The following is a 55120-nucleotide window of genomic DNA, read 5'->3' as shown; positions in this document are numbered from 1 at the left end:
GTGCCTGGCCGTCGCGCTGGCGACCGTCGTCGGAAGCGGAACCGCGGCCTCGGCGTCCGCCGGGCCTCCCGGCGGCACACCGTGCCTGACGGACTCCCCCGCCCACCCCACGTGCATCAGCGGCACCCTCGACGACGGCACACCGTACGAGTTCGTCGTCCCGGCCGGCTGGAACGGCACCGTGGTGGTCGCCCTCGACTTCGCCGGCACGGGCCGGAACGAGCCCCTGACCGCGCGTCTGCTGGCCGACGGCGTCGCCCGCGGCGGGACGAGCCGGGCGGTCACCGGCTGGGACATCCGGTCCGCCATCGACAACCAGGCCGAAGCGCTGGCCCGCTTCGAGGCCGCCTACGGCCGGGCACGCAAGGCGATCGCCTCCGGCACCTCGATGGGCGGTTTCGTCGCCGCCGGCGTCGCCCAGGTCCATCCTGACGCCTTCGACGCCGCCGTCCCGATGTGCGGCGGCCTCGGCGGGTCCGTCGGCCAGTGGAATCAGAAGCTCGACACGCTCTTCGTGCTCGAGCGCCTGGTCGCACCGGGGCTGCCGGTCGCCGACATCCCGGAGGACGTCGAGTCGGCCAGGAAGGCATGGATCGACGCCCTGGCCGCAGCGCAGCAGACCCCGGAGGGGCGGGCCCGGATCGCGCTGGCCGCCGCGATCGGCCAGCTTCCGGCCTGGGGCCGCAATCCCGACGGGTCCACGCCGCCGCCTCCGGACAGCGGGGACGCGAACGCGCTGGAGCAGGGCGCCTACCTCGCGCTCGCCGGCGGGCCCCTCCCCTACGTCGGGCAGGCCATGAGCAGCCGGCGCCAGATCATGGCGGTGGTCGGCGGAAACCCGTCCTGGAACACCGGCGTGGACTACGCGAAGCAACTGCGCCTGGCCGATCCCGCCCTCCGGCGTGCCGTCGGCGAACTGTACGAGGCCGCCGGCCTGAAACTCGGGGCCGACTTGAAGAACCTGGCCGACGCGCCCCGCATCGCGGCCGACCCCGACGCCGTCAAGCGGTTCTCTCGCGGCATCGTCCTGGACGGCGACCTGCGGATCCCCGTGCTGACCGTGTCGGGCACCGGTGACCAGATCTCCACCGTCGCCCAGCAACAGTCGTACGGGGAGAAGGTGCGCCGGGCGGGAGCGAACTCCCTGCTGCGCCAGACGTACACCGAAACCGTCGGGCACTGCGACTTCTCACCGGCGGAGCAGGAAGCGGCGCTGGCGACGATGCTCGACCGGCTGCGGAGCGGTCACTGGCCCGCGACGTCCGCCCCGGCGATGAACGCCCGTGCGGCGGCGCTGGCGGCCGACCCCGCCCCCCGGTATGTCTCGTTCACCCCGCCCCGGTTCAACCGCCCCTACCCCGGCTGACCCGCACGGGCCGGTGCCCGGGCCGCCCGGCCCGGGCACCGGCCTTTCTCCGGACAGACTGCCGGCCCGGGCCGACGTGCCGGGGCAGGGTCTCGCTCGGGGACGCTCTCGCTGGGGACGCTCTCGGTCCGGACGCGGCAGGGGACGCATGATCAGGACGTGTATCCGCAACGGTCACCGATCGTTCACCGAACGGTAACCTTAACTACGCCGTTTTGGGAGGTTGATGCGTCACTCTTCCATAGAAGCCGATTTGTCCAATTGAGGTGTGAAGTGTCTGAGTTCCTCGCCGCCGTACTCTCCCGGGCGGCCATCATGGTCCTGGAGGCGCTGCTCGTGCGTCTCGTTCAGGCTCTTGTGACGTCGACCTTCCGCGTCTCGCTGCCGCACGCGGCCTGACCGGCGGGCGTCTTCGTCGTCGCGGGCCGGTGGCGCCGGCCCGGCAGCACCGGCTCTCCCCAAGACGACCGTCTCGCCAGGCGATGACGCCAGGTGAACGGCCTGGCGAAGGGCCCGGTGAACGTGGAAGCCGGCTCCCCGGGGAGCCGGCCACTCTCCACACCGTCAAGGGAGACGGGAGCGCCGGGAAGTCGTGCCCGGCTCGGCGGCCCCTCGTCCCCTGGCGACGGCCACCGGCCCGTCCCTCTGGGCCCGTCGGCCTGCCGCCTCCCGCGGGATCGTCGTCCCCCGCGCGGATCAGTCCTTGAAGGCGTCCTTCACCTTGCCGGCGGCGTCCTTGACCTTCTCGCCGGCCTGCTTCATGTGGCTCTTGGACTGGTCGGCCCGGCCCTCGGCCTCCAGGCTCTCGTCGTCGGTGACCTTGCCGAGCCCTTCCTTGGCCTTGCCGGCGACCTCTTCCGACTTGTTGCGGAACTTGTCCTCCGTGCTCATCCGGACGCTCCTCTCGGTTCCAGAAGCTGACGAACTCCCTCTTTCCGCTGGTGAAGGGGCTAAACGCCGCTCGGCGTGTCGCCGCTCACACCCCGCAAACACAATCCCACCAAAACGGGAAGAAGTGACGAATCGGGCGTACGCTAGGAATAAGGACTACAGCACACACCTCTGAAGGGTGGTGTGACGTATGACACACGGTGCCGACATCGGGACGCATCCCGACATCATGCAGATGCGCGCTCGCTACGAGGCCGCCGCGGCGAATCCCGCCGCGCAGCTCGCCGATGGTCTCACGCTCCTGAGCGGCCTGTATCTAGCGCTCTCGCCGTGGATCGTCGGATTCAGCGGCACGCGGACTCCGCTCGCCGTGAACAACCTGATCACCGGCCTCGCCGTGGCGCTCCTGGCGATGGGGTACAGCTCGGCGTTCGGGCGCACCTACGGAATCTCCTGGGTCGCCCCGCTGCTCGGTATCTGGACCATCATCGCCCCCTGGGTGATCCGCGGGGGCATGGCGACCACCTCGACGATCGTCAGCAACGTGGTGGTCGGCGCGCTCATCCTGCTCTTCGGCCTGGCGACCATGCGGTTCGGCATGATGGAGCGCGGGCAGCCCGGCGGCTTCCGCTCCACGGGACCGACGCACATGGGACCGGCCCACTGACCGGACCCCGGCCTCCGGCGGGCGGCGCCCCGCCCCGCGCCGGACACCCGGCGCGCAGGCGCGGCACCGCCGTCCCGAGAACGTCGTTCCGGCGCGGCCGACGCCATGGGCGTCGTGTCACCGGCCCCCGTTACTCTCGTCTCGTCGGAGACGAGAGGACGGTGGCGGCGTGACGACAACGGCCCCCGTCGCGAGTCCGGTGGACTTCGCGGCGTACGGCGACTACACGATCAAGGCGGCCACCCGGCCGGACGGGTCGTTCGAGCGACCCCTGTACCGCTTCCGCGACCGCGTGACGGCCGACGGGAGCGGCGGATATCCCGCCGAGCCCGGCCGGTATCACCTGTACGTGTCGCTGGCCTGCCCGTGGGCCCACCGCTCGGTCATCGTCCGGGCGCTCCTCGGCCTGGAGGACGTCGTGTCGATGTCCGTCGTCGATCCCGTGCGCGACGGACGCGGGTGGGCGTTCCGCGAGGGTCCCGGCCACGGCCCCGACGAGCTCAACGGCTTCACGCTCCTGCGGGAGGCGTACGAGGCGACCGAGCCCGGCTACGACGGCCACGTGTCGGTGCCCGTGCTGTGGGACCGGCGCACCCGCCGGATCGTCAGCAACAACTTCCCCGACATCAGCCTCGATCTCGGCCAGGCGTTCGCGCGGTGGGCCAGGCCGGGGATCGACCTCTACCCGGAGGACCTGCGGGGCGACATCGACGCGCTCAACGAGCGCGTGTACGCCGACGTCAACAACGGCGTGTACAAGTGCGGCTTCGCCGAGAGCCAGGAGGCGTACGACACGGCCGTGACGACGTTGTTCGTGGCGCTCGACGAGCTCGAGGAACGCCTTGACGGCAGCCGCTACCTGTTCGGCGACCGGCTCACCGAGGCCGACGTCCGCCTGTGGGTCACGCTGGCCCGGTTCGACACGGTCTACGTGACCCACTTCAAGGCGAACCTCCGCCGCCTGGCCGACTACCCCAATCTCTGGCGCTACGCCCGCGACCTCTACGCGAACCCCGCCTTCGGCGGCACCACGAACGTCGACCACATCAAGCGGCACTACTACGGCACCCACCCGAAGATCAACCCGCTGCGCATCGTGCCCGCGGGGCCGGTCATCGACTGGAGTTCGTAGCTCACGCGGAGGGCAGCGCCTCACACAGCCGGTCCAGCTCGTCCTCGGTGTTGTAGTAGTGCACCGAGGACCGCACGAGCGAGGGCAGCGCGCGGGCCTCGAAGTCCCACCGGGCGGAGGACGCCGCGGACACCGAGACGTTGATCTTCGCGGCCGACAGCCGGGCGGCCACGTCCCGGCTGTCGCGCCCGTCCACGGTGAACGTCACGATGCCGCACCGCCGCGCGCCCCGGTCGTGCACGGTCACTCCGGGGATCGCGGCCAGCCGCCCGCGCAGCGCCTCGGCGAGCCCGGTCACCCGCTCCTCGATGGCGTCGAGCCCGAGGCTCAGCGCGTAGTCGGCCGCCACGCCGAGACCGATCTTTCCGGCCACGTAGCCCTCCCAGTTCTCGAACCGCCGGGCGTCGCCGCGCACCTCGTAGGAGTCGGCGGAGGTCCATTCGGCGGCGTGCAGGTCGAGGAACGGCGGCTCCAGGCGGTCGAGAATCCGCCGCGAGCAGTACAGGAACCCGGTGCCACGCGGCCCGCGCAGGAACTTGCGGCCGGTCGCCGACAACAGGTCGCAGCCGATCTCGCGGACGTCGACCCGCATCTGCCCGACCGACTGGCAGGCGTCCAGCAGGAACGTCACCCCGGCCTCCCGGGCCACGGCGCCGATCTCGGCCGCCGGGTTGACCAGACCGCCCTGGGTCGGCACATGGGTGACGGCGATCAGCTTGACCCGCTCGTCGATCATGTCGCGCAGCGCCTCGACGGACAGGGCGCCGGTCTCGTCGTCGGGCACCACCTCGACGCGCACGCCGTGCCGCCTCGCGATCTGCAGGAAGGCGATCGCGTTGCTGGCGTACTCGGCGCGCGCGGTGAGGATGCGGTCGCCCGGCTTCCACGGCAGGGAGTAGAAGGCCATGTCCCAGGCGCGGGTGGCGTTCTCGATGAGGGCGATCTCGTCGCGGTCCGCGCCGACGAGCTCGGCCAGCGCGTCGTAGGCCCGCTCCGACCGGTCGAGGGCGGCAGCGGCCGCCTCGTAGCCGCCGGTGCGCTCCTCCAGACGCAGGTGGTCCACCACGGCGTCGGTCACCTGACGCGGCGGCAGGGAGGACCCGGCGTTGTTGAGGTGGACGACGTTCTCGCATCCCGGCGTGTCCGCCCGCGCCCGTCCGACGTCGATGGTCACGTGAAGCCTCCCAAAAGATCCCGAAAGCCCCATTCTGCCCGGTCTGCAACCCACTTTCCTGTGCGCATGGGTCCTGGTGGCCGACCGGGGTTTCGCGAATCCGGCATCGCATAATGAGGTATGAGCACCTCCTCCCCCGCGGGCGGCTGGACGTTCCTCACCAACCACGCGCACGTCCTGCTCGCGCTGTCCCGCGATCCCGACGCGCGACTGCGGGACGTCGCCGAGTCGGTCGGGATCACCGAGCGGGCGGCCCAGGCGATCGTCTCCGACCTGGAGGCGGCGGGCTACCTGCGCCGTGAGCGTGTGGGGCGGCGCAACCACTACACGATCAACCCGCTGGCCCCGCTCCGCCACCCGAGCGAGCGGCACCGGCACATCGGCGAGTTCCTCGAACTGTTCGGGGCCGCGGTTGACGTACGAAGCTGATTTCCTGAATACTTGAACACAGTTCGAGGGGGAGTACCCGGCTTCCTCAGCGTCGTCATCACGGCCGCCGTCCTAGGGCGTCCCGGCGCGAGGGTCACCGCTGAAGGTGGCACGGGGAGACCGTCGGCCTGCCGAGCCCGCCCATGCGGCGGTGAGGAGGGTGACGATGTCTGTGCCCCTGTGGGTCTGGGCCGCGGTTCTGGCGGTAATCCTCGCCATGCTCGCCGTGGACCTGTTCGCCCACCGCCGGGCCCACGTGGTGGGCGTCCGCGAGGCGCTGGCCTGGTCGGGAGTGTGGATCGCGCTGGGCCTCGGCTTCGGGGCCGTGGTCTGGCTCGCGTGGGGGCCGGAGGCGGGCGGAGAGTACCTGGCCGGTTACCTCATCGAGAAGTCCCTGGCCGTCGACAACGTCTTCGTGATCGCGCTGCTGTTCTCGTTCTTCGCGGTCCCCCGCGAACTGCAGCACCGTGTGCTGTTCTTCGGCGTGCTCGGCGCGCTGGTCTTCCGCGCGGCGTTCATCGGCGCGGGCGCCGTCCTGCTCGACCGCTTCCACTGGATCCTGTACGTCTTCGGAGCGTTCCTGCTCTACACCGGCGTGAAGATGGCCAGGCACTCGGCGATCGAAGTGCACCCCGACCGCAACCCGGTGCTGCGCGCGATGCGCCGGCTCATCCCCGTCACCGACTCCTACCAGGGCCAGCGGTTCCTCGTGCGGCAGGACGTGGACGGGCAGGACGGGCGGCCGGGCCGCAGGTGGGTCGCGACGCCGCTGCTGGCCGTCCTGGTCGCGGTGGAGACCAGCGACATCGTCTTCGCCGTCGACTCGATTCCGGCGATCTTCGCCGTCACCTCCGAGCCGTTCCTCGTCTTCACCTCCAACGCGTTCGCGATCCTGGGGCTGCGGGCGATGTACTTCCTGCTGGCCGGGGCCATGCACCGGTTCGGCTACCTGCGGTACGGCCTGGCGGCGATCCTCGTGTTCGTCGGCGCGAAGATGCTCCTGGCGGACGTGTACAAGATCCCCGTGTGGCTGTCGCTCGCGGTCATCTGCGCCTGCCTCGTGATCGCCGTGGGCGCGAGCGCGTACAGGAACCGCCGCGAGGAGCGCGAGGGAAAGGACCTGGCCGCCCGGGATCGCCGGTAGCGAGGGTCCGCCCACGGGCGTGGGCCCCGGATGCCCCGGTGCGGGGCCGTACGGCCGCCCCGAATCGATCTTCCGCCGCGGCGCGGCGATCTTGTACTCTCCACACATGGCCGCGTCGGTGGAGGGGATGTTCGCGGCGCCGGGGACGGCCGCATGATCGACGAGATCCTGCCCTCGTGGGTGGCGTCGGCCGAGAGGTTCGGCGACGTGCCGGAGGAGACGCTGTTCCCGGAGGAGAGGCCGCTCATCGCGCGGGCCGTCGACCGGCGGCGGCGCGAGTTCGTCACCGGACGTCACTGCGCCCGGCTCGCGCTGGCCCGGATCGGCGTCACGCCGGTGCCGATCCCGCGCGGCGAGCGGGGCGCGCCCGTCTGGCCCACCGGCACGGTCGGCAGCATCACGCACTGCTCGGGTTATCGTGCGGCGGCCGTCGCCTCCGCGGACGTCGCACGCGCGGTCGGCATCGACGCGGAACCGCACGAACCCCTCCCGGAGGAGGTCCTTTCCACGATCGCCTCCCCCGGGGAGATCGCCGCCCTGCGGGCGATGGGCGACGCCGACGGCGAGGTCTGCTGGGACAGGATCCTGTTCAGCGCCAAGGAGTCGGTCTACAAGGTGTGGTTCCCGCTGACCGGACGCTGGCTCGACTTCACCGAGGCGGTCGTGGACATCGAGCCCTCGGGCACGTTCCGCGCGCGGCTCCTGGTCGCCGACCCGGCCGTCGGAACGGACACCCTGCCCGGCCGGTGGGTGGTGAGCGACGGGCACATCGCGACCTCCATCGCCCTCCCCCGCCCCGGCGATCCCGCACCGGCCCGGCCCTGACGATCCCGCACCGGCGCGACGGCCCGTCGCCGGTCACCCCGCGCGGAAGTAGTGGCCCTTGTCGAGATCGTCGAGCAGCCCCGGCTGCACCGGCTGCCATCCCATCAGTTCGCGGGTCAGCGCGCTCGACGCCGGGGCGTCGATCCCGATCATGCCACCCAGCCACGAGAAGTGCTCGCTCGCCTCCTCGCGGGGGATCGAGACCACCGGCAGCCCGAGGTGGCGGCCGATCACCTCGGCGGCTGCGCGGATCGGCACGCCCTCGTCGGTGACCGCGTGCAGCACCGAGCCCGCCGGGGCCTTCTCCAGCGCGAGGCGGAACAGGTGCGCGGCGTCGAGCCGGTGCACTCCGGGCCAGCGGTTGGACCCGTCGCCGACGTAACCGGAGACGCCCCTGCCGCGGGCGATGCCGACCAGGGCCGCCATGAAGCCGTGGTCTCCCTCGCCGTACACCGTCGGGGGCAGGCGCAGCACCGACGAGCGGACGCCGTGGGAGGCGAGGTCGAGCGTCCACAACGCGGTGGCCTGCCGGGCCGGCGGACCGTCGTCGTGCGCCGCGGCGGAGCCGGAGTCACGGCCGTCCCGTTCGGTCGTCACCCGCCCCGGCGTGAGGCCGAGGAGTCCGGAGGCGAGGACGAACGGACGGCCGGAGCCCGCCAGCGCCTCGCCGAGCGCCTCGACGGCGCGGCGATCCGCGTCGGCGGCGCCCTGGAAGTCGCCGGCGAAGGCGATGTCGTGCTTGAACGCGAGGTGGATCACACCGTCGGACGCCGCGGCCGCGCTCCGCAGAATGTCGAGATCGTCGAGGGTGCCGCGGCACACCTGCGCCCCGGCCCTGGCGAGAGCGGCGGCCGAGGCGTCGGACCGGGCCAGGCCGACGACCTCGTGCCCCGCGCCGATGAGCTCGGGAACGACGGCGGAGCCGATCCAGCCGGACGCGCCGGTGACGAACACGCGCATGACGTACTCCAAGTGGTCGATTGCCCTCCGCGCCGGGTCACTCGGGCGGACGGCGATGTCAGTGACTGCCATCAACATAGCACCGATGTCAGTCGCTGTCATCAGGGTAGGATCCGAGGCATGGGTCGATGGGAGCCGAACGCACGAGGCCGTCTCGGACAGGCGGCGCTCGAGCTCTACATCGAGCGCGGATACGAGCAGACCACGGTCGCGGAGATCGCCAAGCGGGCGGGGCTGACGGAGCGCACGTTCTTCCGGCATTTCGCCGACAAGCGCGAGGTGCTGTTCTACGGCTCGAGCACGCTGCAGGATCACCTCGTGGACGCCGTCGCAGGCGCGCCGGACTCCGCGGCGCCGATCGACGCGATCGCCGGAGCCGTCGAGAGCGTCGGCGTCGTGTTCCAGGGGCGCCGTGAGAGCGCCCGGCAGCGGCAGAGCGTCATCGCGGCCACCGCCGAACTCCGGGAACGCGAGCTGATCAAGCTCGCGTCGTTGTCCGCGGCGCTCGCCGACACGCTGCGGCGGCGCGGCGTCACGGAGCCGGCCGCGAGCCTGGCCGCCGAGGCGGGCATCGCGGTCTTCAAGATCGCGTTCGAGCGCTGGATCAGCGGACCCGGCGAGCCGGACCTGTCGCAGCTCGTCCGGGAGTCGTTCGACGAGCTGAAGGCCGTGATGGCGGGCAGGTGACCTCCCGCCTTCGCATCAGTGGTGGGTCGATGCGCGTGCGTGTCAGGAACACCTGACACGCACGCGGCCCTGTCACCCCAGCGTGGCAACCCGCTTGAGGAAGACGACGCCGTCGATCATGTCGAGCCGGGCCGGGTCCAGCGGGAAATAGGCGAAGTCCTGGGAGACGCGCGGGGCGGTCTCCGTGAGGGCCTCGGCCAGCCGGCGGGCGTCGACGAGGCAGCGGTCCCACGGGAGCGTGGACAGGATGCCCTCGACGGTGTCCGGGGGCGGGGTGTCGTCGCCGGCCGTGCCGAAGGCCGAGGCCAGGAAGGCGTACCGGTCGCCGAGGTGCGTCGCGGTGATCGCCCCGGCGCTCCACCACTCCAGCCGCTGGTCGCCGAACGGCATCAGGCTCTTGTTCCGCTGCAGGTGGAGGTTGCTGGAGAAGACCAGGGCCGGGCCGTGCTCGGCGACGGCACGCAGGTTGGTGGCCATCATCGCGTCCCGCAGGGCCGACAGCCGGGTCCACCGTGCCGGGGACGCGTCGGCCATCCAGTAGTGGTAGCGGAGCAGGCCGATGGCGGTGCGCGCGTACAGTTCCGCCCGCTCCCTGTCCTCCGTGCCCAGCTGCGGCGCCTGCGTCTCGAGCAGGGCCACCAGGTCGTCGGCGATCAGTCGCAGCCGCCGGGCGTCGGCGGACCGGCCGATCGACTGGGACGGATCCATGGCCGTGGCCTCGTTCGACCACCGGTCGTCGGGTCCCAGCAGGGTGTCGAGGGTCTCCCCGGTCACCACCGTGCCGGGAAGCGGGCCGTCCAGAAGGGCGTACAGGGCGGTGAGCGCCTCGCGCGGGCTCGCCGCCCAATACTCCAGAGGGCCGTCGAACCCGAAGAACCGGAGCTTCTCCTCATGCTCCTCGTTGTACGCCCGCATCCACCGCACGAGCTCGCGGTTGGCCGGTGACGCGCCGAAGCCGTGGCTGAAGCCGCGTTCCATGACGTCGTCGAGCGTGCCGGCACCCGTCCTGACGTAGTCGTCCACCACGAGGCCCCTGAGGCAGTCGCTCTCGACGGCGAACGACCGGTAGCCCTCGTGCTCGACCAGATGCCGGAAGATCTCGTTGCGCACCTCGCCCAGCTCCCCCACGAAGTGCCTGGCCTCGCCCAGGCCGAGCAGCAGGGGCCGCACGGGAAGCGAGCGGAGGAACGCCGAGACTCCCGCGCCGTCGAGCGGCCGGGCCGTGTCCTTGATATCCATGCCTTCGACGGTATCGTTGAACACTCGGTGTAAACTTTTCCAGAAAAACCCCCAGTTCATCGCGATGGACCTTCAATCGGTGATGCATTCATGAGGCCAGTGGACCTGGCACGCGAGCACGGCCTGTCCACCCAGGCGGTCAGGAACTACGAGGACGCCGGCATCCTGCCCGCCGCCGAACGCACCGTTTACGGCTACCGCACCTACACGCCGCTGCACGCGCGAGCCCTGCGCGCGTTCCTCGCCCTCGTGCCCGGGCACGGTCACCAGACGGCCACGGCGATCATGCAGGCGGTCAACCGGGGTGCCACCGAGGACGCACTGCGGCTCATCGACGACAGTCACGGCCAGCTCCTCGACGACCGCCGCACCCTCCAGGCCGTCGAGGCCGCGCTCCGCGACCTGGCGCCCCTGCCGCAGGAACGCGGCGACACGTTCATCGGCCCCCTGGCCAGACGGCTCGGACTCCGCCCCGCCACGCTGCGCAAGTGGGAGAACGCCGGGCTGGTCCGGCCGCGCCGCGATCCGCAGACGGGCTACCGGATCTACAGCGCCGCCGACGTACGCGACGTCCGGCTGGCCCACCAGCTCAGGCGGGGCGGCTACCTGCTGGAGCAGATCGCCCCACTGATCGCGCAGGTCCGCTCCGCCGGAGGCGTCGCCCCGCTGGAGTCGACGCTGCTCGACTGGCAGGCCCGCCTGTCCGCTCGGGGCCGCGCCATGCTCAAGGGCGCCGCCGCCCTGGACGCCTACCTCCACGCCCGCGAACTCTGAAGATGCGGCGCCGGCGCGCCGCTAGTGGGAATCCCGGGACACCCGGTTGCCGCTGGAGCCTCTGAGGAAGCCGAGGTCGGCGCCCGTGTCCGCCTGGCCGACCGTCTCCACGTACAGACGCTCCCAGCCGCGGCGCGGGGCGGCGAAGGCCCGCACCATGGCCGGTGACGGCCGGCGGGCGGCCAGTTCCCCGGCGGGGACCTCGACGTCGATCCTGCGTTTTCCGACGTCGAGGACGACGATGTCGCCGGTGCGGACGAGGCCGAGCGGCCCGCCGGCGGCCGCTTCCGGCGCGACGTGCAGCACGACCGTGCCGTAGGCGGTGCCGCTCATCCGCCCGTCGCTGATGCGAACCATGTCCCGTACGCCCTGGGCGAGCAGCTTCGCGGGCAGCGGCAGGTTGGCGACCTCCGGCATGCCGGGATAGCCCTTAGGGCCGCAGCCGCGCAGGATGAGCACCGAGCCGGGGGTGACGTCCAGGTCCGGGTCGTCGAGCCGGACGCGCAGGTCCTCGACGGAGTCGAACACGACGGCGGGCCCGCGGTGGCGCAGCAGGTGCGGCGAGGCCGCCGCCGGTTTGATCACGGCGCCGTCGGGGGCGAGGTTGCCGCGGAGCACCGCGATCCCGGCCTCCTCCAGCAGGGGCGTCTCGCGGGGGCGGATGACCGCGGGGTCGTGGATGCGGGCGTCGTCGAGGTAGTCCACCAGCGGACGGCCCGTCACGGTGATCGCCCGGGGGTCGAGCAGGTCGCGCACCTCGCGCAGCACGGCGTGCAGGCCGCCTGCCCGGTAGAGGTCGTCCATGAGGAACCGCCCGGCGGGCAGCAGGTCGACGAGCAGCGGCACGCCCGACCCCGTACGGTCGAAGTCGTCCTGGGTGAGCTCCACCCCCAGCCGTCCGGCGATGGCGAGCAGGTGGACGACGGCGTTCGTGGACCCGCCGAGCGCGGCGAGCGCGACGACGGCGTTGAGGAAGGAGCCCCGGCTGAGCACCGTGGCGGGCCGGCGGTCGGCGGCGACCATCTCGACGGCGAGCGACCCGGTGGCGTGCGCGGCCTCCAGCAGCCGGCTGTCGGCCGCCGGGGTGCCCGCGACGCCCGGCAGGGTCATGCCGAGGACCTCGGCGAGCAGGCCCATGGTGGAGGCGGTGCCCATGGTGTTGCAGTGCCCCTTGCTGCGGATCATCGACGACTCCGAACGCAGGAACTCCGCCCGGGTCAGCGTCCCGGCGCGGACCTCCTCGCTGAGCCTCCACACGTCGGTGCCGCAGCCGAGCGGCACGCCCCGGAAGTGCCCGGTGAGCATCGGCCCGCCCGGCACGACGACCGCGGGCAGGTCCACGGACGCGGCGGCCATCAGCAGCGCGGGGATCGTCTTGTCGCATCCTCCGAGCAGCACGACCCCGTCGATCGGGTTGGCCCGCAGCAGTTCCTCGGCGGCCATCGCGGCCATGTTGCGCCACAGCATGGCCGTGGGGCGCACCTGCGTCTCCCCCAGTGACACCACCGGCAGGTTCAGCGGGACGCCGCCCGCCTCCCAGACACCGCGCTTGACGTGCTCGGCGACCTCGTCCAGGTGCATGTTGCACGGGGTCAGGTCCGACGCGGTGTTCGCGATCGCGATGTGCGGACGCCCGTCGAAGGCGTGGGAGGGCAGCCCACGTCGCATCCACGCCCGGTGGATGTACGCGTTGCGGCCGGTCCCGGCGTACCACTCGGCACTGCGGCTCGTCCCCATTCGGCCCCCGATCTGCGGGGAGGCACGGGCTGTGTGAGGCCAGCCCACCGTTCACTCTGCCCAGAAGATTGCGGTAAGGACCTTTTCTCCCGCCCGAAATCGGCTCTAGTATCCGGAACATGATCGTGCTTCCGCTCGCTCCGCCGCGGGCGGTTCCCGGCCGGCTGCCATCCGCCGGTGCGATCGCCGCCGGACAGGAGGCTCCGTGACCAGGCAGTTCACCGCCGCTCAGGCCTCCGGCGAGGTGTACGCCCTCGGCGAGGGCCCTGTGTGGGACCCCCTCAGGCAGCGCCTGCTGTGGGTGGACATCAACGCGGGAGCCGTGCACGAGGGACGGCTCGACCCCGCGACCGGCGCCATCACCGCCACCACGGCACACGCCTTCGGCGGCGCGACGGGTGGCACCGTGGGCGGCACTGTGGGCGGCACTGTGGGCGGCACTGTGGGCGGCACTGTGGGCGGCACTGTGGGCGGCACTGTGGGCGCGGTCGCCGTCTCCGCCGCCGGAGAGCTCGTCGTCGCCGAGCGCGAGGTCCTCACCCGGGTCGACACCGCCGGCCACCGCACCGAGCTGGCCCGGGTGCTGCCTCCCGGGGCGCCGAGCAGGCTCAACGACGGCGCCGTGGACCCGGCCGGGCGCTTCCTGATCGGCAGCATGGCCCTGGACGACCGGGAGGGCCAGGAGGTGCTGGCCCGTCTCGACGGCACGACCTGCGTCCGCCTCGACGACGACCTGACCCTGTCGAACGGCCTGGCCTGGAGCCCCGCGGGCGACCGCCTGTACAGCATCGACAGCACGCCGCACGTGGTGTGGGAGCGCGACTACGACCCGGCCACCGGCCGGACCGGGCCGCGGCGCGAGCTGTTCAGGCTCGCCGGCGGCATGCCCGACGGGATGTGCGCCGACAGCGAGGGCAACCTGTGGATCGCGATCTTCGGCGGCGGCCGGGTGGAGTGCCGTGATCCCGGTGGGCGCCTGCTCGCCACCGTGGAGGTCGGCGCGCCCAACGTCACCTGTCCCGCCTTCGCCGGACCGGATCTCGACGTCCTCGTCATCACCACCTCCACCGAGGGCGTCGACCTGGCTCGACATCCCGGATCGGGCCACCTGTTCACCACCCGAGTGGGCGTACGCGGCCTGGCGACGCCCTACTGGGTGCCGGCTCGATGACGAGCCCCGATCCCCGTCAAGGAGACACGACCGTGCCCCTCACGCCCATCGGCGCCGTCGCGCCCGTCCCCTTCTCCCGGTAGTGCGGGCACTGGTCGTCACCGGCCCCGGCAGGGCCGAGGTCGTGGACCTCGAGCCGCCGGTCGCGGCGCCCGGGCAGGTGGTCGTCGACGTCGAGCGGGTCGGCGTCTGCGGCACCGACGTGGAGTTGTTCACCGGCGCGATGAGCTATCTGCACTCCGGCCACGCCTGGTATCCGCTGCGTCCCGGCCACGAGTGGTGCGGCGTCGTCACGGCGCTCGGGGAGGGCGTGGACCCCGGCTGGCTGGGCCGCCGCGTCACCGGCGACACCCAGCTCGGCTGCGGGCGCTGCCGCCTCTGCGGCGACGGGCTGCACCACGTCTGTCCCGACCGGGCCGAGATCGGCATTCGCAACGGCTTCCCCGGGGCGCTGGCCGAGCGGCTGGCCGTACCGGCGTCGGCGCTGCACCCGCTGCCCGAGACGATCGACGCGACGATGGGCGCGCTGGTCGAACCCGGCGGCAACGCCCTGCGCGCGGTGCGCGGCGCCGCCCTGCGGTCCGGCGACCGGCTGCTGGTGCTGGGCACGGGCACGATCGGCCTGCTCGTCGCGCTGCTCGCGCGGGCGGGGGGCGCCGAGGTGCATCTGATGGGCCGCGACGAGCCCACGCTCCGCCTGGCCCGCGACCTCGGCTTCGCGGGCGCGTGGACCCGGGCGTCACTGCCGTCCCTGCCGTGGGACGCCGTGGTCGACGCGTCCAACGCGGCGGAGCTGCCGGCGCTCGCGCTCGACCTGGTCAGGCCCGCGGGCCGGGTAGTCTATGTCGGTCTCGCGGGGTCCCCCAGCCGCATCGACACCCGCGACCTCGTGTTCAGGGACGTCACCGCCGTCGGCGTGCTCAGCGGATCGGCCGGTCTGGCCGGGACCATCGAGGCGTACGCGGACGGGTCGGTCGACGCCCGCCCGCTCGTGGCCGCGACCGTCGGCCTGGACGACGCCGCCGGCGTGCTGGCGGGGCGCCGCCCGGCCGGTGCGGGTCCGGGCCCCAAGATCCACATCGACCCTCGGCGATAGAGGAGGCGCGTGGGCGCCTCCGGACGGAAGCGTTGAGATCATGAGCCTTACCGATGCCGGAACCCGTGCAGAGCCGCGACGGCCGGCCCCGCCCGAGCCCGCCGTGCTGGCGGCGGTGGAGGCCGCCGTTCCGGGGATCACGCGGGCGCGGGTGAGCGACCGGTTGGGGATGGCGCACGACGCCTCGCATTACCTGCTGACTCCGCAGGCCGTTCTGGTGCCGGAAAACGCCGGGCAGGTGGCGGCGTTGATGCGGACCGGGCTGCCGTTGACCTTCCGGTCCGGCGGCACCAGCCTGTCCGGGCAGGGCGTCACCGATCATCTGCTGGTCGACACCCGCCGTCACTTCCGCCAGGTGGAGATCCTCGACGGCGGTGCGCGGGTCAGAGTGCAGCCCGGAGCCGTGCTGCGGCAGGTCAACGCCCGCCTTGCCGCCTACGGCCGCAAGCTGGGCCCCGACCCGGCCAGCGAGTCGGCGTGCACGATCGGCGGGGTGGTGGCCAACAACTCCAGCGGCATGACCTGCGGCACCCACGCCAGCACCTACCAGACGCTGGAGTCGATGGTCGTGGTGCTGCCCAGCGGCACCGTGATCGACACCGGCGCCCCCGACGCCGACGCCCGCCTCCGCGCCCTGGAACCCGCCCTGGCCGAGGGCCTGCGACGACTGCGTGACCGCATCCGCGGCAACCCCGATTCCGTGCGCCGGATCACCGCGCAGTTCGCCATCAAGAACACCATGGGCTACGGCCTCAACAGCTTCCTCGACCACGACACCCCGGCGCAGATCCTCGCCCACCTGATCGTCGGCAGCGAGGGCACCCTCGGCTTCGTCGCCGAGGCCGTGCTGCGCACCGTCCCGGCGCACCGCCTGGCCGCGACGGGCCTGGTCGTCTTCCCCACCCTGGGGCGGGCGATGGCGGCCGTGCCAGACATCGTCGCGGCGCAACCCGCCGCCGTCGAGCTGCTCGACGCCGAGTCGCTGCGGGTGGCCCAGCTCGACCCGCACGCCGACGACGTCCTGCGCACCCTACAGGTGCGCGACCACGCGGCGCTGCTGGTGGAGTGGCAGGAGCCCGACCCCGAGCTGCTCGCCGCGCGCGAGCGGGAGGCCGGGCGGGTCTTCGCCGGGATGGACCTGGCCGTCCCGGCCCGGCTCAGCGGCCACAGCGCCGGCCGGGCGGCGCTGTGGCGCATCCGCAAGAACCTGTACGCCGCGGTCGCCGGCGCCCGGCCGCCCGGCACCACCGCGCTGCTGGAGGACGTCGCCGTCCCGGTCCCCGCCCTGGCCGGCCTGTGCGATGAGCTGACCGGGCTGTTCGACCGCTACCGCTACGAGCGCAGCGTGATCTTCGGGCACGCCAAGGACGGCAACCTGCACTTCATGCTCAACGAGCGCTTCGGCACCGACCTCGACCGCTACGCCGACTTCACCGAGGACCTGGTGGAGGCCGTGCTGTCCCGCGGCGGGACCCTCAAGGCCGAGCACGGCACCGGCCGGGTCATGGCCCCCTTCGTCCGCCGCCAGTACGGCGACGAACTGTATGAGGTGATGCGCGAGGTCAAGCGTTTGTGCGACCCCGCCGGCACGCTGAATCCCGGTGTCGTGCTCACCGACGACCCCAAGGCGCACCTGCGCGACCTCAAGACCGTCGCCACCGTCGAGCCCGAGGTCGACCGGTGCGTGGAGTGCGGCTACTGCGAGCCGGTCTGCCCCAGCCGCGACCTGACCACCACCCCGCGCCAGCGCATCGTGCTGCGCCGCGAGATCGCCGCCGCCCGCGCGGCCGGCGACCACGCCCTCGCCCGGCAGCTGGAGGAGGACTACGGCTACGACGCCGTCGACACCTGCGCCGTGGACGGCATGTGCGCCACCGCCTGCCCCGTGCTGATCAACACCGGCGACCTCACCAAACGCCTGCGCGCCGACCGCCACAGCCGCCCCGCCCGGGCCGCCTGGAAGTCCGCCGCCAAGCACTGGGACGGAGTGACCCGGGCCATGGACCTCGCGATGGACGCGGCCGCCGCGGCTCCGGCCGGCCTCGCGGAGATCGCAAGCCGGGCCGCCCGCGCCGTCGCCGGCCCCGACACCGTCCCCCAGTGGAGCCGCGACCTGCCGCGCGGCGGCACGCCCCGCCGCCCCGTCCCGGCTCCCGGCGCCGACGCCGTCTACGTGCCGTCCTGTCTGAACACCATGTTCGCCCCCGCCGACGGCGGCCCCGGCGTCATGGCCGCGCTGCTGCGGCTCGCCGAGCGCGCCGGTCTGCGGCTGCACGTGCCGGAAGGCGTCGGGAGCCTGTGCTGCGGCACCCCATGGTCGTCCAAGGGATTCACCGGAGGCTACGAGGTGATGCGCCGCCGGGTGCGGGAGACGCTCCTGACCGCGACCGACGGCGGCCGGATCCCGGTGGTCAGCGACGCCGCCTCCTGCACGGAAGGGTTCGAACGGCTGGTCGCCGCGGGGTCCGAACCGTCCGCGGACGCGGCCTCGCCCGTCGTCCGGGTGCTCGACGCCGTGACCTTCGTCGCCGAGCACGTCCTGCCGCGGCTGCCTCAGCCGCCGGAGGAGCGCAGGCCGGCCTCGCTCGCCCTGCACCCGACCTGCTCGTCGGTCCGGCTCGGCCTCGACGCCGCCATCGCCAAGGTGGCCGAGGCCGTCGCGAAGGAGGTCGTCGTCCCGGACGGCTGGCAGTGCTGCGCCTTCGCCGGCGACCGCGGCCTGCTGCACCCGGAACTGACCGCCTCCGCCACACGTGCCGAGGCCGCCTCCGTCACCGAGGGCGGCTTCGCCGCGCACGCGTCGGTGAACCGCACCTGCGAGATCGGCATGACCCGCGCCACCGGGAAGACCTACCACCACCTGCTCGAACTGCTCGACGAGGTGACCGCCTGAGGTACGCCGCACGATGACGATTCCCCGCGATCACTACGGGTGTGAAGCGGGTGATCACGGTCGTCTTCACGCGGTCGGTGACGTCGGCTCGGTCAGCACCCACCTCGCCGGCCAGGTCTCCGCCCCCCTCGTGGTGGTGCGGCCCGAGGCAACGGCGCCCCACGGTCTGATCGTGGTCGGCGCCGACGGCTCCGACGAGGCCGAGGCCGCGCTGACCTACGCGTTCGAGGAGGCACGGCTGCGCCGCTGCCGCCTGCTCGGCCTGTACGCCTGGCAGCTTCCGGTGCACGCGTACGCGCCGGAGGTCACCTACGACATCGACGAGGTGCGGCGGGCCCAGGAGCAGCACGTGGCCGCTGTGCTCGCGACCTACCGGGAGCGCTACCCCGACGTGGATGCCGAGATCCGCGCTGTGTGCGGGCACCCCGTTCCCGTACTCGTCGAGGCCGCCGAGAAGGCCGACCTCCTCGTGGTCGGGTCCCGCGGACACGGCGCCATCGGCTCGGTGGTGCTCGGCTCGGTGAGCCGGGCCGTCCTGCACCACGCCCGCTGCCCCGTCGCCGTCGTGCGCCCTTCCACGACCGAACAGTAGAGACGCCCGATCGTCTTCAGCTTCCACGGCTGCCCATGGCCATAGGCCACCGGCGTGTGTTCCTCCGCCGGCCCGGCGATCGTCGTGGGCCGGATACAACAGGGCCGCCTGCGGGAGGGTGGTTCAACGCCGCCACAGCGCGCGCCACAGGGCTCGCCACAGGCGCCGTCCCGATGTGAGGGGCTCGTCGTCCTCCTCCGGCGCGGCGTCGTCGTCCGGCAGGTCGTACCAGTGCGTGTCACCGGGGAACGGGTCCGGCTCCGCGCCGCCGGGCTCGTCCCCGGCTGCGGCGTCGGCGTCCGGGGCCGCGAACGGCGGGAACTGCTCGGAAACGGCCACTGCGGTCCTCAGGGTGAATCGGGCGCGTCCCACCCCCGGGGACGCCTGCGAGAACTGTACGCGTAGCTTCTGGGCGACTGCCCCGATTCGTCACCGGTCATGGAAGATCGGCCGGGCGACTGCGGAGGATCCGGGCCAGCAGGGCGGTCATCTGCTCGCGCTCGGCGGGGCCGAGGCAGGCGAACCACTCCCGCTCCCTGCGGGTCTGCTCGGCGAACGCCTCCCGCACGGCCGCCTCGCCCGCCGCGGTCAGCGTGACGACCACCGCGCGGCCGTCCTCCGGCACCGGCCGGCGTTCGACCAGGCCGCCGCGCTCGAGGGTGTTGACGGCGTTGGTCACCGCGGAGCGCGACATGGCGGAGATCTCGGCGAGCCGTACGGGCTGAGTGGGGCCGAGCAGCCAGAGCTTGAACATCAGCCGGAACCCGGGCAGTGTCAGGCCGCGCGGCCGGTGGATGCGGGTCTCCAGGTCGGTGACCAGCAGGTAGGCGAGCTGGAGCAGGTGGTAGGCCAGCGCGAACGCCTCGGCGTCGGCCGGAGGCGACATGGCCGCCAGGCGCTCGCGCGCGTACGCGGCGTACCGCAGGTCCGGCGGCACGTCCGCGCCGGGATCCGGCTGGGCGTCGGGCTCGCTGTTCACCGGTCAAGTCTTGCGTAGCCGCAGGGGCGTCGTGAATATTGTTACGGCCATAACAACTTCTCGTTTCCCCGGAGGCGCTCGTGCGCATCGTCATCGCCGGAGCGGGCATCGGCGGGCTGACCGCCGCGCTCAGCCTGCACGCGGCCGGGTTCGAGGACGTGACCGTGCACGAGGCCGCCCCCGAGATCCGGCCGCTGGGCGTCGGGATCAACCTCCTCCCCCACGCCGTCCGGGAGCTGACCGAGCTGGGACTGGCCGACCGGCTGGCGGAGATCGGCGTGGCCACGGCCGAACTGGCCTACTTCAACCGCTACGGCACACCGATCTGGTCCGAACCCCGGGGGCTGGCCGCGGGCTACGCCTGGCCGCAGTACTCCGTCCATCGCGGGAGGCTGCAGATGCTCCTGCTGGAGGCGGTGGTCGAGCGGCTGGGCCCGGACGCCGTACGGACCGGCAGCCGGATCACCGGCCCCGGCACCGAGGACCTGCTGATCGGCGCGGACGGGATCCACTCGGCCGTGCGCGCCCATCTGTACCCCGGCGAGGGCCCGCCGCCGTGGAACGGCCTGGTCCTGTGGCGCGGCGTCACCTACGGCGAGCCGTTCCTGACCGGCCGATCCATGATCATGGCGGGCGACGGTACGCAGAAGTTCGTCGCCTATCCCATCGAGACCGGCGAGCGCACGCTGATCAACTGGATCGCGGAGCGGCCCCTCGACGGCGAGGCCCCCGACCGGGGGAACTGGAACCGCCCGGCCGACCTCGCCGAGATCGGCCGGCACTTCGCCGACTGGCGCTTCGACTGGCTCGACGTACCGGGGATCATCGCCGGGGCCGAGACCGCGTACGAGTACCCGATGGTGGACCGCGATCCGCTCCCCCGCTGGACCTTCGGCGACGTCACGCTCCTCGGCGACGCCGCGCACGCGATGTATCCGATCGGCTCCAACGGCGCCTCCCAGGCGATCATCGACGCCCGGGTGCTGGCGTACGCCCTCGCCCGGGGCGACCTGGCGGCGTACGAGGAGATGCGCCGCCCGGCCGCGACGGCGCTTCAGCTGTCCAACCGAGAGATGGGCCCGGAGATCGTCATGAAGCTCGCCCACGAACGCGCGCCCGGCGGGTTCGACGACATCGAGCAGGTCATTCCCCACGCGGAGCGGGCGGAGATCTCCGCCTCCTACAAGCGCACGGCCGGGTTCGACCCCGCCTCGCTCAGCGAGCGCCCCTCGTGGAGCGTCGATCGGAGTGCCGCCTCGTGAATCCGGAACCCGTGACCCCGGAACCCATGGCCCTGGGACCCGTGACTCTGGAACCGCTCGCCACGTTCCGCGTGGATCTCGACCCGGTGCTCGATCTCGGGGACTCGCAGTGGGGCCACCGCCGTGTGGTCAACATCGTGGGCGGCGCGTTCGACGGTCCCCGCCTGTCGGGCACCGTGCTGCCCGGCGGGGCCGACTGGCAGGTGGTCCACGCCGACGGCATGATCAGCATCGACACGCGCTACACGCTGCGCACCCACGACGGCGCGTACGTCTACATCACCACCAGCGGAGTCCGGCACGGCTCCCCCGAGGTGCTCGGCCGCCTCGCACGGGGCGAGGACGTGGACCCGTCGGAGTACTACTTCCGGCTGTTCTGCCGCTTCGAGACGGGCGACGATCGATATCTGTGGCTCAACCGCACCCTCGCCGTGGCCTCGGCCGCCCGCGTGGCCACCGCCGTACGGTATGACGCCTACGCCCTGACCTGAGGAGTCCTCATGCCGAAGCTCGACCGCGCCCCGCTTCCGGTCTCCGTCGAGCACGACGTCCCGATGCCGGTGCGGGACGGCACCGTCCTGCGCGGGTCCGTCCATCGGCCGGCCGGCGGCGGTCCGTTCCCGGCGCTGCTCATGCGCACGCCGTACGGCGAGGACTCGTTCCGGACGGCGCCGGTGACGCCCGCGCTGCGGGCCGGGTTCGCGGTCGTGCTGCAGCACTGCCGGGGGCGCGGGAGCAGCGACGGCGAGTTCCGGCCGTGGGTGGACGAGGGCGCCGACGGCCACGACACGATCGCCTGGATCACCTCCCAGCCCTGGTCGAACGGCGAGGTCGTGATGAGCGGCATGTCCTACCTCGCCGGGTGCGCGTTGCAGGCGGCGGCGACCCGCCCGCCGGGGCTGAAGGCCGTGGTCGCCTCGATGACGCCGCACGACTTCCACGACGGCCTCAAGTATCACGGCGGGGCCTTCGCGCTGGGCTCGGCCCTGAACTGGGGCGCGTTTCAGGCGATGCTCGGCCTGCTGCACGCCGCCGAGGCGGGCGAGGACGTCGGTGCGGGGTTCGTCGCCGTTCTTCCCGTTCTGCATGATCAGGACGCCGCGGCGCGCACCCTGCCGGTCGGTGACATCCCCGGCATCCCCTGGTGGCGTGACTGGACCTCGCACGTGGAACGCGACGTTTACTGGGAGGATCTGGCCGAGACCCTGCGTCACGACCGCGTCGAGGTGCCCGTCATGCACGTGGCGGGCTGGTTCGACCTGTTCCTCGGCGGGACGCTGGAGAACCACCGCCGCCTCGGCGGCCCTCTGGTCGTCGGCCCCTGGTCCCACCTCGCGCCGGGCGCCGCGGGCACCGGACGGCTGTTCTTCGGCCCGGCCGCCTCGGCGCAGGCGATCGGCCTGGAGCAGCGGGAGCTCGCGTTCCTGAAGGGCGAGGACACCGGCCCCGCCGTGAAGATCTTCGTGATGGGCGACGACGTCTGGCGGGACGAGGAGGCCTGGCCGCTGGAACGCGCCGTCGAGACCCGCTACCACCTGCACACCGGCGGCCTGCTGTCCCCCGAGCCTCCCTCGGCGCAGGAGCCGGCGACCTTCACCTTCGACCCGCGCGACCCGGTCCCGACCGTCGGCGGCCCGACCCTGCTGCCCGACCCCACCAACGTCGGTCCGCAGGACCAGCGCGACGTGGAGCGGCGGCCCGACGTGCTCTGCTACTCGACCGAGGTGCTCGCCTCGGACGTCGAGGTGACCGGCCCGGTGTCGGTTACCCTGCACGCGGAGACCTCCGCCGCCTCGACCGACTGGACGGCCAAGCTCGTCGACGTGCACCCGGACGGCCGGGCGATGAGCGTGATCGACGGCATCGTCCGCGCTTGCGAGTCCTCCGGGACGTTCGTCATCGACCTGGTCGCCACCAGCCAGGTCTTCAAGGCCGGCCACCGCATCCGGGTGGAGATCTCCAGCTCCAACTTCCCCCGTTTCGACCGCAACCCCGGCGCCGGCAGGGTCGGGGCGAGCGAGGCGGACCTGGTCGTCCAGCACCAGAAGGTGTACCCCGACTCGTACATCACGCTGCCGATCGTCCCCCGCTGACGCTGTCGTCAGTCGTCCCCGGACGCGACCTCCCGGCCGCCCGCCCAGTGGTGGCGGACGATCCCGCCCTCCCTCCGACAGGAGATCCACGCCTCTGCCACGTCCGGCCGTTGGGAGGTCCGTACGGCCCAGTCGCAGTGGTCAAGGAAGGAACTGCCCTGGGGACGTGTCAGGGTCACCGTCGTGCCGTCGGTGCGCCGATAACCGAGGACGTAACCCACGGGAGGCCGCTTGTCCTTCGATCGGCGCCACCATAGGACCAGTACGAAGAGCACGACCGCGCCGATGAACCGTACGGCATAGGGGGCCACCGACGGTGCGACAGGAGAGTGCCGAACCGATTGCTTGTCAGGATGGCAGAAAGCTGGGCGTGCCGTACCAAGAGGCGGTCAGTTCCTCTTCGGCATGTGCACTGTCTCGGTGCTCGCTACGGCTCGCGCCATTCGCCCGATCGGCCCGGCACTCCCAGAGTATGATGCAGGTATGAGCGAGAAGAAGACGCGGATCACGATCACGGTCGACCCCCACCTGGCCGCCTATGCCGAAAGGCTCGTCGCGACGGGTAAGGCCCCATCCGTTTCCGCCGTTCTCAACGACGCGCTCAAAGAGCGGATTCAGCGCGACCGGCGCGCCCGCCGCTGGTGGAACGCCAAGGCGGCCGAGGCCGCCGCCGACCCCACGTGCAACGCCCGGATCACCAGAATGCGCGCCCACATCGACGAGCAGATCCGCCGGTTCGAGCAGGAGCACGGCGGCGCGTGAGCGACCACACCCCCACCCCCCTCATCCTCGACACCACCGTCCTGCACGAACTCGCCCGTGGCGAGGCCGGCACCATCGGCCTCATACAGAGTTACGACGCCGATGGTCAGCCCATGGTCGTGTCCGCTCTCGCTATCACCTCGACGCTCATCGAGGCATGCAGCGAGGAAGCCGCCGACGCCATGCATGGCCTGGCCACCATGGAACACGTCATGGTCGCGCCGCTGAAGGACGCGGAACAGGTCGAGAACCTCGCCCTGGTGGCCGTCGCCACCGGCCTTGACGTCTGCGAGGCGCACACCGCGGCGATCGCCGACGTCTCGGTCTGCCCGATCCTGACGTTCGACGCGACTCGGTGGAACGAAGCGTCACGATCCCTGGACAACCACCTGTTCACGATCGAGATCGCCGATCCCGACGTGTGACAAGGCCCGGCCCCAACGTTCATGTACGGCAAGCTCATCGAGCGCCCCGAAGAAGTCGCAGCGTGAGCGGCTGGAGCGACACCGGCAAGCCGGCGGACGAAGACGAGCATCAACGCTTCGACCGCTACCTTCGGCAGCTGACAGACGTCTGCCAAGAAGACGAAGCCGAGCTCACCCGGCATACCGGGCGGCGCGTCACCGCTGGGCGGCGTCAGGGGGTGTCGTCGAGCAGCGCGTCAGAGGAGTCAACCGTGGCGGCGGCCCGGATCCAGGCATCCAGCCGGTCGAGGTCATGGCACTTGCGAATCTTGTCCCTGAACTCGTCGGGCACCTGGATGTCACGAGCGGCAAGCACCGTCAGGATGGCTTCGGCCTTGGCCTCGGCCTGTCCCTTGGCGATGTTCTCACGGGCCCAGTCGCTGAGGTATTCGTAGGTTTCGGTCTTCAACTGCTCCTCCAAGTGATCCCAGACCTCTCGAGGCAGCGCCGCACGAACCATGTCAGCGTACATACCCCCCAGGTCTCGGTCGAGATTGTGCAGCGCGATGAACAGGGCGTTGAGGATTTCGGGACCCTCCGGCGTGGCGGCATGGTGGATCGCCGAAAGCACTGCGAGTTCGATGTCCTCGGCCGCCTGGCCGGGATCGGTGATGACGGGCACTTCGTTCGGACCGGCGACCAGCGGTTTCAGTACCAGACCAGGATGGCCCAGTTCGATCGGGCGGGCGCACCATCGGGCGACCGATGCTTCAGGGCACACCACCAGCAGGATGACTGGGCACTCAAGGCGGGTGCGGAGGCTGACAAGGTACATGGGCCAGGACCACATCTTCCCGGGATCCTGGCGCCGCTGAACTTCCACAATCACGGCCAGTACGGGCTGGGGGTCGGCTTCGGCCCGCTTGCGACGGAACACGATGACCGAGTCGGCGCGACGTTCGGCAGGTGTGACCTCGGTGAGATCGGCCGATTCGAGGCCCGCGTAGTCGTAGTCGGGCAGCTCGACTCTGAGGGACCGGGTGAGCAGGTCGGCGGCGAGGTCGGGTCGTTCACAGAACAGACGGACGAGGGCTTCGTGTTCGGCTAGTGCCACGGCGTGACCGTATCCACCCGAGATGGACGGCGAGCCCCGGCATAACTTTCTGTGATTATCTCGTTACTCTACGTCTCTATCGCCCTCGCGGTCTGCTTGGGCCGGTCCGCCCTGGGTCGTGAGGCAGGTGCGGGCCGGTTGGTGGGCCAGACGGGTGAGGAGGGCTCGGACGCCAGATGTACCAGCAGGCCTTTCAGGCCCTTCCGCAAACGGGGTGACCACTCCGGCGAGCGCCGTCCTCACCACTGGATGAAATCCGGCGGCACGCGGTCCACCAGCCAGACGCCGTTGGCGCTCACCCGGAAGTGATGTCCGGCGGCGTGCATCGCCGCCGCCTCCACCACGAGCACGACCGGCTTCCCTCTGCGCGCGCCGACGCGGGTCGCGGTCTCCCTGTCCGGCGACAGGTGGACGTGATGACGTGCCATCGGCCGCAGCCCATCCGCCCGGATCGCCTCGACATTCCGGGCGACCGTGCCGTGGTAGAGGATCGGGGGCGGCTCGACCACCGGCAGGTCGAGGTCGACGGGCACCGAGTGCCCCTGGCTGGCCCGGATCCGATCGCCGTCGATCACGTATCGCCGCTTGTCGTTGTCGGCGACCACCCGCTCCAGTTCGGCACGCGAGATCGGAAACCCGTGCGAGGCCGCCGCCGTCAGCAGCGTGTCGACGTCCACCCAGCCGTGCGCGTCGAGCGCGATGCCGATGCGCTCGGGCTGGTGCCGCAGATGCTTTGCCAGGTACTTCGAGACCCGCACCAACCGCCGCTCGTCCATTTTCCTCCTGTGCCCGCTGCCTCGCACCCTATGGTGTCGGTCGTACGGCCGGCCCTGGCCCGCCAGGGATAGCCGATAGGCTTCGGACCCTATGGACAGCTCGATCCTGGAGAAGGTCCGCGAGCTCCGCGGACAGGGCCGCTCTCCCAAGCAGATCGCCCGTGCCCTGGGCATGGCGCCGGCGGCGGTCGCACCGTATGTCAGGGCGGTGGCCGAGCAGACGGGCGGGCAGGCCGCCGAGCCCGAGCTCGTGGGGTGCTGGATCAACGCCGGCTGGAGCGAGGGACTGGGCGTGCCGGACACGACCGGCTGGGCGGACGACGTCCCGGACGGCCAGGAGACCGCGGGCACGGTGAGCGTCGTGGTGGCGCGCAAGCACGGCTGGGACAAGCTGTCGGTCTGCGCCTACCTCGTCGACGTCTACTGCCTCGGCGTCAAGCACGCCCTCGGCCCCGACGTGATGAGCGAGGTGGAGCTGCACCGCTTCCTCCCGAAGTACTTCAGGATCTATCCGCACGGCTGGGGTGAGGCGCCGCTCGACCTGGCGCGGCACCTCGTCTTCGGCGCGGTCAACTACGCCCGCGATCTCGGCTTCGAGCCGGCCGCGGACTTCGCCGGGGCGGCCGGCCACCTCGGCGCGTGGGAGGAGAAATCGGCCGTCTCCTTCGGCAAGGACGGCAAGCCCTTCTACCTCGCGGGCCCGAACGACGACGCCAGGCACGTGGTGAAGACGCTGGAGCGTAGGGTCGGCCCGCCGCCCAACTTCGACTTCTTCGCCCCCGTGCCCGAGTCGCCGATCTCGCTGGGCGGTCACCGGCTCACCCCCTGACTCCGGGGTGCAGTGCCGGCAGTGCTGCGCCTGGCCCAGCGGCCGACGGCGTGGGGCTGGAGCACGCCGAGCCGCGGCTGCTCGGGCCTGCCGTGTGGACCACGGCGCGCTCGATCTCCCGGGGGCTCGGCGGGCCCTGACGTGCGTCACCGTATCGCCGGGCACCGCGCCCCTCGTGATCTCGTCTGCGCCCTGTTCACTCATCCCGGTGCGGCTCGCTCACCTGTCCGCGAACAGACGGTCCGCCGGGGGTCTGGACGTGCCAGACTGCCAGGCATGGCAGTCTCGGGCCGATCAGTGGTCGTCGACATCCGGACGCGCCGGGCCGGCAAGGAGCGCGACCCGGCGATTCCCGACGGGCCGGACCCGTTGCTGCGCACGGTGTACGGGGAGATCCTCCGCGACGAGCGGCTGGACCAGGACCGCACGCTCGACGACGTGGCGCGTGCGGTGGGCATGTCGAAGCAGTATCTGTCGGAGGTCGAGCGCGGCCGCAAGGAGCCGTCGTCGGAGATGCTGCATTCGGTGTGCGACGCGCTCGGGTTGCCGATCGAGCAGCTGCTCACCCGTGCCGTCCGGCGGATCACGGCGTCGCGCCGGATCGCGACGCGCGGATCGTCCGCCGGTACGCCACGGGTGCTGCTGCTGGCGGCGTGAGCGCTACTCGCGGGTCATGATCAGCTCGTCGGCAAGGCCGTACTCGACGGCCTCGCGAGCGCTGAAGATGCGGTCCCGGTCGGTGTCCTCGCGCAGCCGGGCGACGTCCACCCCGGTGTGGAGGCTGAGGATCTCCTCGGTCTGCGCGCGCACGCGCATCACCTCGGCGGCCTGCAGGGTCAGGTCGGAGATCGTGCCCTGCCCCTGCGTGGACGGCTGGTGCAGCAGCACGCGGGAGTGGCCGAGCATGAACCGCCGTCCGGGGGCGCCGGCGGCGAACAGCACCGCGGCGGCGGAGGCCGCCTGGCCCATGCAGTACGTCGCGACCTTCGCGCGGATGAACTGCATGGTGTCGTAGATCGCGAGCATCGCGGTCGACGAGCCGCCCGGGGAGTTGATGTACAGGCTGATCTCCTGGTCCGGGCTCTCCGCCTCCAGGTGCAGCAACTGCGCCATCACGACGTTGGCGACGCCGTCGTCGATCTCGGTGCCGAGGAAGATGATGCGCTCGTTGAGCAGCCGGCTGAAGATGTCGAACGACCGCTCCCCCACCGGGGTCTTCTCGACCACGTACGGAATCGTGTACTGGCTCATGACGAGAACCCCATCCTGTTGGGAACGGCGTACGGCGCGACGCTGGGGAAGGAGTCGACGATCGTGTCGATGATCCCGTAGTCGCGGGCCTGCTCCGGGGTGAACCAGCGGTCCCGGTCGCTGTCGGCGGCGATCTCCTCGATCGAGCGTCCGGTCTCCGCGGCGAGGATCTCCTCGGACTGCCGCTTCATGTACTGGAGGTTCTCGGCCTGGATCGAGATGTCAATCGCCGTGCCGCCGATGCCGGCCGACGGCTGGTGCATCATGATCCGGCTGTGCGCGAGGCTGGTGCGCTTGCCGTGGGTACCGGACGCCAGCAGCACCTGACCCATGCTCGCCGCCATCCCCAGCGCGACGGTGACCACGTCGTTCGGCACCAGCTTCATCGTGTCGTAGATCGCCAGCCCGGCCAGCACCGACCCTCCCGGCGAATTGATGTACAGGATGATGTCGCGTTCGGGATCCGCCGAGGCCAGCAACACCATCTCGGCGCAGACCCGCTCGGCCATCTCGTCGTCGACCTCTCCGGTCAGCAACAGGGTCCGTTGCTGGAACAGCTTCTCGTTCAGCCGATCCCGGTAACTCGTGCTCGGTGAAACACTCATGGCGCAGTTGTATCCGCCATGCCCCCGCCACCTGTCGATATGTCTGCTGAGGGCAGACCGGTGGCAGGCCTGATGAGAAGGACTGCCGCTCACACGCGTTCGTCCGGGAGACCCGGCCGACCGAGCACGGTGCGCGCTCGGCGACGGCGTCCTCGCGGCCTGACGAGCCTCGCCGCCGCACCGGCATCGCGGCTAGCCCACGTTTGTGGGGTTGTCTCACCCACTTCCTACCAGCACATACTCGACATACACCGCATTCCCGTCAGACAGAGAGGTGAAGGCATGGCCTTCGATCCGAGGGAAGCTCTGCGTGAAGCCGGCATCCTGAACAGCCCGCTGGCCGCCGAAGTCGAGGAGGCGTTCGCCACCTTGACGCGGGAGGAAGTCGACCTGCTCATCTCGCTCAAGGACAAACTCCCCACCGCGCTGCCCGGCGTGCTGGCGCACGCCGGCGCCGGAGGCGAGTGGTCCCGGCCCGAGGTGGAGGCCCACACCGTTCCGGTCGAGGGCAAGTGCCTGTGCGGGGCCTGGTCCGGCTCCGGGTCGGGCGCGGACTAGTCAGGACGGTTCGCCGGTGCGGCTCCGGCCGCGTATTCGCCCACAGAGTCTGGGGCCGCACCTGCGGCTGGAGCGCAAAGGGGAATGATGCCTGGGAAACTCGCCCGGAACCGCTCGTTGATCGACGTACCGGCAGACCTGACCTACTTCGTGCACGACGGGAAGTACCTGGTCCTCAACCCGCAGGTGGGCGGCCGGATCGTCCTCGACGCGCGCGAGTTCGCCGTCCTAGCGGCCCTGGCCCGTCCCCGGGCGGGCGGGGAGCCGGCCCCCCTCGGCGAGACCGACGAGGCCGACGAGACCGGCGAGACCGATCGGATCCTCGCCAAGCTCATCCTGAACTGCATCGTCTACTACAACGGGAACCGTCCGAGGCTCAGCATCAAGGAGCCGCCGCTCCGCCAGGTGTATTACGCGATCACCGACGGCTGCAACCTCCGCTGCCCGTACTGCTACGCCTCCTCCGAGAAGTGCCTGCCCGGGGAGCTCACCACCGCCGAGTCGCTCGACCTGGTCTCCCAGGTCGCCGCCATCGGGGCCAAGACCATGATCTTCACCGGTGGCGAGCCCATGCTCCGCAAGGACCTGTTCCGGATCGTGGAGCACGCCAACGACAGCGGACTGACGTCGAACATCGTCACCAACGCCACGATGATCAGGAAGCCCGCGCAGGCCGAGCGGTTCGCCGAGCTGTTCGGCATGGTCACGGTGAGCGTCGACGGCGGCACGGCCGAGACCCACGACCGCACCCGCGGCGCCGGCTCCTTCGCCCGGACCTACCGCGCCCTGCGGCTGCTCAACGACGCCGGTGTGGTGCCGCGGATCAACCACATCGTCACCTCGGACAACGTGGACGAGCTGGAGGATTTCGCGAGGTTCGCCGAGGGGCTCGAGGTCCACAGCATCCGGCTGATGTACCACAACGACCTGGGCCGGGGCGAGAGCGACGAGTACGACTTCGGCTGGGAAGACCACATGCGGATCCAGCAGATCACCTGGACGTCCCCGGCCGCCGGCAAGCTGCTGCCGGACGGCCCGCGGCCGATCACGCCGTGCTCGGTGAAGGCGAACTGCGGGATGGGCGGCAACGAGATCTACGTCAACTCGCTGGGCGACGTGTATCCGTGCAAGCTCGTCACCGGACGGTCGCACCACGCGGGCAACGTACGGCGGCAGCCGCTGTCGGAGATCTTCGCCGGGCCGCTCCTGCGCGGGATGCGCACCAGCACCGTGCTCGGCGGCGACTACCACGCCGACTGCGCGAAGTGCTACATCAAGGCGTCCTGTGGCGGGGGATGCCGGGCCGCGCACATGGCCGAGTCCGGGGACCTGCGGCGCAACAGCCGCCACCAGTGCCGCATCCTGCGGCACGGCGTCGCCACACAGCTATGGATGGAGGCCGGTGTCAGCCGCTTGGAGCTCGCCGCCGACGAGCGCGAGATGACGACACCCCGCCTGGTCGCCAACGACGACGTCCATCCCGTCTTCGACGACTGGAAGACCTATGTTCCCCCCTCGCGCGACGCCGTCAGGGTCGGCGAGTTGCTTCCCATCACGCCGGTATAGAGGAGGTCGATGTGTCGCTGCGGATCAGCGAGGCCGTGATCTGGCAGGAGACCGGAGAGGGCGTCTCGCTCTACAACACCGAGACGGGCGACTTCCACAGCTTGAACGACACCGGCTCCCGGATATGGAGGCTGGTGGCGAGCGACGGCGAACGGGAACCGGTCATGTTCAAGCTGTCCCGCGAGTTCGCCGGCAGCAACTCCGCGATGAGCAGGCGCATCGTCGCGGACGTCGACGAGTTCATCGGCGCCATGATCGAGCAGGGCCTCATCGAGGAGGTCCCGGCCGAGGCGTCGGCGGTCAGGGAAGAGTCGCTGTCGTGACGCGTCCGCCGGCCCCGCCTCCACCGGTCCCGCGTCCGCCGGGCCGCGCCGGATGAGCAGGGCGGTCGTCCTCGGCGGCGGCCTCGCGGGCGTGCTCGCCGCCGCCGTGCTCGCCGGGCACGCGGACGAGGTGGTCCTGGTGGAAGGCGACCGCTACCCTTCCGGCCCGCGCCCCCGGCGCGGGCTGCCCCAGTCGCACCACAGTCACGTGCTCGTGGCGGGCGGCGCGCGGGCGCTGGACGCGTTGCTGCCAGGAACGGCCGACGCCCTCCTCGCGAACGGCGCGCACCTGCGGGGCCTGCCCGGCGACGCCCTCATCTACTCCGCCGACGGCTGGTTCCGCCGTCTCCACACCGACGCCCACCTGATCTCCTGCACCCGAGGGCTGCTGGACCAGGTGGTGCGGCGGCGGGCGCTCGGCGGCGGCGACGTCGAGGTCTGGGAGGACACGCGGGTGCTCGGGCTCACCGGGGACGAGGCCGTGATCACCGGCGTCTCGGTCAGCCGGCGGGGCGGCCATGCCGAGAACGTACGCGCGGACCTCGTTGTCGACGCGACGGGACGCCGGTCGCAGTCGCCCCGGTGGCTCGCCGCGATCGGCGCCGGGGACGTCGAGGAGGTGTCGGTCGCCACCGGGCTGGCCTACGCGACGCGTCTCTACCAGGCGCCCGGCGACCTGGCCGCCACGATCCCCGCGATCATGCTGCACCCGGGGACGGCGAAGGGGCAGCCGGCCCGGGGGGCGACGTTGTTCCCCGTCGAGGACGGCCGGTGGATCGTCACGCTGACCGGCACCCGGGGCGGCGAGCCGCCGACGGACGAGCAGGGCTTCGCGGACTTCGCGCGCTCGCTGCGCCACCCGATCGTGGCCGACCTCATGGCGGAGACCACCCCCCTCGGCGTCGTCCGGCCGTACCGCGACACCGTCAACAGGAGGCGGTTCTTCGAGAGGGCGCGCCTGCCCGCCGGTTTCGCCGTCGTCGGCGACGCGGCCGTCGCGGTGAACCCGATCCACTCGCACGGCATGTCGGTCGCCGCGCTCGGCGCGCTCAGGCTGCGCGAGGAGCTGGCCCGGCACGGAATCGGGCCGTCCCTGTTCGCCGGGCTCCAGGCCGCGCTCGCGGCGGAGGCGGAGCGGTCCTGGCGGATGGCCGTCGAGCAGGACGGGGAACGGGCCACAGAGCGGGTCACAGAGCGGGCCGGGGAGCTGGCTGGGGAGCGGGCCGGCCGTGACAGCCCGCCGCGACGGGAGCCCAACGCGTTCGAACGCGAGATCCGCGCCCGCCTGGCCCAGGCGAAGCTGAGCAGCCCGCGGCTCGCCGCCGAGTTCTTCGGCGTCCAGACCTTGATCTGCGGCGACACCGCGACGGACAAGTCGGAGATCGCCCGGGTGCTGACCGGACAGCCGGAGCCCCTCCTCACCGGTGAGGAGGCGATCGGGCAGTACCCGGCCCTGGCCGCCTGGCGGCGCTCGCGGTTCACCGCTGCGAGCGGCTGACCGCGCCCCCGGAAAGCCCGCACTCGCTGAACCCCCGCTTGCGCTGAAATCCGGGTCCGCTGAAATCTGGCGCCCGATGAAACCCGGCCCCGCCTCACAGGCTCGCAGCGCGGTCCGGGGAGGCGGGAGCTCAGGCCGGTTTCGCGACGAGGGCCCGGATCTCCGAGCCCCCCAGCGGCGGCGTGACCTCGGCCAGGTCGAACCCGGCCGCGGCGAACAGGTCCCGGAACTCGGTCATGCAGCGCTCCCGGCCGCCGGTGTAGACGAGCATGGCGATGTCGCTCATGACGGCCCCCGCCGCCTCCGGCGTGCCGAGGCCGGACGGCATCACCGGCTCCAGCACGAGCAGGCGGCCGTCCGCCGCGATCGACCTGCGGCAACTGCGCAGAAGAGCGATGCAGCGCCGGTCGTCCCAGTCGTGCAGGACGCCCTTCACCAGCATGACGTCGCCCTCCGGCACGGCCTCGAAGAAGTCGCCGGCCTCGATGGAGCACCGGTCGGACAGCCCCGCCCGCCGGAGCTCCTCCGCGGCGCCCGCGACCCCCTCGGCGGTGTCGAACAGGACGCCCTTGAGGCCCGGGGTCGCTGCCAGCACCGCGGCCAGCAGCGAGCCGTTCCCGCCGCCGACGTCGACCACGGTGTGGGCGCCGGTGAAGTCGTACGCTCTCGGCAGCGCGGGCGCGATCCGCTCGGTGCCCTCGCGCATCGCCCTGTTGAACACCGCCGACAGCTCCGGGTGGCGGGCGAGGTGGTCGAACAGCGGCCTGCCGTGCACGTGGTCCCACGCCGCCTCACCGGTCCGCACGCTGTGGGTCAGCGCCCCCCACGCTCGCCAGGTGTCGGGGTCGCCGAGCAGCAGGAGGCTGGAGCGCATCGACCACGGGTGGCCGGCGCGCAGCGGCTGCCCCTGCTCCGTCAGCCCGAACCACCCGGGCTCCCCCTCTTCCGCGACGCCCAGCACCACCAGTGCGCGCAGCAGCCGGCCCAGCGCGTGCGGGTCCGATTCGGTCGCCTCGGCGAGCCGCGTCACCGGTGCGGCCCCCTCTGCCAGCAGATCCGGCACGCCGAGCCGGACGGCGGCATAGAGGATCTGCGAGGACGCGTACCCGAAGGCCATCCGGGACAGGTTCGCGTACCCCGCGAGGCCGCGCGGTCGGTCACTCATGGGCCGGCTCCTTTCGGCGTCCGACAGGTGTCCGGCGAGCGCGTAGCCGCAGGGGCAGGCGGCGTACGCCGTGCAGGAACAGGTCGGGTGTCCACTCGATGTCGGCGGGATCGACCGCCAGGGCGATCCCGGGGAAGCGGCGCACCAGCGCGCCGACGGCGGCCACGGCCTGCAGCCGCGCCAGCGCCGCGCCGAGGCAGAAGTGGACCCCGTGGCCGAAGCCCAGGTGGCGGTTCGGGCTGCGGCCGATGTCGAAGACGTCCGGCCGGGGAAAGACCGCAGGGTCGCGGTTGGCCGCCAGCAGCACCGGCACCACGATGTCCCCGCGGGGGATCACGGTGCCGCCGATCTCGACGTCGGCGAGGGCGTACAGCGGCCGGGAGTGCCCGACCGGGCCGTTGTACCGCAGCGTCTCCTCGACCATCGAACCGACGAGCTCAGGGCAGGCGCGCAGCCGTTCCAGCTGGCGCGGGTGCCGCAGCAGCTCCAGCACGCCGTTCCCGATCAGGTTGACCGTCGTCTCGTCCCCGGCGAGCAGCAGCTGGAACACGCTGGAGATCAGTTCGACGCGGCTGATCCCGCCCGCGCGCTCCGCCTCGGCGAGCCGGGACAGCAGGTCCTCCCCCGGGTGTGCCCGCCGCTCCTCGATCCTCTCGTTGGCGTACGCCATGAACTCCATGCCGGCGCGGCGCACCCGGAACGGGTCCCCGCTGCCCACGATCTCGTCGCTCCACCCGCGCAGCCGGGCGCGGTCCTCGAAGGGCAGGCCGAGCAGCTCGGCGACGACCAGGATCGGCAGCGGCAGCGCCAGGTCCCGGATCAGGTCGGCCTCGCCTCCGGCGGCCGCCATGCCGTCCACCAGTTCGCCGGCGACCCGCTGGACGTGCCGCTCCAGCACGGCCACCGTACGGACGCCGAAGGCCGGCGCCATCAGTCTGCGTATGCGCGTGTGGTCGGGCGGGTCGAGGTGGAACACGTTGCGCCGCAGCATGGCCAGCGGGTCGCGGCTCTCGGCCCGGCGGTGCGGCGCGGCGAGGCCGGGGGGCAGCCGGTCGAGCTGACGCCCGACGTCCGGGTCGAGCAGCGCGCGCTGCACGTCGGCGTACCGCGTCAGATACCACAGCACCCGGCCGCTTCCCGGGCTCACGTAGCGGTAGACCGGCGCGTGCTCGCGCATGCGGTGGAACAGCGGGTGAGGGTTCGGGCGATGCCGCGCGGCCGCCGGATCGAACGGCTGCTCCAGCGTGGTCGCGGTCATGACCCTCTCCTCACGGGGCGCACCGGCGGTCGTCGACCCGGCCGTCCGCCGGGGCGCACCCGGCCGGCGTCAGCGGCTCGCGTGCTCATGGCCGCGCTCCCCTCCTCATTCGCCACGCGGGCGGCCTCGTCCCTCGGCCCGCGGCTCCGTGCACTCGTCGGCTCACCGCTTGGCGGCACGCGCGTCCTGGACGTCGAGGGCGAAGAACCTCCTGACGGTGTGTCCCAGCTCCTGCACGCCGGTGAAGCCCCGCCGGGCCAGCTCCACCTCCGCCGAGGTCCCCGTGCGGTGCCAGCGACGCAGGAAGATCTTCGCGCAGATCTCCGGCGGCGGGACGGCGAGCCGGCCGCGGGTCCGCTCCGCGGCCTCGTCGGCGCGCTCCACGATCTCGGACCACTCGTGCCAGTGGCCCGACTCCCTGACCCGTTCCAGGACGACCGGCCGCCAGTCTTCCGACTGCCAGCTCGGCCAGACCCGCACCATGACCAGCCGGAGCTGCTCGGCGACGGGGAGGGCGGCGAGCTCCGTCTCCGTGAGCCACGAGGCGAGGACGGGCGGCAGGGCGGCATCCTCGGCGACCCCGAGCCTTGCCCGCGCGTACGCCTCCAGGCCGAGGCCCCCAGATGCGGCGAAGCCCGTCAGCAGGCCGGTCAGCGCCTCCTCGTGCAGGCGGGGGTAGTCGTCGCCGAACAGCCGCCCGGCGTTCACGACGTCGAGGTCGGTCATCCACCTGCCCGGCGCGTACTCGCGCCTCGACCGCCATTTGAGCGCCTCGTAGTGGGTGATCCCCGTCAGCGCCGTGCCGGCCGCCCAGTCCGCCGACCTGTCGCCGCGGCGCCCGCCGACCGCCCGCAGCGCCGCCATCGCGTCCAGCCGCTTGACGTCCCACTCGCCCGTGCCGATCAGCCGCTCCAGCGTCGCGAGATGGTCGCGGTCGCCGGAGTCCACCGCCGTGTCCAGCTCGCGCCAGGTCCGCCGCATGAAGGGCAGCGCTTTCGCGGCCCGCACGATCCGCTCCCCGGCCGCCGCCGGGATCAGGCCCGCCCGAGCGCCCTCGCGACAGCCGTACCTGATGTTGACCAGCGCCACCGTCCCGGCGGGGTATCCCCGGTCGGCCGGCCCGTGCACCACGGCGACCTCGTCGTCCCCGTCGACCTCGCCGGTCGCGTACATGTCGAACACGGCCCCGGCGCCGCTCATGCCGTACGGGGTCAGCTCCGCCGCGCGCAACGCGCCCATGCTGGCCGCCCCGATGACGTGCACGCCCTCGTCGAGCAGCCAGAGGATCTCCTTATGGCCCACCGACAGCCGTTCGCGGTAATAGCCGTCGATGATGACGGCGGTGTCGTCGTGGCTCCAGGTCTCGGAGAGGAGGTCGCCCCGGGCCACTGGGGGCCGCACCCGCGCGTGCGGCACGACGCGCAGGACCTCGTCGCGGGAGATCGTCGGGCCGGCGTAGACGACCACGTTCGGCGAGCTCATCACAACACCCTCGCTCATCGCAAAACCTTGCTCATCGGATAACCCCGGCTCATCGGAAGACCCTGCTCGTCAGAAAACCCTGCTCGTCAGAAAACCCCGGCTCATCAGAAAATCTCTGCGCAGACGCGGCTCCCCGGCGCCAGCACCCTGACGACCGGCACTTCGATGTCCTCCCTCGTCAGGTCCACGACGAGAGGCGCGTGGGAGAAGGCGACCGCGGCCCGTTTCACCACGTCCTCCAGGTCGTCGATCAGGCTCTCGTGCGCGTGCATCGGCGTTATCGGCGCTCCGGCCTCCCCCGGCGGCTCCGGCCGGCGCTTGGCGCCCAGGTCGTCCTGGATGTCGGGCCGCAGGTCGTCGCGCGCGCCCGAGACGTAGCCCAGCCTGGCCTGCGCGGCCTCGGTCAGGGCGCGGCTGAGCGCGATCTCCGAGCTCAGGTGGCAGCCGAAACCCAGGAACGGTGGCGGATAGTCGTCGCAGGTGATCCGGGCGACGAAGCACGGCAGCCCGGTCGGCGAGGACAGGGACCTCGCTTCCAGGCGGACCCCGGCCCGCTCCATCGTCACGCACAGGTCGTCGACGACCGGTGACCCGAGCGAGCGCGGATCGATCCGGACGCCCCGGTCGCCGCCGGTGACGAAGGCCGTGACCGCGTCCCGCTCGATCACCTCGTACAACGCATGCAGTACGGCCTCCGCCTGGGTGTTCCCGCTGGCCAGGCCGTTGGTCGAGGAGAAGAACGCCGGTGGGTTCCAGCCCGTCCTGCGGACGAGGGTGAACTCGACCACGTCCCTCGGGACGAGGGTCCGCGACCCGTCGACCAGCGACTTGGCGACGACCCAGTCCACCGGCAGGCCGTCGTGCAGCAGGGTCGGCGTGCACAGCGGGAGAGCGTGGACGTCGTAGCCCAGCTCCCCGGCCACCTCACGGGGAGAGGCGGTCGTGACCGGCCGCATCGGCTGCTCCGCGTGCCAGAGCTCGATGGCCTCCATCATCGCGGACAGCTTCGCGAGGTCGGACGTGACGCCCTTGCCCTGGGAGACGGCGAGGGTCCGGGCCGTGGGCCTTATCGCCTGGAACGTCGGGATGCCGAGCGTGTCGAGCATCGTGATGTCCGCGACCCGGGTGACCCCGGCCCTGCGCGCCGCGCGGCCCGCCATCTCCAGCGAGGCGGCCGGGTCGCGGGCCCGGTCCGTCCCCGGCAACCGGACCTTCGACTGGTCGGAAAGGGAGAGGATCCATGAGTGGGAGGAGGTGTCTGTCCGCATCGTCCCCTTGCCCTGGTCGAGGTGAGGTGCCGAGGTGAGTGCCGGGATCGGGCCTGCCGGGCCGGCCGGACCGGATGGTGCCGGCTCAGATGTTGCTGGCGCGGTTGAGCAGGGCCCTGCCGCCCACGGCGTAGCCGACGACCGCCATGACGGCCAGCACGAGCAGGTCCACCCACGCCTCGCCGAAGCCGAAGACCGCGGCGTCCCGCATGCCGTTGATCGCGTACGTCAGCGGGTTGACCACGGAGATCCACTGCAGCACGGTGGGCATGCTCTCGGTGGTGTACATCGAGGGGGCGCTGAAGACGAGAACGGGCATCGACACGTTCGACAGCACCATGAAGGCCTGGTAGTCCGTGATCGTGATCGCTGCCGCCAGGTACAGCCCGTTGAGCGCCAGGGCCGACAGCGTGAGCGCCGTCAGCAGCCCGAACCAGTTCTCCGGGCCGAACGGGAGGTCGAACATGATCGCCGCGACGGCGAGGCCCAGCAGGGTCTGCCCCAGCACGAGCGACACCCCGGCGATCATCTTGCCGAGCAGGAAGCGCGACCTGCGCATGGGGTACGACCACAACTGCGTCGCCACCCCGCTCATCTCCTCCTGGAACACGGCCATGGCGGACGTGCCCGCCGCGCTGACGACCGACATCGCCAGCGTCATGGGGAGCAGGAAGACCGCGAACCCCACGCTGACACCCTTGTAGTCGACGACCCTGACGAGGTTGCTCAGCGAGGTGTTCACCAGCAGCAGGTACACCAGCATCGGCGTCAGGCCGAGGATGAGGTAGACCCGGTTGCGGGCGAGCAGCGCGTACTCCCGGTAGAGCACCGCGGACAGGTCCGCCGCCCTCGCGGTCCGGGTGGGGGGCGCGGTGTGGAAGTGCAGCCCGGCGGCCATCGTCACCCCTCGTTCCCGGTCATCCGGAGGAAGACCTCCTCGAGCGAGTCCACGGCGGTCGAGACCCCGGTGATCGCGATCGCGTGGTCCTGGCAGTAGCGGGACAGCTCCGGCAGCACGTCGCGGGCGTTCGCGTCGTCGATGCGCACCTCGTCGTCCTCGGCCTTGGCCCGCAGCCCGGCGGACTCCGCCCAGGCGGCCACGAGGCCGCCCGAGGCGGGGTCCTCGACAGTCACCAGCAGGTGGGTGCTGCCGAACTCCTCCACGAGCTCGCGCGGTTTGGCGAAGCGCAGCACCTTCCCCCTGTCGACGACCAGGACGCGCTGGCTGTTGCGCTCCAGCTCGTCGATGTGGTGGCTGGTCCACAGCACGGTCACACCGTGCTCCTCGCGCAGCCAGGTCACGAAGCGCTCGACCTGACGCCGCCCCGCGACGTCCAGGCCGGCGGAGGGCTCGTCGAGGATGAGCAGTTGCGGAATGGTGAGCAGCGCACGCACCAGCTGCAACCGCTGCCGCTGACCGCCCGACATCTGGAAGACCAGGCGCTGCATCGCACCGGTGAGGCCGAGGAAGTCCGCCACCTCCAACGCCCACGGCCGCACGTCGCGCCACCGCAGCCCGCGGAACCGGGCGGCGATCCGCAGGTTGTCGAGCGCCGGCAGCATCATGTCGAACGGGCCGGTCTGGTGCATCGCCCCGATGCCGCTCTTCGCGAGGACGGGCTGGCGCACCGGATCGGCGCCGAAGACCCGGATCTCACCGGAGGTGGGGGTGGTGACTCCGCAGATCATCTTGATCAGTGTCGTCTTGCCGGCGCCGTTGGGGCCCAGGAGTCCGACGGTCTCCCCCTCGGCGATCTCGAAGGAGACGTCGTCCACGGCCGGTCTCTCGCTGCCCCGATAGCGCTTGATGAGCCCCACGGCCGTCACGACATCCAACGCAGCCTGCCCTTCACTTCGCCCTCCCGCTGTCGGTGTGCTCCTGAGCGATGTGAGCGGCTCTCCGCTCGTCCCCGGCCTGACCGGAACGCGTCGCAGGTCGAGTATGAGCCGGGGACGAGCAGGTAACACAACCCCACAAACGTGGGCTACCGGTGCGGCCGGGAGGGCCATAACCGGGGCCATGGTCGGGCCATACCGATCGTTAAGCGCCCCTTTCTAGGGTCGCCGCAAAGGGACCCCCACCAGGCTCCCTTCAGTCGAACGGCGATCCGACCCGGGACTGCACATGGACCTTGTTTCCGACGGCCTGATAAATGATCGCGACACATGGCTGATCGTCATGCTGGCCAGGGGCTACACGACGACGAGGATCGCCCGCGAGATGCACCTCAGCCGGTACACCGTGGCGGAGCGCATCAGCAAGCTGCTCGTCCAGTTCGCCTGCAGCAACCGCAGTCAGCTCGTGGCCTACTTCTACGCGCACCGGCTCCTGAACGTCGGCATCTGGCCGCCCAGCGTCTCCGGCGTCGTCGGGTAGGCCGGGGTCGCGCGGGTCACCGTGCCAGGCCCGGCCCGCCTCCGGGCCTCGTCATCGGTTGGATGCCGTCGCCTAGGGTGACGTTCCTGTGGACTGCGACACGGGCGACACGGGCGCCGACGGCACGGCGGATTTCGCCGCCGAGTTCGCCGCCACCCCTGTGGCCGCCCCCGCGTCCGCTTTCGTGGCCGCTTTCGTGGCCGTTGTCGTGGCAGAGGAGGACGGATGCGGCGAGGCGTTCGCGACGGGCGTCGCCGTGTCCGGCGCTCCGCCGGAGACGAAGACCAGCACCCCGGTCGCGACGGCCACCACCGTCACGACTGCGGCGGTGGCATACGTGACCCTGCGCGCCAGCCGCCTGCGCTCCTCGCGCCGCCTTGCTTCCTCGCGCCGCATGGCGGCGCGCATGCGCTTCACCTTTCGCTGTGACATGGGCACTCCCGAGACCGCTCCCCGAGACGTCGTCGGGCGTCACCATAGCCGCGAGCGCGTAACGCGAATCTAAAACCCCGCTCGCCCGCTCGGGCGTGTCGGGGCGCCGGCCATCCGGCGGGTCGTCTGCGGCGCGAGGACTCCGCCGCGTGGTCGGGGTCAGCCGCCGAGGGCCTCGGACTCCTCTTCTTCGATCCGGCGGTTCCACTCCCGCTTGGAGGACTGCCAGCCGTCCTCGTCACGGCCCCGCCGCCAGTAGCCGGAGATCGACAACCACTCCAGCGGCAGGCCGCGCTCCACCCGCAGGTATCGCCGCAGTTCCTTCACGAAGTTCGCCTCGCCGTGGACGAAGGCGTGCACGACGCCCTCGGGGAACTCCAGCTCCCGCACCGCCCGTGCCAGCGCCTCGCCCACCTGGGCACCGCGGCGGTGCAGCCACAAGATCTCCGCGTCGCCCTCCGTCTGCAGCTTCTGCTCCTCCTCCGGGCCCTCCACCTCCAGGAAGACCCGGGCGGGCGCGCCGGCGGGGAGCCGCTCCAGTGCGGCGCCGATCGCCGGGAGCGCGCTCTCGTCCCCGGCCAGCAGGTGCCAGTCCGCCTCCGCGCTCGGCGCGTACGCCCCGCCCGGGCCCAGGAAGTGGATCACGTCGCCCGGCCGGGCCCGCAGGGCCCAGGGCCCGGCCAGTCCCTCGTCCCCGTGGTAGACGAAGTCGATGGTCAGCTCCCGCGCCTGCGGGTCCCAGGCCCGGACGGTGTACGTCCGGGTCTTCGGCCACTGGTCGCGCGGCAGCTCGGCACGGATGACCGCCATGTCGAACGGCTCCGGATAGGCCACTCCCGGCAGCGGGAACAGCAGCTTCACGTAGTGGTCGGTGAACTCGCCCGCCTCGAAACCGGCGAGTCCCTCACCGCCGAGCACCACCCGGATCATGTGCGGGGTCAGCCGCTCGGTGCGCTCCACCACGCCGGTGGTCGCCCGGGGTGCACGCCGCGCCGGTTCGGTCGTCGCCATAGGAGGTTCCCTTCATCGGATTGCTTAGGTAAGCCTAACCTCCTAAACGGAATCGATCGAGTCTTCCTCCCGCCGACGTCGCGCGGACGGTCCTCGCCCACGACCCGGAGTCGCGAGCGAGGACCTCACCACTTCGCAGACGGGGCGGAGACTCAGGCGAGAGCGGGCTCGGGACCCGACCCGGGACGAACGGCGGGGGCTTCGTCCAGAGGCTGCGGCGGAGCGTCGAACACCGCCTCGTCGAGACGGCCCTCGGAACGGGCGACCAGGACGGGCACCACCATCTGCCCCGTGACGTTGGTCGCGGTGCGGATCATGTCGAGGATCGGGTCGATCGCCAGGAGCAGCCCGACGCCCTCCAGGGGCAGGCCCAGCGTGCTCAGGGTCAGGGTGAGCATCACGATCGCGCCGGTCAGACCGGCGGTCGCGGCCGAGCCGACCACGGAGACGAACGCGATCAGCAGATAGTGGCCCACACCGAGATGGACGCCGAACACCTGGGCCACGAAGATCGCCGCGAGCGCGGGATAGATCGCGGCGCAGCCGTCCATCTTGGTGGTCGCGCCGAAAGGCACCGCGAAGGCGGCGTAGTCGCGGTCCACGCCCAGGCGCTCGGTGGTGACCCGCTGGGTGAGCGGCATGGTCCCGACCGAGGAGCGGGAGACGAAGGCCAGCTCGATCGCGGGCCAGGCGTTGCGATAGAAGGCGAGCGGGCTGACCTTGCCGACGAAGGCGAGCAGCAGCGGGTAGCTCACCAGGAGCACCAGCAGGCAGCCGATGTACACGCCCGCGCTGAGCTTCGCGAGCGGGGCGAGCAGGTCCCAGCCATAGCTGGCGACCGACTTGCCGATCAGACCGGCGGTGCCGATCGGGGCCAGCCTGATGACCCACCACAGGGCCTTCTGCACCAGATCGAGGACGGACCGGCTGAAGCCGAGGAACGGCTCGGCCTTCTCGCCGACCGCCAGGGCGGCGGCGCCGAGGACGACCCCCAGGAAGACGATCTGGAGGACGTTGAGCTCGGTGAAGGCCGTGACGATGTTGGTCGGGATGATGCCGGTCAGGAAGTCCAGCCAGGTGCCGGCGCCCTCCAGGTCGACGGCCTTGGCCCCCGCGGTGGAGATGGTGACACCCTGACCGGGATTGAGGATCAGGCCGAGGCCGATGCCGAAGACCACCGCGATCAGCGAGGTGATCAGGAACCACAGCAGCGTCTTTCCCGCGAGCCTGGCGGCGCCGCTGACGTTGCGCAGGTTGGCCACGCTGACGACGACCGCGGTGAAGACCAGCGGCGCGACCGCGAGTTTGAGGAGCTGGACGAAGATCTTGCCGACTTCGGTGAGGGTGGCGGTGAGCCAGGTGACGTCACCGGCGCGGGCGACGAACCCGAGAGCGGCTCCGATCACCAGACCGAGCAGCAACTGCAGGGAGAAGGAGAGTTTCTTCACGAACGAGACTCCGGCAAAAAGGCATGCTGACGCCGAGGCGGCATGCGAGGTGAGGGGAAGGGAGCGGTGACTGCGTTCAGCGACAGAGACGACTGCTCACGCGGCACAGGTCGACGTGCAGCCGCTCGACGAGCCACACGATCACCGGGAAGAACCTCATAACGAGACAAAGCCTCCTCAACCGGCTGCAAATTCCGGGCTTCCTCTGTGATCCGTATCACGCTTCCTTGCCCGGGAGAAGCCTCACCGAACCAGAAATCCGACCAACCGGGCTCGACCGCCAAGGCGGTCCCCCCGCGAGGCGACGCCGAGCTCGCAGAGTCCTGGGGCCGGCCAGCGCGGCGAAGTGATCTGCCGGCCCGGTGCCGCACCGATGACCTCGGCTCAGGGCGGGCACCGCCCCGGCCAGCCGCGGCGAACCCTCATAGATACAAGTTGTATCTATGACTGCTACGCTCCTGGCATGGCCGATTCCGCGAAGCGCCCGTCCGCCGCCCACACCGCGTACGCCGTGACCAAGGAGCTGATCCTCACCGGCGAGCTGCCGGGAGGCAGCCTCATCAGCGAGGGGGAGATCGCCGAACGGGTACGCGTGAGCAGGACGCCGGTCCGGGAGGCGTTCCTGCGGCTGGAGTCGGAGGACCTGCTGGCGCTCCACCCCAAGCGGGGTGCGGTGGTGGTGCCGGTGCCGCCGGGAGAGGCAGCCGACGTCCTGGAGCTGCGGCTGGCCCTCGAGCGGGCCGCGGCGGAGCGCATCGAGCGAACCGGCCTGCCCGGCGAACACCACGAGAAGATGCGGGAACTGCTGCGGCGCCAGCGGACCCTCGCCGAGGCCGCGGACGTCGGCCGGTTCGCCGAGGTTGACGAGGCGTTTCACCGGTGCATCGTCGAAGCGTCGGGAAACCGGCTGGCCGGCCGGTTCTACGCCACACTCGGCGACCGGCAGCGGCGGATGAGCATCTCCGCGCTGCGCCTGCGGCCGGAGCGGCTGTCGCTGCTGGCCGACGAGCACGAGGCCCTCCTCGGCCACCTCCTCACCGGCGACAGCGCGGCCTTCGCCGCGGCCCTGCTCGGTCATCTCACCGCGACGCACGGCTCGCCGCACGCAGCGGGCCGCGACGACCGCTGACCCGCGTCCTCCTCACGCACACTCCTCGCGAAGGTCCGACTCACCCATGCCAGAAACCGAGCGGATGCCGGAACCCCGGCAGGCCGCCCCCTCGCCTGCCACCGCACCCGCCCTCGCCTCGAGGCCGGGCTCCTGGCGGATCGTCGCCGGGGCGATGTTCGCCTGTGGCTGGGGCGGCAACCAGTTCACCCCGTTGCTACTGATGTATCGCCGGCTGGGCGGCTACTCCACGCTCAGCGTCGACGCCTTCCTCGGCGCGTACGTCGTCGGGCTCGTGCCGGGGCTCCTGCTCGCCGGGCCCGTCTCCGACCGGCGCGGGCGACGTCCCGTGCTGGTGGCCGGCACCGTCGCCTCGGCCGCCGCGAGCCTGGTGCTCTGCTTCGGCGGGCAGAGCGCCTGGCCCGTCTACGCGGGGCGGCTGATCACCGGCTTCGCCGTCGGCATCGCCATGGCGGTGGGCAGCAGCTGGGTGAAGGAGCTGTCGAGCGGCGCGGACGGCGGGCTCGCCGCACGCCGCGCCGCACTGTGCCAGACGGCGGGATTCGGCCTCGGCGCCGGTGTCGCGGGCGTGCTGGCCCAGTGGGGGCCGTGGCCCATGGTGACCCCCTACGCCGTCCACCTCCTCCTCACCGTGGCGATACCCGTGCTGCTCCTGCGGGTGCCGGAGACACGGCCGCCGCTCGCGCACGCGACAGGGTCGGTCCGGCAGCTCCTCACGGCACTGGTGGACGACCTGCGTGTCCCCGCGCCGGCGCGCAGGCGGTTCCGGCTCGTGGTCCTGCCGATGGCGCCGTGGGTGTTCGGCGCGGCCGGACTGGCGTACGCGGTCATGCCCCAGCTGGTCGGCTTCCGCGTCGGGGACTGGGGTCTGGCGTACGCGACCGGCCTGACCGTGCTGACCCTGGGCACGGGCGCGGCCGTGCAGCCCGTGGCCAGGTGGCTGCACGGTGACGTGGGAAATGGTGAACCGGGAAACGGCGAGGCGGGAACCCGAACGGGACGGGCCCCGGTGGCGGCGATGGCGGTGATGCTCCTCGGCGCGACGCTGTGCGCGGCGAACGCGGTGCTGCTGTCGCCGTGGCTCGCGGCCGTCACCGCGGCCGCCCTGGGCGCCGGTTACGGCATCGCGGTGGTCTCCGGACTGCTGGAGATCCAGCGCATGGCCGGCCCTGACGACCTGGCCGGCCTGACCGGCGTCTACTACACGCTCGCCTACGCGGGCTTCCTGCTCCCCACCGTGCTGGCCGGCTTGTCGTCGTGGCTCTCCTACCCCGTCATGCTGGCGGCGGTGGCGACCGCGGCCCTGGTCTGCCTGGGCCTCATCGTGACCGGCGCCCGTGTCACGGAGCCGGCATCGGCCCGATGATGACGACCTGCGGCGGGCGCTGAAGCTTTCAGGCGCCGAAGCCTTCAGCGGTGCGTGACGGCATCGGGCGGCGCGGCGTTCGCCGAGATGAGAGCGGGTGATCTCCCCCGGCGCGGGCGCGCCACGGCGGGCGGTGCGGCCGAGCCCTGTACGCGCCCGCCCGGCCGGTGAATCGTGCGTGGTGTCGAAGATCTCACGCGGCGAGGAGGCACGGCGTGGCGGTGCGGCGAGGAGCGCGTCTCATGGCGGCGGTCGCGGCGATGATCCTCCTGCCGGTCACGGCGCTCCTCACGAGCGCCCCGGCCGCCGCGGACACCCGCGTCGACAACCCCTACGTGGCCGCCGGGCGCTACGTCGATCCCTGGTGGTCCGCGTCGGCCGCGGCCGAGCCCGGCGGTGCGGCGGTGGCCGGCCAGCCGACCGGCGTCTGGCTCGACCGCGTCTCCCGCATCGCGGGGACCGCCTCCTCCCCCGGGCTGCGCGCCCATCTGAACGAGGCCGTCCTGCAGGACTCCTTCGACCCGGCCCCGCTCACGATCCAGATCGTGCTGGACGACCTGCCCGACCGCAACTGCACCCATCCGATCTCCAACGGGGACTTCAGCGTGACGTCCGACGGCCTGAACCGCTACCGGACCGAGTACGTCGATCCGATCGCCGAGATCCTCGCCGACCCGGCCTACCAGCGGTTGCGCATCGTGGCGGTCGTCGAACCCGACTTCCTGCCCGGGCTGCTCCTGCCCGCCGCCACCTCCCGCTGCGCCGCCGTGCAGGCGAGCGGCGCCTACCCGGCGGCGGTGCGATACGCGGTGACCCGGCTGCACGCCATCCCCAACGTGTACGTCTACCTCGACGCCTCCCATCACGGCGTCGTCGGCCATCCGGACAACTTCGGCCGGGCCGCCGACCTGCTCGCGAGCATCGCGGGCGCGAGCGGAGGAGGACCGTCGCCCGTGCACGGCTTCACGGTGAACGTCGCGGGCTACGGCGCCCTGGTCGAGCCGTACTACAACACCCAGATGGGCCTGCCGATCAAGAACTCGCGGTGGGTGGCCGGAAACGACTACGTGGACGAGCTGTCCTTCGCCCAGGCGTTCCGGCAGCGGCTCATCGCGGCCGGCTTCGGGTCCGGCATCGGCATGGTGATCGACACCTCGCGCAGCGGCTGGGGCGGCCCGTATCGCCCGGCCCGCAAGAGCACGTCAGGCGACGTCAACCGATTCGTCGACGAGTCCCGGACGGACCGCCGCTACGACGTCGGCAACTGGTGCAACCAGTCCGGCGCCGGGCTCGGCGCGCGGCCCACGGCCATCCCCGCCGCCGGCATCGACGCGTACGCGTGGATCATGCCGCCGGGCGTCTCCGACGGCTCGAGCGTGAACGTCACGAGTCCCGACGGCATCCGGCCCGACCCGATGTGCGATCCCACGTACTCCCGGGTGACCAACGGTTACGTGCCCAGCGGGGCGCTGCCGTACGCCCCGCCGGCCGGGCAGTGGTTCGGGGCGCAGTTCCAGCAGCTCCTCGCCAACGCCTACCCGCCGCTGTGAGACAGCGGCTAAGCGGTCGGCCGGTCGTCGAGGAGCCGGACCAGTCGTCTCGGCGCGATCAGCCGGTAGCTGTCCTCGACCAGCCCGGCGATCTCGTCCCAGTCCTGATCGGCGTCCAGGCGAGCCCCCACCCAGCCGTTGCGGCCGACGTACGGCGGGACGAAGAAGCGCTCCGGATCCGAGGTCACGAGGGCGTCCTGCACCCCGGGCCCGGCCTTGAACGTCAGCGACCGCCCGTCCTCACTGGTCATCGCGAACAACCTGTCGCCGACCCGGTAGGACGGCGCGGTGTGGCCCCCGAACGGCTTCTCCACGGCCTCCGGCAGGTTCAGGCAGATCTCCCGGAGCCGGGCCGCCGCATCCTCATGGCTCACGCGGCTCGCCCCTTCGCACGGTCGTCATGAACGACCAGGGTAGGGGCCTGCCTCCGGCCGCACCACCCGGCGCACCACCCGGCCCGAAGCGGTGAGGGCGGTCAGCAGTGCCACGGCCGCCAGGACGAGCGGCGCGGCGCGGGCACCCGTCTCGTGGGCTCCCGCGAGGTGCAGGGCCAAGGTCACCGCGGCGATGCCGAGCGCGGTGCCGATGCCGCGTGCCATGTTCACCATGCCGCCGGCCGTGGCGGCCACCCGTTCGGGGACGGCGGCCATGACGACGGTGTTGTTGGCGGACACGAACAGGCCGAGACCTGCGCCCGTCAGCGCCAGGCAGGCTCCGGCCCAGCCCTCGGCGACGGGATCCGCGGCCAGCAGCGCGCAGCCCGCGGCCGCCGCCACGGCGCCGACGACGCACCTGCGCCGGTCGCCCCAGATGCGGGGCAGCAGGTGGTCGCCCATGAGGGCGCTCGCCGCGAAGCCCCCGGGCAGCGCCGTCAGGACCAGGCCGGCGACCAGTTCTCCGGTCCCGCCGGCCACGAGAACCTGCGGGATCAAAACCAGGGGTCCGAACAGCACCAGGTAGCCGCCCAGCGCTCCGCCGAGCCCCGCCGTGACGACGCGGCTGCGGAGCAGGGCGGTGTCGATGAGTGCTGACGGCACCCGCGCCTCCCGTCGCCAGAAGCCGATGGCGGCCCCGGCGGCGACGGCGAGCAGGACCGGGACCGACCAGGACGGCAGTCCCAGGCCCGAGACCACGGAGGCGGCGAGCAGCAGGGCGCTGGTGGACGCTCCGAGCAGGACCAGTCCCGGCCAGTCGAAGCGGCCGCCCCTCCCCCGATGCCGCGTGCGCGGCAGCAGGTAACGCCCGGCGATCACGGCCGCGCAGCCGACCGGCACGTTGATCCAGAACACCCACCGCCATCCCGCCGTGGCGACCAGCACGCCGCCGAGGGCCGGTCCGAGGGCCAGGCCGAGCGCCTGGGCCGCCGCCTGCACACCGAGACCGGTCCGCATCCGCGCCCGGGGGACGCTCGACACGACCAGCGCCACGCTGTTGGCCTGGAGCATCGCGGCGCCCGCCGCCTGCACCAGCCGGCAGGCCACCAGCACCGCCAGGGACGGCGCCAGCCCGCAGGCGGCCGAGGCCAGGGTGAACACGACGAAGCCGTAGAGGTAGACCAGCTTGCGGCCCGCCACGTCGGCGAGCCTTCCTGCCCCGGCCAGCAACGCGACCAGCACCAGCAGGTAGCCCAGGGACACCCATTGCACCGCCGCCAGCGAGGCGCCGAACTCCCGTTCCAGCGCCGGGAAGGCCAGGGTGACGATGCTCGCGTCGAGCTGTCCCATGAACGCGCCGATGCAGACCGCGCCCACGGCGAACCAGGGGGCGTACGGGTGCTCGCGCACGCGGTGGGGGCGGCGCGACTCCTTCAGCAGATCACGCATCCTCCGCCCCCTGAATCAAGCCTATCCCCGCAGGTGGGAACGCCCCCGGGGGCCGGCGCCGCTCAGCCGGGGCTGCCCCGCTCGAACGGAAGGCGGTGCTGGACGGCGAGCAGCCACGCGATCGACGGCAGCACCAGCACCGCGCCCGCCCCGGTGACGGCGAGCACCGCCGTGATCACCGCCGGTTCCGCGGCCGCCTGCCGGAAGGACACGGCCGGCGGCAGCATGAGCGGATACTGCGCCACCGGCCACCCGCCCATCACGGCGGTCACGGCCAGGGCCGCGGTGCCGCGTACGAGCAGGTAGCGCCGCAGCCACAGCAGCGCGATGGAGGCGACGCCGAGCACGGCGCTCGCCAGGACGAGCGGCAGCGCGCGGTGGGTGAGGCCGGTGAAGAGCCGGGGGGCGTCGGCGTGCAGCACTCCGATGCCGCCGAGGGCGACCACGCCGGTGACGGCGGCCGCGGCCAGCGCCCTGCGCCGGAAGACCTCGGCCATCCCGGGCAGGCGGGACCGCACGGCGTCGTCGCACAGGTAGACCGCGGCCAGGTAGGCGCAGACGGCCACCGCGAGGACGCCGCCCAGCGTCGAGGTCGGGTTGACCCACGCCCCCACCAGGTTTCCCCTGGCCAGGCCGGGCGGCACCCGGCCGGACGCGACGGCTCCGGCCACCGTGCCGAGGAAGAACGGCGTGAGCACCGACGACAGCGCGAAGGCCCCGCCGAACAGGCGCTGCTGCCACAGCTCGGTGCTGCTCTTGCGGAACGCGAACGCGGCCCCTCTGCCGATGATCCCGAACGCGGCCAGCGTGAGCGGGATGTAGAGCGTGGACATCACCGCCGCGAAAACCGGCGGGAAACCGGTCCACAGCACGACGAGCACGAAGATCAGCCAGACGTGGTTGGCCTCCCAGACGGGGCCGAGCGAGTGCTCGATGAGCCGCCGCTGGGGCATGCCCGTCCGGCTGCCCCCGGCCAGCAGGTCCCAAAGGCCGCCGCCGAAGTCGGCGCCGCCGAGCAGCGCGTACAGGGTCAGGCCGAGCCACATGACCCCGAGCAGGACCTGCGCCGCCTCCATCAGGTCGTCTCCCGCTCCTGCGGCGCGGCCACCGGCCGGGCGCGGACCATGAGCCGCAGCACGTATACCGTCGACACCGTGAGGACCGTGTAGACGGCGACCAGCAGCAGCAATCCCGCCCACAGATTGGGCGCGGGGTTGACCGCGTCGGCGGTGCGCAGTTTGCCGTACACGACCCACGGCTGACGGCCGAGCTCGGTCACCACCCAGCCCGCCTCGACGGCGACGACCGCGAGCACGCCGGAGGCGGCCGCCGGCCACAGGAACAGGCGGGAGCGCGGGATCTCGCGCCGCCGCCACCAGCTGAAGGCGAGCCAGGCCGCCAGCAGCAGGAGCAGGACGCCGATGCCGACCATCGCGTCGAAGCACAGGTGGACCGGCGTGACGGGCGGCCGGTTGGCGGGCGCCGTGCGGTCCAGCCCCTGCACGACGGTGTCCGGGCTGTAGCCGACGAGCAGCGACAGCCCGTCGGGGATCTCCAGCGCGTAGCGCAGACGGTCGCCCACGAAGATGCCGCCGACGCTCAACGGCGCGTCCGGCCCGGTCCTGGGCAGTCCTTCCATGGCGGCGAGCTTGGTGGGCTGGTAGTCGGCGAGGAAACGCGCGGCGTAGTCGCCCACCAGGATCTGGACGGGCGCCAGCGCCCCCGCGACGGTGAAGGGCACGAGGAAACCGAGGCGGTGGTAGCGGTCCCGCCGTCCGCGCAGCAGCGCCACGGCGTAGACGGACGCGGTGGCGAAGCCCGACACCATGAACGCCGCGACGATCATGTGGATGGTCTGCGGCGGAGTGGCGGGGTTGAACATGGCCGCCCAAGGGGACACGTGCGTGACGCGGCCGCCTTGGAGGAGGAAGCCGCGCGGCTGGTTCATCCACGCGTTGGCCGAGACGACGAAGAACGCCGAGGCCACACCGGCGATCATCACCGGCACCCCGGTCAGCAGGTGGGCTCTGGGCGAGAGCCGGTCCCACGCGTAGAGGTAGATCCCGATGAAGATCGCCTCAAGGAAGAACGCGATGCCCTCAAGCGCGAACGGAAGCCCGATCACCTGGCCGTACATCCCCATGAGGCCCGGCCACAGCAGGCCCATCTCGAAGCTGAGGATCGTGCCCGACACGGCCCCGACGGCGAACAGCACGGCCACCGCCTTCGCCCAGCGCCGGGCGAGGCGCAGGTAGTCGTCGTCGCCCCCGCGCAGCCCCCGCCACTCGGTGAACAGCAGCAGGGCGGGCATGCCCACCCCCAGGCACGCGACGATGATGTGCCACCCGAGGGACAGGGCCATCTGGGTCCGGGCCGCGGCCAGGTCGGCCCCGCCCGCCGGGCCGGCCGCGGCGATCAGCGGCGCCGCGAACGCCGGTCGCATCGCCGGCTCCCTGACGGGGAGCCCCGGCCGGGGAGTGTCCTAGTGGTCATCCCAGTGACCGTCGTGGCGCATGTGGTGGTGCCCGTCGTGGATGTAGTCGACGTGGTCGCCGTGTGGCACGGCCACGTGCCCGCACTCCGGCCCGTGCTCGTGGTCGTGCGCGTCGTGGACGACGTGCCCGCTCGCCTCGCACTCGTCGACATGGTTCTCGTGAACCCGGTGCAGGTGGCCGTCGTGGACGTAGTCCACGTGGTCGCCGTGCGGCACCGCGACATGGCCGCATTCGGCGCCATGATGGTGATCGTGTCCCGTGTGCGGGTGGTGCTTGGACATTGTGGTCATGGGGGGATTCCCCTCTCGCGAGAACCGCGGACTGGTGCGTAGGTACCCCGGCGTGTAGGCCGGAGGCAGCATCCGCCCGGCTTTTGCGCAAGCCGATGAGAGGTTCTACCGGCGTTTGAGGCACGGCGCCGTTCCCGGCTGCCGCGTGCCGGGCCTCCATGGGTACGCCGCGATCGGATGGCACCGATTCACGTGCCGCCGGCAGCCCGCAGCAGCGTGCCGGCCCGGGATCGGACCTTGGACCTCTCCGTACGGGCCCCGGGTCACCCGTTCCGCCGGCGTTTCTCAGCGAGTGGCCGATCGGGCCGAAGGTCCCGCCTCCCGGTGCCCGTCCCCGATGTCCCGGGAGCGGGCACCGGCATGTCCGCGACGCCTCCGGCGCCGCTCGCAAGGTGCGCATCGCGCAGCGAGACGGGCATTACCTGAGAGACCAAGACATTTGGGTTATTCGCTCTCTTGAACTCTTCCTGTTTACGCGATAGATTTGGCGCCATGATCGCGCCCAGGACTCCGACCACCGCCGAGGAACTGCGGGGGGTCGGCCTGCGGGTGACGGCCGCCCGTGTCGCACTGCTCGAGACCGTCCGCAGTGGCGACCACCTCGACGTCGAGGCGATCGCCTCCGGGGTGCGCGATCGCGTGGGCCACGTCTCCCTGCAGGCCGTGTACGAGGCTCTCCACGCGCTCACCGCGGCGGGACTCGTGCGCCGCATCGAACCGGCCGGCAGCCCGGCCCGGTTCGAGGGTCGCGTCGGCGACAACCACCACCACGTCGTGTGCCGGTCGTGTGGTGTCGTCGCCGACGTCGACTGCGCGGTCGGCGAGACGCCGTGTCTGACCGCGTCCGACACGCACGGCTTCACGATCGACGAGGCCGACGTCATCTACTGGGGCCTGTGCCCCGACTGTTCCACCGCCCGCGCTTCCTGAGCCCCATGGTCCAGCTAGTTCAGAAGGATTCCCTTGACTGAGAACCACGACGCAATCGTTGTCGACCCGAAGACGGAGGGTGAGGGCGGCTGCCCGGTCGCGCACACGCGCGCCCCGCATCCGACCCAGGGCAGCGCCAACCACCAGTGGTGGCCGGAGCGCCTCAACCTGAAGATCCTCGCCAAGAACCCCGCCGTGGCCAACCCCCTTGGTGAGGACTTCGACTACGCCGAGGCGTTCAAGTCCCTCGATCTCGCCGAGGTCAAGCGGGACATCGCGGAGGTGCTGACGACCTCGCAGGACTGGTGGCCGGCCGACTTCGGCCACTACGGCCCGCTCATGATCCGGATGGCGTGGCACAGCGCGGGCACCTACCGCATCAGCGACGGCCGCGGCGGCGCCGGCTCGGGCCAGCAGCGCTTCGCCCCGCTGAACAGCTGGCCGGACAACGGGAACCTCGACAAGGCCCGCCGGCTGCTGTGGCCGGTCAAGAAGAAGTACGGCAAGAAGATCTCCTGGGCCGACCTCCTGATCCTCGCCGGCAACGTCGCCCTCGAGTCGATGGGCTTCAAGACCTTCGGCTACGCCGGCGGCCGGGTGGACGCCTGGGAGCCCGACGACGACGTCTACTGGGGTCCCGAGACCACCTGGCTCGGCGACGAGCGCTACAGCGGCGACCGTGAGCTGGAGAACCCGCTCGCCGCGGTCCAGATGGGTCTCATCTACGTCAACCCGGAGGGCCCGAACGGCAACCCGGACCCGATCGCCGCGGCCCGCGACATCCGTGAGACGTTCCGCCGGATGGCGATGAACGACGAGGAGACGGTCGCCCTCATCGCCGGTGGTCACACCTTCGGCAAGACCCACGGCGCGGGCCCGGCCGACAACGTCGGCCCCGACCCCGAGGCCGCCCCGATCGAGCAGCAGGGCCTGGGCTGGAAGAACAGCTACGGCACCGGCAAGGGCGGCGACACGATCACCAGCGGTCTCGAGGTCACCTGGACCTCGACGCCGACGAAGTGGTCCACCAACTTCTTCTGGAACCTGTTCGGCTACGAGTGGGAGCTGACCAAGAGCCCGGCCGGCGCGCACCAGTGGAAGCCGAAGCACGGCGCCGGTGAGGGTTCCGTGCCGGACGCCCACGACCCGTCGAAGCGTCATGCGCCGGGCATGCTGACGACCGACCTCGCGCTCCGGTTCGACCCGATCTACGAGCAGATCTCGCGGCGCTTCTACGAGAACCCCGACGAGTTCGCGGACGCCTTCGCCCGGGCGTGGTTCAAGCTGACCCACCGCGACATGGGCCCGGTCGCCCGCTACCTCGGCCCGGAGGTCCCGAGCGAGGTGCTGCTGTGGCAGGACCCGCTGCCGGAGCGGACGTACGAGCTCGTCGACGCCGGGGACATCGCCGCCCTCAAGGAGCGGATCCTCGCCTCGGGCCTGTCGGTCTCCCAGCTCGTGTCCACCGCGTGGGCCTCGGCCGCCTCCTTCCGCGGCAGCGACAAGCGCGGCGGCGCCAACGGCGCCCGCGTCCGCCTGCAGCCGCAGATCGGCTGGGAGGTCAACGACCCCGACCAGCTGGCGACCGTGCTGCGCACCCTGGAGGACGTCCAGCAGTCGTTCAACGCCGCGCAGACCGGCGGCAAGCAGGTCTCCCTCGCCGACGTGATCGTGCTCGCCGGGTGCGCCGCCGTCGAGAAGGCCGCCAAGGACGCCGGTTTCGACGTCGAGGTCCCCTTCACGCCGGGGCGCGTGGACGCGTCGCAGGAGCAGACGGACGTCGAGTCGTTCGCCGCGCTCGAGCCGACCGCCGACGGGTTCCGCAACTACTACGGGAAGGGCAACCGGCTGCCGGCCGAGTATCTGCTGGTCGACCGGGCGAACCTGCTGAACCTCAGCGCCCCGGAGATGACCGTCCTCATCGGCGGCCTGCGCGTCCTCGGCGCCAACTACCAGCAGTCGAAGCTCGGCGTCTTCACCGAGACCCCCGGGGTCCTGACCAACGACTTCTTCGTCAACCTGCTCGACCTGGGCACGGAGTGGAAGTCGACGTCGGAGGACCAGACCACGTTCGAGGGTCGCGACGCCGCCACGGGCGAGGTCAAGTGGACCGGCACCCGGGCCGACCTCGTCTTCGGGGCGAACTCCGAGCTGCGCGCGGTCGCGGAGGTCTACGCGAGCGACGACGCCAAGGACAAGTTCGTGACGGACTTCGTCCGGGCGTGGGACAAGGTCATGAACCTCGACCGGTTCGACCTGGTCTGAGCGTGACATGACGTCAGGGCCGGCCCGCAAGGGC

Annotated in this window: 56 protein-coding genes (1 of these 56 cut by a window edge); 31 read left to right on the top strand and 25 right to left on the bottom strand. The window is 71.8% G+C overall.

Annotated features, from left to right (window positions below; translation table 11 throughout):
* Positions 1 to 1366 carry the 3' portion of an alpha/beta fold hydrolase gene (locus ABZ860_RS37215; RefSeq protein WP_357229765.1) on the top strand. 23 nt of this gene lie to the left of the window's left edge, so 1366 of the gene's 1389 nt are visible here — the last part of the coding sequence; the start codon falls outside the window, past its left edge; the stop codon is at positions 1364 to 1366.
* Positions 1367 to 1639: 273 nt separating this feature from the next.
* Positions 1640 to 1765: a hypothetical protein gene (locus ABZ860_RS37210; RefSeq protein ID WP_357229763.1), complete on the top strand. Its 126-nt coding sequence runs from the start codon at positions 1640 to 1642 to the stop codon at positions 1763 to 1765.
* A gap of 297 nt (positions 1766 to 2062) precedes the next feature.
* Here the strand turns inward: ABZ860_RS37210 and ABZ860_RS37205 are convergent, their stop codons facing one another.
* A complete protein-coding gene (locus ABZ860_RS37205; protein WP_030506614.1) occupies positions 2063 to 2257 on the bottom strand; it encodes a CsbD family protein in 195 nt (64 codons plus the stop codon).
* A gap of 190 nt (positions 2258 to 2447) precedes the next feature.
* Between ABZ860_RS37205 and ABZ860_RS37200 the strand changes: the two genes are divergently transcribed.
* On the top strand, positions 2448 to 2924 hold the full coding sequence (locus ABZ860_RS37200) for an SPW repeat protein (RefSeq protein WP_357229761.1): 477 nt from the start codon (positions 2448 to 2450) through the stop codon (positions 2922 to 2924).
* A 169-nt stretch (positions 2925 to 3093) separates the two neighbouring features.
* A complete protein-coding gene (locus ABZ860_RS37195; RefSeq protein ID WP_357229760.1) occupies positions 3094 to 4056 on the top strand; it encodes a glutathione S-transferase C-terminal domain-containing protein in 963 nt (320 codons plus the stop codon).
* Between the two features lies 1 nt (position 4057).
* On the opposite strand, the gene ABZ860_RS37190 is transcribed toward ABZ860_RS37195, so the two are convergent.
* Entirely contained in the window at positions 4058 to 5230 is a 1173-nt protein-coding gene (locus ABZ860_RS37190; RefSeq protein ID WP_357229758.1) for an aminotransferase class V-fold PLP-dependent enzyme, read from the bottom strand.
* Between the two features lie 120 nt (positions 5231 to 5350).
* On the opposite strand from ABZ860_RS37190, the gene ABZ860_RS37185 reads away from it, so the two are divergent.
* The 3 genes from ABZ860_RS37185 to ABZ860_RS37175 all read left to right on the top strand — a co-directional run bounded on the left by ABZ860_RS37185 (position 5351) and on the right by ABZ860_RS37175 (position 7628).
* A complete protein-coding gene (locus tag ABZ860_RS37185; protein ID WP_357229756.1) occupies positions 5351 to 5659 on the top strand; it encodes a helix-turn-helix domain-containing protein in 309 nt (102 codons plus the stop codon).
* 166 nt (positions 5660 to 5825) lie between these two features.
* Entirely contained in the window at positions 5826 to 6803 is a 978-nt protein-coding gene (locus tag ABZ860_RS37180; protein ID WP_357229754.1) for a TerC family protein, read from the top strand.
* Between the two features lie 153 nt (positions 6804 to 6956).
* Entirely contained in the window at positions 6957 to 7628 is a 672-nt protein-coding gene (locus ABZ860_RS37175) for a 4'-phosphopantetheinyl transferase superfamily protein (RefSeq protein WP_357229752.1), read from the top strand.
* 33 nt (positions 7629 to 7661) lie between these two features.
* Here the strand turns inward: ABZ860_RS37175 and ABZ860_RS37170 are convergent, their stop codons facing one another.
* On the bottom strand, positions 7662 to 8588 hold the full coding sequence (locus ABZ860_RS37170) for an SDR family oxidoreductase (protein ID WP_357229750.1): 927 nt from the start codon (positions 8586 to 8588) through the stop codon (positions 7662 to 7664).
* Positions 8589 to 8708: 120 nt separating this feature from the next.
* Here ABZ860_RS37170 and ABZ860_RS37165 point away from each other — a divergent pair, with 120 nt between their 5' ends.
* Complete coding sequence (locus ABZ860_RS37165; protein WP_357229748.1) at positions 8709 to 9275, top strand: TetR family transcriptional regulator; 567 nt, start codon at positions 8709 to 8711, stop codon at positions 9273 to 9275.
* A 72-nt stretch (positions 9276 to 9347) separates the two neighbouring features.
* Here the strand turns inward: ABZ860_RS37165 and ABZ860_RS37160 are convergent, their stop codons facing one another.
* Positions 9348 to 10514, bottom strand: a complete 1167-nt coding sequence (locus tag ABZ860_RS37160; RefSeq protein ID WP_357229746.1) for an erythromycin esterase family protein — start codon at positions 10512 to 10514, stop codon at positions 9348 to 9350.
* Positions 10515 to 10604: 90 nt separating this feature from the next.
* Between ABZ860_RS37160 and ABZ860_RS37155 the strand changes: the two genes are divergently transcribed.
* The gene (locus ABZ860_RS37155; protein ID WP_357229744.1) at positions 10605 to 11288 is read left to right on the top strand and encodes a TioE family transcriptional regulator; all 684 of its coding nucleotides are present in this window, start codon (positions 10605 to 10607) and stop codon (positions 11286 to 11288) included.
* A 21-nt stretch (positions 11289 to 11309) separates the two neighbouring features.
* Here ABZ860_RS37155 and ABZ860_RS37150 read toward each other — a convergent pair whose 3' ends face one another.
* Positions 11310 to 13025 (bottom strand): IlvD/Edd family dehydratase, encoded by a 1716-nt coding sequence (locus ABZ860_RS37150; RefSeq protein ID WP_357229742.1) that lies wholly within the window; start codon positions 13023 to 13025, stop codon positions 11310 to 11312.
* Between the two features lie 205 nt (positions 13026 to 13230).
* Between ABZ860_RS37150 and ABZ860_RS37145 the strand changes: the two genes are divergently transcribed.
* The 4 genes from ABZ860_RS37145 (at position 13231) to ABZ860_RS37130 (ending at position 18777) form a co-directional block, all read left to right on the top strand.
* Entirely contained in the window at positions 13231 to 14196 is a 966-nt protein-coding gene (locus tag ABZ860_RS37145; RefSeq protein ID WP_357229740.1) for an SMP-30/gluconolactonase/LRE family protein, read from the top strand.
* Positions 14197 to 14278: 82 nt separating this feature from the next.
* Positions 14279 to 15292: an alcohol dehydrogenase catalytic domain-containing protein gene (locus ABZ860_RS37140; RefSeq protein ID WP_357229738.1), complete on the top strand. Its 1014-nt coding sequence runs from the start codon at positions 14279 to 14281 to the stop codon at positions 15290 to 15292.
* A 40-nt stretch (positions 15293 to 15332) separates the two neighbouring features.
* Complete coding sequence (locus ABZ860_RS37135) at positions 15333 to 18185, top strand: FAD-binding and (Fe-S)-binding domain-containing protein (protein WP_357229736.1); 2853 nt, start codon at positions 15333 to 15335, stop codon at positions 18183 to 18185.
* Positions 18186 to 18198: 13 nt separating this feature from the next.
* On the top strand, positions 18199 to 18777 hold the full coding sequence (locus tag ABZ860_RS37130) for a universal stress protein (RefSeq protein WP_357229735.1): 579 nt from the start codon (positions 18199 to 18201) through the stop codon (positions 18775 to 18777).
* Between the two features lie 123 nt (positions 18778 to 18900).
* On the opposite strand, the gene ABZ860_RS37125 is transcribed toward ABZ860_RS37130, so the two are convergent.
* Positions 18901 to 19116 (bottom strand): hypothetical protein, encoded by a 216-nt coding sequence (locus ABZ860_RS37125; protein ID WP_357229733.1) that lies wholly within the window; start codon positions 19114 to 19116, stop codon positions 18901 to 18903.
* Between the two features lie 97 nt (positions 19117 to 19213).
* Positions 19214 to 19756 carry a MarR family transcriptional regulator gene (locus ABZ860_RS37120; RefSeq protein WP_357229731.1) on the bottom strand — a complete coding sequence of 181 codons (543 nt, stop codon included), beginning with the start codon at positions 19754 to 19756 and terminating at the stop codon, positions 19214 to 19216.
* A gap of 80 nt (positions 19757 to 19836) precedes the next feature.
* On the opposite strand from ABZ860_RS37120, the gene ABZ860_RS37115 reads away from it, so the two are divergent.
* Genes ABZ860_RS37115 through ABZ860_RS37105 form a run of 3 tightly spaced genes read left to right on the top strand, consistent with a single transcriptional unit; the run spans position 19837 to position 23111 of the window.
* Complete coding sequence (locus tag ABZ860_RS37115; RefSeq protein WP_357229729.1) at positions 19837 to 21018, top strand: flavin-dependent oxidoreductase; 1182 nt, start codon at positions 19837 to 19839, stop codon at positions 21016 to 21018.
* 41 nt (positions 21019 to 21059) lie between these two features.
* Entirely contained in the window at positions 21060 to 21509 is a 450-nt protein-coding gene (locus ABZ860_RS37110) for a DUF3237 domain-containing protein (RefSeq protein WP_357229727.1), read from the top strand.
* Between the two features lie 9 nt (positions 21510 to 21518).
* Complete coding sequence (locus tag ABZ860_RS37105) at positions 21519 to 23111, top strand: CocE/NonD family hydrolase (protein ID WP_357229725.1); 1593 nt, start codon at positions 21519 to 21521, stop codon at positions 23109 to 23111.
* Positions 23112 to 23119: 8 nt separating this feature from the next.
* Here ABZ860_RS37105 and ABZ860_RS37100 read toward each other — a convergent pair whose 3' ends face one another.
* Positions 23120 to 23332, bottom strand: a complete 213-nt coding sequence (locus tag ABZ860_RS37100) for a hypothetical protein (RefSeq protein ID WP_357229723.1) — start codon at positions 23330 to 23332, stop codon at positions 23120 to 23122.
* Positions 23333 to 23594: 262 nt separating this feature from the next.
* Here ABZ860_RS37100 and ABZ860_RS37095 point away from each other — a divergent pair, with 262 nt between their 5' ends.
* Positions 23595 to 23873: a hypothetical protein gene (locus ABZ860_RS37095; RefSeq protein WP_357229722.1), complete on the top strand. Its 279-nt coding sequence runs from the start codon at positions 23595 to 23597 to the stop codon at positions 23871 to 23873.
* Positions 23870 to 24298 carry a hypothetical protein gene (locus ABZ860_RS37090; RefSeq protein ID WP_357229721.1) on the top strand — a complete coding sequence of 143 codons (429 nt, stop codon included), beginning with the start codon at positions 23870 to 23872 and terminating at the stop codon, positions 24296 to 24298. Before ABZ860_RS37095 ends, ABZ860_RS37090 begins: the two co-directional genes overlap by 4 nt.
* 211 nt (positions 24299 to 24509) lie before the next feature.
* Here the strand turns inward: ABZ860_RS37090 and ABZ860_RS37085 are convergent, their stop codons facing one another.
* Together ABZ860_RS37085 and ABZ860_RS37080 are read right to left on the bottom strand one after the other, a co-directional pair.
* Positions 24510 to 25391, bottom strand: a complete 882-nt coding sequence (locus tag ABZ860_RS37085) for a hypothetical protein (protein WP_357229719.1) — start codon at positions 25389 to 25391, stop codon at positions 24510 to 24512.
* Between the two features lie 239 nt (positions 25392 to 25630).
* Positions 25631 to 26167, bottom strand: coding sequence for an RNA 2'-phosphotransferase (locus tag ABZ860_RS37080; RefSeq protein ID WP_357229717.1), 537 nt, complete (start codon positions 26165 to 26167; stop codon positions 25631 to 25633).
* Between the two features lie 91 nt (positions 26168 to 26258).
* Between ABZ860_RS37080 and ABZ860_RS37075 the strand changes: the two genes are divergently transcribed.
* Together ABZ860_RS37075 and ABZ860_RS37070 are read left to right on the top strand one after the other, a co-directional pair.
* A complete protein-coding gene (locus tag ABZ860_RS37075; RefSeq protein WP_357229715.1) occupies positions 26259 to 26996 on the top strand; it encodes a helix-turn-helix domain-containing protein in 738 nt (245 codons plus the stop codon).
* Positions 26997 to 27272: 276 nt separating this feature from the next.
* Positions 27273 to 27653: a helix-turn-helix transcriptional regulator gene (locus ABZ860_RS37070; RefSeq protein WP_357229713.1), complete on the top strand. Its 381-nt coding sequence runs from the start codon at positions 27273 to 27275 to the stop codon at positions 27651 to 27653.
* Positions 27654 to 27656: 3 nt separating this feature from the next.
* Here the strand turns inward: ABZ860_RS37070 and ABZ860_RS37065 are convergent, their stop codons facing one another.
* Together ABZ860_RS37065 and ABZ860_RS37060 are read right to left on the bottom strand one after the other, a co-directional pair.
* Positions 27657 to 28247: an ATP-dependent Clp protease proteolytic subunit gene (locus ABZ860_RS37065; RefSeq protein ID WP_357229711.1), complete on the bottom strand. Its 591-nt coding sequence runs from the start codon at positions 28245 to 28247 to the stop codon at positions 27657 to 27659.
* Positions 28244 to 28852 carry an ATP-dependent Clp protease proteolytic subunit gene (locus ABZ860_RS37060; RefSeq protein ID WP_357229709.1) on the bottom strand — a complete coding sequence of 203 codons (609 nt, stop codon included), beginning with the start codon at positions 28850 to 28852 and terminating at the stop codon, positions 28244 to 28246. Before ABZ860_RS37060 ends, ABZ860_RS37065 begins: the two co-directional genes overlap by 4 nt.
* A gap of 282 nt (positions 28853 to 29134) precedes the next feature.
* Here ABZ860_RS37060 and ABZ860_RS37055 point away from each other — a divergent pair, with 282 nt between their 5' ends.
* The 4 genes from ABZ860_RS37055 (at position 29135) to ABZ860_RS37040 (ending at position 32797) form a co-directional block, all read left to right on the top strand.
* Positions 29135 to 29410 carry a StsA-related sactipeptide RiPP gene (locus ABZ860_RS37055; protein WP_357229708.1) on the top strand — a complete coding sequence of 92 codons (276 nt, stop codon included), beginning with the start codon at positions 29135 to 29137 and terminating at the stop codon, positions 29408 to 29410.
* Positions 29411 to 29494: 84 nt separating this feature from the next.
* On the top strand, positions 29495 to 30976 hold the full coding sequence (gene stsB, locus ABZ860_RS37050) for a StsB family radical SAM/SPASM domain sactipeptide maturase (RefSeq protein ID WP_357229706.1): 1482 nt from the start codon (positions 29495 to 29497) through the stop codon (positions 30974 to 30976).
* A gap of 11 nt (positions 30977 to 30987) precedes the next feature.
* A complete protein-coding gene (locus tag ABZ860_RS37045) occupies positions 30988 to 31299 on the top strand; it encodes a PqqD family protein (RefSeq protein ID WP_357229704.1) in 312 nt (103 codons plus the stop codon).
* Positions 31300 to 31351: 52 nt separating this feature from the next.
* Complete coding sequence (locus ABZ860_RS37040; RefSeq protein ID WP_357229702.1) at positions 31352 to 32797, top strand: FAD-dependent oxidoreductase; 1446 nt, start codon at positions 31352 to 31354, stop codon at positions 32795 to 32797.
* A 130-nt stretch (positions 32798 to 32927) separates the two neighbouring features.
* On the opposite strand, the gene ABZ860_RS37035 is transcribed toward ABZ860_RS37040, so the two are convergent.
* The 6 genes from ABZ860_RS37035 to ABZ860_RS37010 form a co-directional block, all read right to left on the bottom strand.
* Entirely contained in the window at positions 32928 to 33962 is a 1035-nt protein-coding gene (locus tag ABZ860_RS37035; protein WP_357229700.1) for a methyltransferase, read from the bottom strand.
* A complete protein-coding gene (locus tag ABZ860_RS37030; RefSeq protein WP_357229698.1) occupies positions 33955 to 35220 on the bottom strand; it encodes a cytochrome P450 in 1266 nt (421 codons plus the stop codon). Before ABZ860_RS37030 ends, ABZ860_RS37035 begins: the two co-directional genes overlap by 8 nt.
* Before the next feature lie 162 nt (positions 35221 to 35382).
* Positions 35383 to 36720, bottom strand: a complete 1338-nt coding sequence (locus tag ABZ860_RS37025; protein WP_357229696.1) for a TfuA-like protein — start codon at positions 36718 to 36720, stop codon at positions 35383 to 35385.
* Positions 36721 to 36806: 86 nt separating this feature from the next.
* Positions 36807 to 37970 (bottom strand): YcaO-like family protein, encoded by a 1164-nt coding sequence (locus ABZ860_RS37020; protein ID WP_357229694.1) that lies wholly within the window; start codon positions 37968 to 37970, stop codon positions 36807 to 36809.
* An 85-nt stretch (positions 37971 to 38055) separates the two neighbouring features.
* On the bottom strand, positions 38056 to 38868 hold the full coding sequence (locus tag ABZ860_RS37015) for an ABC transporter permease (RefSeq protein ID WP_357229692.1): 813 nt from the start codon (positions 38866 to 38868) through the stop codon (positions 38056 to 38058).
* Between the two features lie 2 nt (positions 38869 to 38870).
* Positions 38871 to 39788 carry an ABC transporter ATP-binding protein gene (locus ABZ860_RS37010; protein WP_357229690.1) on the bottom strand — a complete coding sequence of 306 codons (918 nt, stop codon included), beginning with the start codon at positions 39786 to 39788 and terminating at the stop codon, positions 38871 to 38873.
* Between the two features lie 307 nt (positions 39789 to 40095).
* Between ABZ860_RS37010 and ABZ860_RS37005 the strand changes: the two genes are divergently transcribed.
* A complete protein-coding gene (locus tag ABZ860_RS37005) occupies positions 40096 to 40347 on the top strand; it encodes a LuxR C-terminal-related transcriptional regulator (RefSeq protein WP_357229688.1) in 252 nt (83 codons plus the stop codon).
* An 88-nt stretch (positions 40348 to 40435) separates the two neighbouring features.
* Positions 40436 to 40852, top strand: coding sequence for a hypothetical protein (locus ABZ860_RS37000; protein WP_357229686.1), 417 nt, complete (start codon positions 40436 to 40438; stop codon positions 40850 to 40852).
* An 86-nt stretch (positions 40853 to 40938) separates the two neighbouring features.
* Here the strand turns inward: ABZ860_RS37000 and ABZ860_RS36995 are convergent, their stop codons facing one another.
* Entirely contained in the window at positions 40939 to 41790 is an 852-nt protein-coding gene (locus tag ABZ860_RS36995) for a siderophore-interacting protein (RefSeq protein ID WP_357229684.1), read from the bottom strand.
* A 152-nt stretch (positions 41791 to 41942) separates the two neighbouring features.
* On the bottom strand, positions 41943 to 43238 hold the full coding sequence (locus ABZ860_RS36990; RefSeq protein ID WP_357229682.1) for a dicarboxylate/amino acid:cation symporter: 1296 nt from the start codon (positions 43236 to 43238) through the stop codon (positions 41943 to 41945).
* Positions 43239 to 43701: 463 nt separating this feature from the next.
* Here ABZ860_RS36990 and ABZ860_RS36985 point away from each other — a divergent pair, with 463 nt between their 5' ends.
* From ABZ860_RS36985 to ABZ860_RS36975, 3 genes are all read left to right on the top strand, one after another.
* Complete coding sequence (locus tag ABZ860_RS36985) at positions 43702 to 44367, top strand: GntR family transcriptional regulator (protein ID WP_357229680.1); 666 nt, start codon at positions 43702 to 43704, stop codon at positions 44365 to 44367.
* 46 nt (positions 44368 to 44413) lie between these two features.
* Positions 44414 to 45733, top strand: coding sequence for an MFS transporter (locus ABZ860_RS36980; RefSeq protein ID WP_357229678.1), 1320 nt, complete (start codon positions 44414 to 44416; stop codon positions 45731 to 45733).
* Positions 45734 to 45975: 242 nt separating this feature from the next.
* Complete coding sequence (locus ABZ860_RS36975; RefSeq protein ID WP_357229676.1) at positions 45976 to 47283, top strand: glycoside hydrolase family 6 protein; 1308 nt, start codon at positions 45976 to 45978, stop codon at positions 47281 to 47283.
* 8 nt (positions 47284 to 47291) lie between these two features.
* Here ABZ860_RS36975 and ABZ860_RS36970 read toward each other — a convergent pair whose 3' ends face one another.
* The 5 genes from ABZ860_RS36970 to ABZ860_RS36950 all read right to left on the bottom strand — a co-directional run bounded on the left by ABZ860_RS36970 (position 47292) and on the right by ABZ860_RS36950 (position 51891).
* On the bottom strand, positions 47292 to 47657 hold the full coding sequence (locus ABZ860_RS36970; RefSeq protein WP_357229674.1) for an MmcQ/YjbR family DNA-binding protein: 366 nt from the start codon (positions 47655 to 47657) through the stop codon (positions 47292 to 47294).
* Positions 47658 to 47681: 24 nt separating this feature from the next.
* Positions 47682 to 49106: an MFS transporter gene (locus tag ABZ860_RS36965; RefSeq protein ID WP_357229672.1), complete on the bottom strand. Its 1425-nt coding sequence runs from the start codon at positions 49104 to 49106 to the stop codon at positions 47682 to 47684.
* 62 nt (positions 49107 to 49168) lie between these two features.
* Entirely contained in the window at positions 49169 to 50182 is a 1014-nt protein-coding gene (locus ABZ860_RS36960; RefSeq protein ID WP_357229670.1) for a cytochrome d ubiquinol oxidase subunit II, read from the bottom strand.
* On the bottom strand, positions 50182 to 51549 hold the full coding sequence (locus ABZ860_RS36955; protein WP_357229668.1) for a cytochrome ubiquinol oxidase subunit I: 1368 nt from the start codon (positions 51547 to 51549) through the stop codon (positions 50182 to 50184). The genes ABZ860_RS36960 and ABZ860_RS36955 overlap by 1 nt, the downstream gene beginning before the upstream one ends.
* A 39-nt stretch (positions 51550 to 51588) precedes the next feature.
* Entirely contained in the window at positions 51589 to 51891 is a 303-nt protein-coding gene (locus ABZ860_RS36950; protein WP_357229666.1) for a hypothetical protein, read from the bottom strand.
* A gap of 492 nt (positions 51892 to 52383) precedes the next feature.
* Here ABZ860_RS36950 and ABZ860_RS36945 point away from each other — a divergent pair, with 492 nt between their 5' ends.
* Positions 52384 to 52821 (top strand): Fur family transcriptional regulator, encoded by a 438-nt coding sequence (locus ABZ860_RS36945; RefSeq protein WP_357229664.1) that lies wholly within the window; start codon positions 52384 to 52386, stop codon positions 52819 to 52821.
* A gap of 33 nt (positions 52822 to 52854) precedes the next feature.
* Complete coding sequence (katG, locus tag ABZ860_RS36940) at positions 52855 to 55086, top strand: catalase/peroxidase HPI (RefSeq protein WP_357229662.1); 2232 nt, start codon at positions 52855 to 52857, stop codon at positions 55084 to 55086.
* Positions 55087 to 55120 lie beyond the last annotated feature (34 nt).

It is taken from the genome of Microbispora sp. NPDC046973, from assembly GCF_040644495.1.
Classification (GTDB): domain Bacteria; phylum Actinomycetota; class Actinomycetes; order Streptosporangiales; family Streptosporangiaceae; genus Microbispora.
The sequence above is the reverse complement of the archived record's forward strand: the minus strand, read 5'-3'. Positions and strand labels throughout refer to the sequence as shown.

Excerpts from the sequence above, each read along its gene's own strand:
- ABZ860_RS37205 (WP_030506614.1), bottom strand. The coding sequence starts at position 2,257 with ATGAGCACGGAGGACAAGTTCCGCAACAAGTCGGAAGAGGTCGCCGGC.
- ABZ860_RS37200 (WP_357229761.1), top strand. The coding sequence starts at position 2,448 with ATGACACACGGTGCCGACATCGGGACGCATCCCGACATCATGCAGATG.
- ABZ860_RS37185 (WP_357229756.1), top strand. The coding sequence starts at position 5,351 with ATGAGCACCTCCTCCCCCGCGGGCGGCTGGACGTTCCTCACCAACCAC.
- ABZ860_RS37180 (WP_357229754.1), top strand. The coding sequence starts at position 5,826 with ATGTCTGTGCCCCTGTGGGTCTGGGCCGCGGTTCTGGCGGTAATCCTC.
- ABZ860_RS37175 (WP_357229752.1), top strand. The coding sequence starts at position 6,957 with ATGATCGACGAGATCCTGCCCTCGTGGGTGGCGTCGGCCGAGAGGTTC.
- ABZ860_RS37170 (WP_357229750.1), bottom strand. The coding sequence starts at position 8,588 with ATGCGCGTGTTCGTCACCGGCGCGTCCGGCTGGATCGGCTCCGCCGTC.
- ABZ860_RS37165 (WP_357229748.1), top strand. The coding sequence starts at position 8,709 with ATGGGTCGATGGGAGCCGAACGCACGAGGCCGTCTCGGACAGGCGGCG.
- ABZ860_RS37160 (WP_357229746.1), bottom strand. The coding sequence starts at position 10,514 with ATGGATATCAAGGACACGGCCCGGCCGCTCGACGGCGCGGGAGTCTCG.
- ABZ860_RS37155 (WP_357229744.1), top strand. The coding sequence starts at position 10,605 with ATGAGGCCAGTGGACCTGGCACGCGAGCACGGCCTGTCCACCCAGGCG.
- ABZ860_RS37150 (WP_357229742.1), bottom strand. The coding sequence starts at position 13,025 with ATGGGGACGAGCCGCAGTGCCGAGTGGTACGCCGGGACCGGCCGCAAC.
- ABZ860_RS37135 (WP_357229736.1), top strand. The coding sequence starts at position 15,333 with ATGAGCCTTACCGATGCCGGAACCCGTGCAGAGCCGCGACGGCCGGCC.
- ABZ860_RS37130 (WP_357229735.1), top strand. The coding sequence starts at position 18,199 with ATGACGATTCCCCGCGATCACTACGGGTGTGAAGCGGGTGATCACGGT.
- ABZ860_RS37105 (WP_357229725.1), top strand. The coding sequence starts at position 21,519 with ATGCCGAAGCTCGACCGCGCCCCGCTTCCGGTCTCCGTCGAGCACGAC.
- ABZ860_RS37095 (WP_357229722.1), top strand. The coding sequence starts at position 23,595 with ATGAGCGAGAAGAAGACGCGGATCACGATCACGGTCGACCCCCACCTG.
- ABZ860_RS37080 (WP_357229717.1), bottom strand. The coding sequence starts at position 26,167 with ATGGACGAGCGGCGGTTGGTGCGGGTCTCGAAGTACCTGGCAAAGCAT.
- ABZ860_RS37075 (WP_357229715.1), top strand. The coding sequence starts at position 26,259 with ATGGACAGCTCGATCCTGGAGAAGGTCCGCGAGCTCCGCGGACAGGGC.
- ABZ860_RS37070 (WP_357229713.1), top strand. The coding sequence starts at position 27,273 with ATGGCAGTCTCGGGCCGATCAGTGGTCGTCGACATCCGGACGCGCCGG.
- ABZ860_RS37065 (WP_357229711.1), bottom strand. The coding sequence starts at position 28,247 with ATGAGCCAGTACACGATTCCGTACGTGGTCGAGAAGACCCCGGTGGGG.
- ABZ860_RS37060 (WP_357229709.1), bottom strand. The coding sequence starts at position 28,852 with ATGAGTGTTTCACCGAGCACGAGTTACCGGGATCGGCTGAACGAGAAG.
- ABZ860_RS37055 (WP_357229708.1), top strand. The coding sequence starts at position 29,135 with ATGGCCTTCGATCCGAGGGAAGCTCTGCGTGAAGCCGGCATCCTGAAC.
- stsB (WP_357229706.1), top strand. The coding sequence starts at position 29,495 with ATGATGCCTGGGAAACTCGCCCGGAACCGCTCGTTGATCGACGTACCG.
- ABZ860_RS37040 (WP_357229702.1), top strand. The coding sequence starts at position 31,352 with ATGAGCAGGGCGGTCGTCCTCGGCGGCGGCCTCGCGGGCGTGCTCGCC.
- ABZ860_RS37035 (WP_357229700.1), bottom strand. The coding sequence starts at position 33,962 with ATGAGTGACCGACCGCGCGGCCTCGCGGGGTACGCGAACCTGTCCCGG.
- ABZ860_RS37030 (WP_357229698.1), bottom strand. The coding sequence starts at position 35,220 with ATGACCGCGACCACGCTGGAGCAGCCGTTCGATCCGGCGGCCGCGCGG.
- ABZ860_RS37025 (WP_357229696.1), bottom strand. The coding sequence starts at position 36,720 with ATGAGCGAGGGTGTTGTGATGAGCTCGCCGAACGTGGTCGTCTACGCC.
- ABZ860_RS37020 (WP_357229694.1), bottom strand. The coding sequence starts at position 37,970 with ATGCGGACAGACACCTCCTCCCACTCATGGATCCTCTCCCTTTCCGAC.
- ABZ860_RS37015 (WP_357229692.1), bottom strand. The coding sequence starts at position 38,868 with ATGGCCGCCGGGCTGCACTTCCACACCGCGCCCCCCACCCGGACCGCG.
- ABZ860_RS37005 (WP_357229688.1), top strand. The coding sequence starts at position 40,096 with ATGGACCTTGTTTCCGACGGCCTGATAAATGATCGCGACACATGGCTG.
- ABZ860_RS36995 (WP_357229684.1), bottom strand. The coding sequence starts at position 41,790 with ATGGCGACGACCGAACCGGCGCGGCGTGCACCCCGGGCGACCACCGGC.
- ABZ860_RS36985 (WP_357229680.1), top strand. The coding sequence starts at position 43,702 with ATGGCCGATTCCGCGAAGCGCCCGTCCGCCGCCCACACCGCGTACGCC.
- ABZ860_RS36980 (WP_357229678.1), top strand. The coding sequence starts at position 44,414 with ATGCCAGAAACCGAGCGGATGCCGGAACCCCGGCAGGCCGCCCCCTCG.
- ABZ860_RS36975 (WP_357229676.1), top strand. The coding sequence starts at position 45,976 with ATGGCGGCGGTCGCGGCGATGATCCTCCTGCCGGTCACGGCGCTCCTC.
- ABZ860_RS36965 (WP_357229672.1), bottom strand. The coding sequence starts at position 49,106 with ATGCGTGATCTGCTGAAGGAGTCGCGCCGCCCCCACCGCGTGCGCGAG.
- ABZ860_RS36960 (WP_357229670.1), bottom strand. The coding sequence starts at position 50,182 with ATGGAGGCGGCGCAGGTCCTGCTCGGGGTCATGTGGCTCGGCCTGACC.
- ABZ860_RS36955 (WP_357229668.1), bottom strand. The coding sequence starts at position 51,549 with ATGCGACCGGCGTTCGCGGCGCCGCTGATCGCCGCGGCCGGCCCGGCG.
- ABZ860_RS36950 (WP_357229666.1), bottom strand. The coding sequence starts at position 51,891 with ATGACCACAATGTCCAAGCACCACCCGCACACGGGACACGATCACCAT.
- ABZ860_RS36945 (WP_357229664.1), top strand. The coding sequence starts at position 52,384 with ATGATCGCGCCCAGGACTCCGACCACCGCCGAGGAACTGCGGGGGGTC.